The sequence below is a fragment of the Pseudoalteromonas sp. SWXJ133 genome (assembly GCF_015864365.1).
In the GTDB taxonomy this organism is placed as follows: Bacteria; Pseudomonadota; Gammaproteobacteria; order Enterobacterales; family Alteromonadaceae; genus Pseudoalteromonas; species Pseudoalteromonas arctica.
In genome coordinates, this window is the sequence record NZ_JADYXJ010000032.1 from 1 (window position 1) to 50,096 (window position 50,096).

The window sequence follows — 50,096 nt, forward strand, 5'->3', positions numbered from 1 at the left end:
CTTACTTGACGCTTTCTTGCGATTGCCATAAGACACCCTGCTTATTTTTTGCACTAAACAAAGCGTAGTGCTTTGCTCATAAAAGTGCAAAATTTAGAGTGAGTGTCTAGTTTATGGCTTCCGCCCACATAAAAATGCACGGCGAACGCAACGTGATATGCAATGGTAGTACTTTGTATCAACCAAACTTACTGACGCTTTCTTGCGATTGCCATAAGACACCCTGCTTATTTTTTGCACTAAACAAAGCGTAGTGCTTTGCTCATAAAAGTGCAAAATTTAGAGTGAGTGTCTAGTTTATGGCTTACTTTGGTATTCTTCAATATTAAGCATAACTACGAACAGCTCCCTAANTATTCTTCAATATTAAGCATAACTACGAACAGCTCCCTAACGCCGCGTTAAGCGGACTAAAATTGTTGGTTATAATGTGGAGCGAAGCGGAGCCTAACCAACTGTTTTAGTTCCGTTTAAACGCCTTGTTAGTTGCTTTTACCTGATTAAATACGATGGTAAAATTAGCTTTGACTCTCTAGTCACTTCTGCAACGTCAATCCCTGTACTCAATACAGAATCACCATCATACTTGGCATCTTGAATAACTTGCTCGATAGTTATTTCACCACGGATTACAGATACAATAATATCAAAGTAGCCTTTAAGGATATGCTTAATCTCATGTTGTATCTCATCTGGGTTAATAAGAGTGCTTTCTGGATGATTATTCATAACAGCCTTATTTACAGCGCCCCAATCATTATTTAGATCAAAGTATAAAATTGGGTAATGATAGTTTTGAATTGAAGGCAACACATAGCTCAAACCATCATGGCTTGCTTTCACTTGCAGCCCAGCGGGCTTTGCAGATACATTATTATCGGAGCTTATGCATAATAATTGGTTTTGCGTATTGTCTTTTTCAACCCAAATTATATCTCTCTGTGTATCACTTGGGTTGTAATGTTGCCTATACTTATTTTTAGTTCTCATTGACCCTGTAGCTACAGCAACATAATCATCAAGTTTTTTATGTGATCTAGCACCAAATCGTGCATACATACCAAGAGTTCTGTTAACTTCTGGGTATTCGTTGCATAAGTTAACGATTAAAGACTCTGCAATACAACCAATTAATCTCGTTGCATCAGCATGAGCATTACCCGTTAAAATTTGCTTTAATACCAAATCCTCAGAAATGTATGACTCTTCAATCAGTACATCCAAAAGCGTATTACCATAAGCGGCTGTTTGAAGATTAATTGATGGTTTTTTAAGAAACTCTGATAAAGATTGAGAGTGTCGGACTTCACCAGAATCCCCTTCAACAACAACTTTAATATTGGGTGGAATATAAATAGTCAAACAATAATCTCTCGTAGATGATGAATTCAGACTTTGCCAAGGCATATAACGCCGCAATAAGCGGACTAAAATAGTGGGTTATAATGTGAAGCGAAGCGAAACGTAACCCACTGTTTTAGTTCCGTTTAATTTCCTTGTTATGTGCATTTATCATTAAAAATTGAACCGACTAAATATAATTTTTTGTTTAGACTCTGGGATGACGAAGTTAACTCCTAATGGGCTACCATATTTGAAGTTTTTCTTAAATTCAGAGAATATTTCATGGTAAACATTATCTACATCCACATTTTTATATAATAAGCCATTAATATACCTATTAAAGAAACCTGCCAATAAATCCGCTATTTGAACACCTACATTTTTCTCTGAATCGACAAATTCAAGTGTTAGCTTTTCAGTTACTTCGTAATCTGAGTTTAAGACAGGAGGTCCGTTTCCAGACAAATTTTCATTTTCCAAAAACTCTTTACAGTAAATTAAAATGCTATCAAAATCATTTTGTACATCATGCAATAAAGTAACATTACTCAATTCCTTACAATGATATTTATTCAATCTGCCAATTATATTGAAAATAGAATGTACATGAGGGAGTAGCTTTATATTTATTCCCTTTTTTGTTGTATCAGGCAAAGGTAAAAACTTCTTTATCGCGAGTTCTGATCCCACTCTTGATTTCATTACATTATAATCATCGATTGTTTCATCGATGGATTTTCCTGTTAGTTCATAAAAATTAGAAACATCTTTTTTAATATTGAAAAAATTCTTTAAGTCATTCATTGAGGAAAGAAGGTTTTCTTCTGAGGGATTATTACAAGCGTAAAAGAAACTTTCATAACAGTCATCAGTTAAGTTATTCGCAATGTAATCAGCTAACCCATTTCTGATGTACTGAGCTTTCCCATCAGACTCATCAGGCATGTAATACGGTGGCATAATATGATGATTAACAATATTAGTGGCAATACAATACTTTTTCTCAACTAACTCTACCAAAATGGGTAATCTTTCATTAGAGATAAATTTTGCAAGATCCAATATTGCTTCTGGCTTTGTAAAATACAACTCACTAGATTTTAGTTCATCATCATTAATATCATGTTTGGTTCTCAACTCGCTGACAAACCTGATTGTTTTTTTTAAATCAGATATTCCTATACAAGAAAGAGTGAAAATAGGCTGATTTCCAAAAGCTAAATTCATTTTATTACCAATTAAATCACCAGAATTACCACTTTCATCTAGATAGTACGTATATTTCATCAGTAAACTCCGAATTGCACATAGCAACTTTGTATCCGACATTTGTCGCTTTATAAACCGACAAATGTCCAAATATTACAAAGGTTCTAATTTAACCAGCTAATAAGCTCTTGTAAACAAATAGTTAGCCGGCATTTAAGTTACCTTGATGTAGAAATACCCCAAAATGGTAGAGTTCAGTAATATCGGACAAACAAGTAATGAGCTATAAAAATAGGTGTAAGCGATATTATTAATAAGATAACTTGAATTTTTCTCTAAGCTTTTGCCTTTAACCTAAAACAAAAAAGCCGCTGTTCATTGCAAACAGCGGCTTTCGTCTTAAGATTTACAAGCTTAAAGCTTGCTTAACTTAAACTTAAACTTAAACTTAAACTTGATTTTTATTGTTTACCAATTACTTCAAGTCCACCCATGTATGGGCGTAATACTTCTGGTACTACTACTGTGCCATCGGCTTGTTGGTAGTTTTCTAGTATTGCTACTAGTGTACGGCCAACGGCTAAGCCTGAACCATTTAGTGTATGTAGTAACTCTGGCTTTTTAACACCTTCACGGCGAAAACGTGCTTGCATACGACGCGCCTGAAAATCAGCCATGTTTGAACATGATGAAATTTCGCGGTATGTGTCTTGAGCAGGTAACCATACTTCTAAATCGTATGTTTTAGCTGAGCCAAAGCCCATGTCGCCCATACATAAAATTACTTTACGGTACGGAAGTTCAAGCGCTTGTAGTATTTGCTCTGCGTGACCTGTTAACTCTTCAAGCGTTGCCATTGAGTCTTCTGGTTTTACAAGCTGTACAAGTTCAACTTTATCAAACTGGTGCTGACGAATTAGGCCACGAGTATCGCGACCATAGCTGCCTGCTTCACTTCTAAAACACGGCGTGTGGGCAACTAAACGAATTGGTAAATCGCTTTCGTCGTAAATTTCGTCGCGGGCGCTGTTTGTAAGCGGTACTTCAGCTGTAGGAATTAAGCTAAAGCCGGCTTGTTGTTCGCCGTCGTCATTTACAAGGCCTAATGTGTGGAATAAATCGCCCGCAAATTTAGGTAGTTGGCTCGTGCCGTAAAGGCTTGCGCTATTTACTAAGTACGGTACATACATTTCTGTATAGCCGTTTTTATCAGCGTGTGTATCTAACATAAATTGCGTTAGTGCACGGTGCATACGCGCTACTTGGCCGCGCATTACAGTAAAGCGTGCGCCACTAATTTTAACGCCCATTTCAAAGTCTAAGCCGTTTAAGTCTTGGCCTACATCTACGTGATCTTTAACTTCAAAATCAAACTTTTTAGGTGTGCCCCACGTTAAAATTTCAACGTTGTCGTCTTCGTCTTTACCGGCGGGTACCGACTCGTCTGGCAAGTTAGGAATTGCTAAAGCAATGTCGTTAATTGCAGCTAATACTTCATCTTGCTCTGTTTTAGCGGCGTCTAGCTCACTGCCTAAGTTAGCCACTGCATCAAGTAGTGGCTGTGCGTCTTCGCCTTTAGCTTTGGCTTGACCAATTGCTTTTGCGCTTGCATTACGTTGACTTTGAAGTTCTTGCGTTTTTACTTGTAATGTTTTGCGTTTTTCTTCAAGTGCCGTTACCGTCGCGACATCGAGTTCGTAACCGCGAGCTGCTAAACGTGCTGCAGTTTGTTCGATGTCTTGACGTAAAAATTTAGAATCTAACATGTTAGTTTTTTAACCTTTTTGCATTACTAGCTGAAGGCCCAGCCAAGCCATAAAAATACACACCATCACGTTTAAGATGATATTGAGGGCCATTTTAATAAAGTGACCTTGTTGTAATAACAACAACGAGTCCATTGAGAATGTTGAAAAGGTGGTTAATGCACCTAAAAAGCCAATACCGATAAGGGTTTTAGCGGGGCTTGCGGTGATAATTTCTTTATCTATCAAACCGTACAAAATGCCCATTAACAATGAACCCAGAATATTAACCGTCAACGTGCCAAAAGGGAATCCCCTACCGAGGAGTTTTAGCATGCTTTCGCTAATAAAAAACCGTAAACATGCACCTGAGGCTCCGCCAAGGGCGATCATCATATAAAGTTTAATCATTTTCGTATCGTTTAAGTGGGCTTTGCGCATCGCGCTCTTTTAGGTAATCGAGTTTTTGTTTAATTTTTTGTTCAAGTCCGCGTTCACTCGGTAAGTAATATTCTTTACCGTCCATTTCTGGCGGTAAGTATTTTTCACCTGCAGCAAATGCGCCTTCTTCGTTATGCGCATAACGATACTCGGCGCCGTAACCTAAGTCTTTCATTAAGTTGGTTGGGGCATTACGTAAATGCTCTGGCACGGGGTAACTTGGCTCGTTTTGAGCGTCTGCTTTGGCTTGATTAAACGCCATATAGACTGCATTACTTTTGGGTGCACTGGCTAAATACAATGTGGCTTGTGCAATAGCGCGCTCACCCTCGCCTGGGCCTACTCGCTGAAATATATCCCACGCATTTAAGGCCACTTCCATCGCACGTGGATCGGCGTTACCTATATCCTCTGTTGCAATGGCAAGTAAACGCCGTGCTACATACAAAGGGTCGCCACCACCGGCTAAAATTCGGCAATACCAATACAGCGCACCATCGGGAGAGCTACCACGTACTGATTTATGAAAGGCTGATATTAAATCGTAAAACTCATCGCCGCCTTTATCGTATTTAGCTAAATGTGTTGGTAGCACTTGGCTAAGTACGTGCTCATCTACGTTGTATTGACCGTTTTGCTCGGTTGTTAAATCAACCGCTTGTTCAAGTAAATTAAGTACTTTACGCGCATCGCCGCCACTTGCTTGGCAAAGTGCCTGTTTGGCGTTATTGGCAATAACTATGTTTTTTTGGTTTAGTTGCTCATCTTGCTTAAGAGCACGCTCAATAACTGTGTATAAGTCGGTATCGGCAAGCGATTTTAAAACATACACGCGCGCACGCGACAATATAGCGTTGTTAAGGGCAAACGATGGGTTTTCGGTGGTTGCACCCACAAATATAAAGGTGCCGTCTTCTATGTGCGGTAAGAAGGCATCTTGTTGGGATTTATTAAAGCGATGAACTTCGTCAACAAACATAAGGGTGCGTTGGCCACGGCTTTCTAGGTTGTCCCGCGCTTGCGTTACGCTGTCGCGTATATCTTTTACGCCTGCGGTTACCGCCGACATTTGAATAAGTGAGGCATCAGCATGGTTGGCAATTATTTGCGCAAGTGTTGTTTTACCCACACCAGGCGGACCCCATAAAATTAAACTATGGCAGCGCCCTGCGACAATGGCTTGATGCAGTGATTTATCACCGCTTAATAAGTGTTGCTGACCAATGTACTCGTCAAGCGTTGTGGGGCGCATACGCGCAGCAAGTGGCCGTACATCGGGCCCAAAGTTAAAACCTAAATTACTCACCGTTACTCTGATCGTCTATTTCAACACCTTCAGGAGGCGTAAATTCAAAAGTGCTTTTATCAAGCGGCGTATTAACTTGGGCATTGTTAAACGTAAATGACGATAACTGCCCTGAGTTGTCGGTAACGACTAGTTTAGCAAGGCCTTGCTCGTTACCCGCAAACGCTATATCAAGTTGTTCTACTTGGCTTTCTACGCCTTTATTTGGCGTTACGCTAAAGCCTGTATTTGTTGCAAGTACGCTGTATTTCTCCCACTGTGCTGGGTCTTTTGATGTAAGTAGCACAAATGGTGTTGAGTCGATTAGACTGCTGGTTTTCATAATTGTTACTTGCTCAGCAAAGCTGTCGAAGTAATAGGTTTTATCGCCGTTTGATACAAATAATGTATCGTCTGGGTTTGTTTGCTGCCAGCGAATCATCATAGGCTGTTGAAGCGCTATTGTGCCCTCGCCTTGCATAACCGCTTGGCCTTCTTTGTCTGTTACTTTTTGTGCAAACTGCGCTTTAAAGCTTTTTAAAGTGGCAAGTCTGTCTTGTAATGCTTGGCTGTCGTCAGCAAAGCTTGGTGCGGCAAGTACGCTGCCTAACACTAATAATAAGGCGTTAAATTTTTTCATTAATTTGCTCCATTAGGTACTAATACATCGCGAGCGCCGTTATGACCTGGTGAACTCACGATACCCGATGTTTCCATTTGTTCCACTAAACGTGCTGCGCGGTTATAGCCAACACGCAGTTTACGTTGCACTGACGATACTGATACCTTGCCGGTTTCAATTACAAACGACACGGCTTCGTCGTATAACGGATCGTTCTCTTCGTCTGCATTTTCGCTTGCTTCACCTGGCAATAAAATATCTTCACTGGCATCACCATTGAGTATTTCATCAACGTAATTTGGCTTAGCACGCGCTTTCCAATCGTTTACTACGGCGTGTACTTCATGGTCGTCTACAAACGCGCCATGTACACGCTCTGGTACACTAGTGCCTGGCGGTAAATAAAGCATATCGCCCATACCTAGTAAGTTTTCTGCGCCTTGTTGGTCAAGTATGGTACGCGAGTCTATTTTACTTGATACCTGAAACGCCATACGTGTTGGTATATTTGCTTTAATTAAACCGGTTATTACATCTACCGAAGGGCGCTGCGTTGCCAGTATTAAATGAATACCTGCCGCACGTGCTTTTTGGGCTATGCGGGCAATCAGCTCTTCTACTTTTTTACCAACAATCATCATCATGTCGGCAAACTCGTCAATTACTACAACAATACTTGGTAACTTACCAAGTTCTTCCGGGCCTTCTTTCATGCCATCGGTGTCTTTAAATAATGGATCAAGAATCGGGTAACCCGCTTCATTGGCTTCAAGCACTTTTTGGTTGTAACCTTTTAGGTTGCGCACACCCAATGCTGACATTAATTTATAACGACGTTCCATTTCGCCCACACACCAACGCAGTGCGTTAGCGGCTTCTTTCATGTCGGTGACTACTTCACACAATAAATGCGGAATGCCTTCGTATACTGATAGCTCAAGCATTTTAGGGTCAATCATAATCATACGTACATCGTCAGGACCCGACTTGTACAACAAGCTTACTATCATGACATTAACGCCCACTGATTTACCTGAACCGGTTGTACCGGCCACCAGTAAGTGTGGCATTTTACCTAAATCAGCACAGACAGGCTGACCGGCAATGTCTTTACCTAGCACCATGGTAAGTGGCGATGGGTTTTGCTCAAATTTAGGCGCGTTTATTACTTCTGACAAACGTACTATTTCGCGGTGTTTATTAGGAAGCTCAATACCAACATATGTTTTACCCGGTATAACTTCTACAACACGCACACTAATTGCCGAAAGCGAACGGGCTAAATCTTTTGCTAAACCTGTAATTTTAGACACTTTAATACCTGGCGCTAAATCTAGCTCAAAGCGTGTAACAACAGGGCCTGGGTATACCGCTACAACTTTAGCTTGTACGTTAAAGTCCAGTAGTTTTGTCTCTACTAGGCGCGATACTGTATCGAGTTCTTCTTGCGAAATTGGGTTTTTAGCTTTGTCCGGTCTGTCGAGTAAATCGAGCGACGGTAATGGTCCCGGTGGTGGTTCTTGCGTTAATAATTGCTCAAACTTTTCTTTAGCCGTTGGCGGTGGTTGATATTGCGCTTTTGATTTAGGCATTGGTCTTGCTGGTGATACAACTGTTGTAACTGGTTTTTCTGGCTCTACAACTGGGCTTTGGTCAAGCGCGTTTAGCGCAGCGGCCGTGTCCATTGGTTCGTCGTCTATGGCGCTAAAGCCAATTTCTTGATCGAGTATGTCGTCAAGCTCGTCAAACGGCATAAAATCGTCACTAATTTGAGGCTCATTAAACGGTGTTTGCGGTTTATTAATTGCTTTTTGTTTATCTGCTTTTTTAGCTGATGTAGGCAGCTCTATTTGCTCTTTTATATCGTCTTCAAAATGGGCGTCTACCTCATCGTAATTATTTGCTTTGCCCGCAGCATGTTCTCGGTGCATCCAGCCTTTTGCGTACGATACAATAAAGCGGTAAAACCTAACCATTAAATCGCCAAGGTAATCTACAAAATCAACCCACGATACACCCGTTAATAAGGTAAGCCCTGCAAAAAAGAAACACAGCAATAATATAGAGGTGCCGGTAAAGTTAAACGCAGGCATCATGGCTGATGCAATAACATCGCCCACTACCCCACCAGAGGAAAAATTATAAATATCGTCAAAATTGATACTGCTAATAGCGGTAGCTGAGGTAATAAATAAAGCAAAACCAATAACACGCAAAGAAAGTGTGGTGTAGTCGAGTTGTAAAATACGGTGTGGCTGTTTAAATACTAAATAACCAAATATCTGAATTGCAGCCGGCACTAAGTAGGCCAACCAGCCAAAAGTAAGTAACAGTACGTCGGCAGTCCATGCACCGGCTGCACCTGTGATATTTTTTACTTCACTAAAACTTGTTTGCGACCATGCAGCGTCTGCTGGATCAAAACTGATTAAGGCACATAAAATAAATATTGCCGTAAAGGTACTGATTATCAGCCCTGTTTCTAATAGTCTTTGCACACCGTTTAGGCGCATAGTTTCCTATCCCTCTTTATTATTCTATTTGCACTTACTTTGCAGTGAAATACCTTAGCAGGAAATGCAATTTGTTGCACTTTATCTTAACCTTCATTGCCTGATTATGAACAAGTTTTTATAATTTGAGCTTATATAAGCAAATGACGCAGCTAATATAAATAACCTTAAGTAATATAAGGACGAATAATTACGCCTTCTTCACCTTTTACTTCTTCCATTACTACATAAGTTCGGCTTTCACTAACGTTAGGCAATTTTAATAATATGTCACCTAATACACCACGGTATTCTGACATATCATTTACGCGCGTTTTAAGTAAAAAATCAAAATTACCCGATACTAAATGACATTCGATAATTTCTTCGTGCTTTTTAACGGCCGCACTAAACTCATCAAATACGTCGGGAGATGTTTTAGTAATTGTTACTTCTACATACACCGATAAACCTTGCCCAAGCTTAGCTGGATCGACCACTGCTTTATAGCCAAGTATGTAGCCTTCTCGTTCTAGCTTTTTCACTCGCTCCAGACAGGGCGTGGCGCTTAGGCCAACTCGTCTGGCCAGTTCAACATTTGAAAGGCGTCCATCGTGCTGTAATTCCATTAAAATTTTACGGTCAATTCTATCTAATAACTGATGCATAGTGCCAACTAGTTTTTTATGCTGTTTATTTTTGTTATATAGATGATAACACTAGATTTGACTTTAAAAAAGGTGAGACACACGGGCTTATGATGAATATAATAGTGAAAAATGTTAATCCGTTCTTAATAAGGCAAATGATATGATTATTGGTGTTCCTAAAGAAATTAAAAACCATGAATACCGTGTAGGTATGGTTCCTGCGAGTGTTCGTGAATTAGTAAACCACGGTCATCAAGTGATTGTAGAAACTGATGCAGGCATGGGTATTGGTTTTACTAACGAAGATTACACGCTAGCGGGTGCTGAAATTTTAGCAACTGCTGCTGACGTTTTCGCTAAAGCAGACATGATTGTAAAAGTAAAAGAGCCACAAGCTGTTGAACGTGCAATGTTACGTGAAGACCAAATTCTTTTCACTTACTTACACCTTGCACCTGATCTTCCACAAACTGAAGACCTTGTAAAAAGCAAAGCCATTTGTATTGCATACGAAACTGTAACTGACTCTCGCGGTGGTTTACCGCTTCTTGCTCCTATGAGCGAAGTTGCTGGTCGTATGTCTATTCAAGCTGGTGCACAAGCGCTAGAAAAATCTAACCACGGTCGTGGCATGCTACTAGGTGGCGTACCAGGCGTTGAAGCTGCTAAAGTTGTTATCATTGGCGGTGGCATGGTTGGTCGAAGTGCAGCTCAAATGGCTGTTGGCCTTGGTGCTGAAGTTGTCGTTCTTGATCGTAACATCGACGTATTACGTGCACTAGACGCGCAATTTGGTAATAAAGTTAAAGCTATTTACTCAACTGCTGATGCACTAGAAAAACACGTACTAGAAGCTGATTTAGTAATTGGTGGCGTACTGATCCCTGGTGCAGCTGCACCTAAACTAGTAACTGCTGAGCACATTAAAGCAATGAAACCTGGTTCTGCAATTGTTGACGTTGCAATCGACCAAGGTGGCTGTATTGCTACTTCTAAAGCAACTACGCATGCTGATCCTACTTTCATCGTTGATGAAGTTGTTCACTACTGTGTTGCTAACATGCCAGGTGCTGTTCCACGCACATCTACGTTTGCACTTAACAATGCAACATTGCCTTTCATCATTAACCTTGCAAACAAAGGTTATAAAAAGGCGCTACTAGATGACGCCCACTTCTTAAAAGGCTTAAACGTAATTAAAGGCCAAGTAACTTACAAAGAAGTAGCAGAAGCGTTCAACATGGAATATGTTGACCCACGCACAGCGGTAGAAAACGCATAATTTAGCGTTTCGTAGTTAGGTTGGTATTAAATAATGTAGCGACCTAACTACAACCCATAAAAAAAGCAGCTAATTAGCTGCTTTTTTTATGTCTGATTTAAAGTAAATTTATATGAAACGCTTAATTATAAAATCTACTTTTACACGCTTAGCTTGGCCTAGTAGTTTTTTAACTGGCTGCGGGTAATCATCCATTGTTTCTAAATCATCTGGGCCAGTTAAACGGCGGCAGTGTTGTAAAATTTCCTGCTTTTCGTTATCAATAGCATCCATAATTGTTTGCTCTGGATCTTCTATTAAAATACCGTTTTCGATATCAAGACCCCATGCACGCGGATTTAAGTTATGCCCGCTCAGTAAATGCTTTGTTCTATCTGAACAAATACCTTTTAAATGAAACGAATTGCTTTCATCTTTCCACAGATACACATTTAAATTACCGTTATCGATATGGCGCTTTTGCGTTTTTACAAATTTATGCAAAATAGTTTCGTATAAATAAGGTAATGCCCCTATTTTACTAAACGGCTCGCTTGGCGGTAAATAAAAGTCATTTGCTGTTTTATCGCCTACAACAATAGTCACTTGCTTGCCTTGCTTTAATAATCGGCGCAGTGATCGCATAAGCGGTGCCGGAAAATTAAAGTATGGCGTATACAACACAAGTTCTTGCTCTGTTGTATCAAATAACGCTTTTATTAAACGATTTAACTCGTTATTACGACGCCCGAGTCCTAAAAACAAGCGAATACCTAATGCTTGCGTATTCAGCTGCTCTGCTGCGTTATAACTTGCGACTTTTAAATCACGTATTAATTGCTTTTGATCAAGCTTAAAGTCGTGCAAACGCTTAAGCGGTCGCGTGTCTATACGTGGCACAGCCACTGATGAGAGTAGCTTTGCCTCAATAAAATCAACTACTGAGTCACACAGTTCGCTCTGCGTTATTAAAAAGTAGCGATCGAGTCTGTAGCGTTCGTTATGCTGCAAGTACACGTTATTTAAACTTGCGCCGCTGTAAAGTAAGGTGTCGTCAATTACAAAACCTTTTAAATGCAATACGCCAAATAATTCTTTAGCTTTTACAGGTACGCCATAAACTTGTACGTTCGATTTAAACTTTTCTAAATCGTCACAATATAAACTTGCGTTACCGTCTGATTTATCAGCGCCAATTAATCCACGTTGCGCACGATGAAAATCCACCAGCACTTTTACCTCAAGTGCGGGGTTTGCCAATGACACACGATGCAGCGCTTCTAAAATTTCGCGACCTGCTTCGTCATCTTGTAAATACAACGCAGTAATATAAATTCGTTTTTTTGCGTTCGCTATCAAGCGTAGCAATTGCGTTCGGTAATCTTGCGCATTGGTTAAGACGTTAACGTCTTTTGAAGTCAACCCGAATGCGGGTTTTTCCTGCCAAAATAACATAGTTGCCTATTTGCTTAGGTCACATAATCTATCAGTGACAAATAAAATTAGGTAAAACATAACAAAAAAATTCAAAGGGGTCATGAAATAACGCTGTTTTGTTGCCTGTTAGTCTATTTATTGAGCTACTTAGGCATTTTAACTGTAAAAGCACAGAGCTCTAGTACACAATACTGCACAGCTTTTCGATTTGATAAAAAAAATAATCGCGGATTTTGTTTACATCTGCCTTGTTTTTCTTAGAATCGAGCGCATTAAAGACCGTATTAAACGTTTAGGAAAAAATAATGACTGAAGCAAAACATTGTAAGCTACTAATTTTAGGCTCTGGCCCAGCTGGTTATACTGCCGCAGTATATGCAGCACGTGCAAATTTAAACCCTGTTTTAATTACAGGCATTCAACAAGGTGGCCAATTAACAACCACAACTGAAGTTGAAAACTGGCCTGGTGATGCACACGGTTTAACAGGTCCTGCGTTAATGGATCGTATGAAAGAGCACGCTGAGCGCTTTGAAACTGAAATCATATTCGATCACATCAATAAAGTAGATGTATCTAAGCGCCCTTTCACACTAACTGGCGACCAAGGTACTTACACATGTGATGCATTAATCATTGCAACGGGTGCGTCTGCTAAATACTTAGGCCTAGAGTCTGAAACTAATTTCCAAGGCCGTGGTGTTTCGGCATGTGCTACGTGTGACGGTTTTTTCTATAAAGGTCAAAAAGTAGCGGTTGTTGGTGGTGGTAATACAGCGGTTGAAGAAGCGCTTTACTTATCTAACATTGCTGACGAAGTACATGTTATTCATCGTCGTGACAGTTTCCGCAGTGAAAAAATACTTGCTGATCGCCTTGCTGAAAAAGCAGCAAACGGTAACGTTGTAATGCATTACAACCGCACGCTTGACGAAGTATTAGGCGACCAAATGGGCGTAACTGGCGTTCGTATTAAAGATGCACACTCTGATGCAACTGAAGAGCTAGATTTAGCAGGCGTATTTATTGCTATTGGCCACAAGCCAAATACTGATATGTTTGTTGGTCAACTAGAAATGAAAGATGGCTACTTAGTTGTAGAGTCTGGTCTTCACGGTAACGCGACTCAAACAAGCGTAGAAGGCGTTTTTGCTGCAGGTGATGTGTCTGACCACATTTACCGTCAAGCAATCACATCTGCGGGTACAGGCTGTATGGCTGCCCTTGATGCAGAGCGTTTCTTAGATAATTTATAAGCAATTAAATAAATTATTATAGGGCTGATTATTCAGCCCTTTTTTTATGCCTAAAATATAGTTACACTTTTAAGATCAATTATAAAATAAGTACTGTATGAGAAATCAGCTATACCAATTAAGCGAAAACGATATAGCATTCCCCAATCCGGAATACGCATTAGAATCCCCTGATGGCTTGTTAGCAATTGGCGGAGATTTGAGTTTACCTCGCCTAAGTAATGCCTACAAAAGCGGAGTATTCCCTTGGTTTAGTGAAGATGAGCCTATTATGTGGTGGTCGCCCAGCGAGCGAGGCATTTTTGAGCTTAATGATTTTCATATAAGTAAGAGCCTGCGTAAGCATTTAAAAAAGCACCCTGTAAGAGTAACCATTAATAATGCCTTTGAAGAGGTGATAGAAGCCTGTCGCGATCAACGCCTTGATACCGATGGCACCTGGATCACCTCTGACATGCTCGACGCTTACGTTAATGCACACAATGCTGGCATTGCACATAGTTTAGAGGTGTGGAGTAACGGAGAGCTTGCAGGTGGCTTATATGGCATTATGCAAAATGGTGTATTTTGTGGCGAGTCGATGTTTCATCATCAAACCAATTGCTCTAAGCTTGCTATGTGGGCACTGGTAAATTGGCTTAAACGCCATAATGCACATTTTATTGATTGCCAGTTAGAAAACCCTTATTTAATGACCCTAGGTGCACAAGTAATCCCCCGTTCCACATTTTTGACTAAACTAAAAGCTGCACATAACTATACTGTTAACCCTATTATGTGGGAGCCACAAGAACTTGACGCAATCTATGAATGAGCAACTTCCTGCACGTGTTGGTTTAACCCAAGAGTTTGACTGTAGTTATTTACCCAACAGACAAGAGCAACTTTTAGTTATTCTTGATCCCAGTTGCTACAGCACCGACAAATTTGAGTCATTATTAGGCTTAGGGTTTCGTCGCAGTGGTAACCAAATATACCGTCCGCACTGCCCAATATGCAGCGCATGTAGTTCTGTGCGTGTATTAGCACAAGACTTTATGCCCTCAAAATCGCAAAAACGTAAACTAAACAAAGCAAAAACACAGTTTGAGGTAAAATATTCAACGCAAGAGCGACCTGAGTACTATCCACTTTATAGCAAGTACATAACGATGCGTCATCAGGATGGAAGTATGTATCCTCCTGAAAAAGAACAGTTTCAAAGTTTTTTGCTTTGCAGTTGGCTCAAGATCACATTTATTGAACTGTGGCACCAAGATACTTTAGTCGCGGTTGCCGTAACTGATTGTATGAATAGCGCTATTTCTGCAATTTATACTTTTTTTGACCCCGACTTTGAACACTATAGTTTAGGCTCTGTGATGATATTAGAGCAGCTAAAGTTTGCAAAAGAGCAAAATAAGCAATACGTGTACTTAGGCTATCAAATTGATGAATGCGACAAAATGAAGTACAAAACTCAGTTTTTACCTGCTCAAAAACAGCTCAATGATGAGTGGGTGGCTATTTAATTTGCAAATATAGCCCCTGCGCCTTTACTTATTGGAGTATTTTGGGCAAAATCTGCAGCGTTTAACTATTAAAGAGGTGTTACGCTAAACATGGCGAAAGAAGACGTAATCGAAATGCAAGGGACAGTCCTTGATACTTTACCAAATACAATGTTCCGAGTTGAGCTAGAAAATGGTCACGTAGTTGTGGCTCATATTTCAGGCAAAATGCGCAAAAACTATATCCGTATTTTAACCGGCGATAAAGTAACGGTAGAAATGACTCCTTACGATTTATCAAAGGGTCGTATCGTATTCCGTGCTCGCTAAGTAAGTGCGTAAACGAGATTTAGTTTTTGGCTAGTGTTTTACTAGCTTTAAGCGTTTATTAAATGTAATTGATAGACATTGACTAGCAATTACATTTAATAAACAAAAAGCCCAGTTTTTGCTGGGTTTTTTGTTGCCTATAAAAAGGGCAAAAAAATGGCCCGCTATTATGTAGCGGGCCATTTCATTTAACTAAATTATTTAATTAACGTTTTACGCTGGTGTTAAATTACTCTCGTAATCAAAGCGAATCTTCTTATCTTTAACCGATACTTTAACCGTACCGCCATCAACAAGTTCACCAAACAGTATTTCGTTAGCTAATTGCTTTTTAAGCTCTTCTTGAATAACACGTGCCATTGGACGTGCACCCATTGCTTTATCGTAGCCTTTATCTGCCAACCACTCACGTGCTTTAGACGTAAGCTCAAGGTTAACTGATTTTTTATCAAGCTGCGCTTGCAGTTCCACAATAAATTTATCAACCACCAGTAAAATAACTTCACGTTCAAGGTGATTAAACCAAATGATGTTATCTAAACGGTTTCTAAATTCGGGTGAAAATACTTTATTAATTGCACCCATTGCATCGTGCGTATGATCTTGCTCTGTAAAACCAATCGACTTACGGGTGGTTTCTTGTACGCCCGCATTGGTAGTCATTACAACCACTACATTTCTAAAGTCAGCTTTACGGCCGTTATTATCGGTTAACGTACCGTGATCCATAACCTGTAGCAAAATGTTGTAAATGTCTGGATGCGCTTTTTCAATCTCATCTAAAAGTACAACAGCATGTGGATTTTTAATAACTGCTTCTGTTAATAAACCACCTTGCTCAAAACCAACATACCCTGGTGGAGCACCAATTAATCGACTAATTGCATGGCGTTCTACATATTCCGACATATCAAAACGAATAAACTCAACACCCATACATTTAGCAAGTTGCTTAGTTACTTCTGTTTTACCCACACCGGTAGGCCCTGCAAACAAAAACGAACCTACTGGCTTTTCTTCGCTCGATAAACCAGAGCGAGATAAGCGAATAGCTGATGTAAGCGCATCAATAGATTGATCTTGCCCAAACACGAGCATTTTAAGGTTACGGTCTAAGTTTTTAAGCGTTTCTTTATCTGTCGACGAGACGCTTTGCGCTGGGATACGTGCCATTTTAGATATAATTAGTTCTATATCTGCCACGCCAATGGTTTTTTTACGTTTAGAGCTAGGTTGCAGACGCTGGCTTGCACCGGCTTCATCAATTACATCAATTGCTTTATCTGGCAAGTGGCGCTCATTAATGTATTTAGCACTGAGTTCTGCAGCTGCTTTTAGTGCTTTTTGAGTGTAACGAATGCCATGATGCTCTTCGTAACGCTCTTTTAAGCCGTTTAATATTTTAGTGGTATCGGCAACACTTGGCTCAAGTACATCAATTTTTTGAAAGCGACGTACTAATGCACGGTCTTTCTCAAAAATATTTTTATACTCGTTGTAAGTTGTTGAACCCATACAACGTAGCTTACCACTTGAAAGGAGTGGTTTAAGCAAGTTTGATGCGTCCATAACACCACCAGACGCCGCGCCGGCACCGATTATGGTATGTATTTCATCAATAAATAAAATAGAGCCTGGCTCAGCTTGCAGCTCTTTTAGTAAGCTTTTAAAGCGCTTTTCAAAGTCGCCGCGGTATTTAGTACCCGCAAGCAATGCACCCATATCTAGCGAGTACACAACAGCATCTGCAATTACTTCTGGTACTTGCTTATTAACAATGCGATACGCAAGGCCTTCAGCAATTGCTGTTTTACCAACGCCCGCTTCACCAACAAGTAATGGATTATTCTTTTTACGACGACACAATACTTGTACCGTGCGCTCTACTTCGCTGTCGCGTCCGATCAGTGGATCAATGTTACCTTCACGAGCTTGAACGTTTAAGTTAGTTGTAAAGCTGTCTAGCTTGCTTGCTTCTTCATTTTGAACTTCTTGCACTTCATCATGAATATCGTCGCTGTCGTTGCCTAATTCATCATCTGCTTTAGAAATACCATGCGAAATAAAGTTAACGATGTCTAAACGCGATACATCATGCTTTTTAAGTAAATATACAGCTTGGCTTTCTTGCTCAGAAAAAATAGCAACTAGCACATTCACGCCAGTGACTTCATTTTTACCTGACGATTGCACATGGAACACAGCGCGTTGTAATACACGTTGAAAGCCAAGTGTTGGCTGAGTTTCACGCTCTTCTTCTAAATCTGGAATGACGGGTGTTGTTTCGTCAATAAATTCTAATAATTCGGTTTTTAAACCAGAAATATTAACACCACACGCGTTTAGGGCTTCTCCTGCAGAAGGATTATCTAACAGCGCAAGTAAAAGGTGCTCTACGGTCATAAACTCATGACGGCGAGTGCGCGCTTCACGAAACGCGGCATTTAATGTGAGTTCTAAGTCTTTGTTTAGCATTGGCAACCCCTTACTGAGATAATAATTTATACCACAACAATCGGATGTTTGATCACCCTAATTGGTATTTATTCCTGCTCACAACTACAAAGCAGTGGATGCTCGTTATCACGCGCGTAGCGGTTAACTTGTTCAGCTTTGGTGTGGGCTACGTCAGCGCTGTAAACACCACATATACCCTTACCTTTTTCATGAACCTGAAGCATCACGTCGGTTGCTCTATCGCTATCCATATTAAAAAACGTCGTTAAAACTTCTATTACAAAGTCCATCGGCGTGTAGTCGTCGTTATTTAAAACAACTTTATATTTTCGCGGCGGCTGTAGCTTTTGCTTTTCGCTGTCGCGAACTGTATCGATAACACCTGAATCTTTCATACCACTCATAATTAAATATAGTCTTGTCTTTGTAACTCAAGCAAACTTGAATAAAAAATAAATAAAATGTTAAAAAAAATAACTCAAAACACTTGACTGGTTGGCTAAATAAACTACAGTCAAACGTAGATTGATTAAACCTTAGTCAGTCTAGCAAATAATACAATTTAGAATAACTAAATTAGTCAACTTATTGAAGGATGTAGAAGTATGGCTTGCGGTAAAGTTAAATGGTTCAACAACGCTAAAGGTTTTGGTTTCATCGTAGAAGACGGCTGCGAGAATGATATTTTCGCTCATTACTCAACAATTGTAATGGACGGTTATAAAACGCTTAAAGCTGGTCAAGATGTAACATTCGAATTAGAACAAGGACCTAAAGGTCTACACGCTAAAAATATTGCCCCAGATGGTGACATTATTGAGTGACTATTGTTTTGTTCGACTAAAGCGAGTGACCTTTTAAGATCCTCGCTTAATTCCTTAAGCATACTAACTTATCTCTTCTCCCCTATTTATTGCCTCTTTTCATTCAAATTCAACCCTTTTCCTTGAATTTATTTTATATACCCCAATGTTCTAAGAGTTGATTGTTTAACTGCTTATTGGGCATGCTCAACCTCTAGCCCTTTTTATTTAAGCTTGTTACACTCTTGGTGCTAAAAATTGCGTATTAACGCAGCAACTAATCCAACTTGTCGCCTCTTTTATATGTACTAGGCTAAAGGCTGATTTATTTTTGTTAATTTTTTAGCTATAAATACAATTCCAGTTCGTCAGGTGTGACTATTCTGCTTTTATAAAAGAGCAACGCTGAGTACCAACACCTAACAAACTATTCATTACGAGCGTATGTATTCATTAACTTGTTTAATAATATGTACTCACTCATTAGTAATGATTTTCTTTGCATTGTTGAATAAGACCTTTTCGGTCTACTATCTAGGAATGATGATGACATCAAAAATTATCTATACAAAAACGGACGAAGCTCCGGCACTAGCAACTTACTCGTTGCTACCGATCATCCAAGCATATACAAATGCGGCCGGTGTTGAAGTTGAAACTCGCGATATCTCATTAGCAGGTCGTGTAATTGCTAGCTTCCCTGATTATTTAACACAAGAACAACGCATTAGTGATGCACTTGCTGAACTTGGCGAGCTTGCTAAAACACCAGAAGCAAACATCATCAAATTACCAAACATCAGTGCATCTGTACCACAGCTTCGCGCTGTAATTAAAGAGCTTCAAGCAAAAGGTTACGCTCTTCCAGAATACCCTGTTGAACCTAAAAATGATGAAGAAAAAGCAATTCAAGCTGCTTACGACAAAATCAAAGGCAGTGCAGTAAACCCAGTACTACGTGAAGGTAACTCAGATCGTCGCGCACCAGGTTCTGTAAAAGAATATGCACGTAACAACCCACATTCAATGGGTGCGTGGAGCAAAGATTCAGAGTCTTATGTTGCAAGCATGAGCGAAGGCGACTTCTTTGGTTCAGAAAAGTCTGTAACTGTTGATACAGCCACTGATGTACGTATTGAACATGTTGCAACTAACGGCGATGTTTCTGTACTTAAACAAAGCACGCCTCTTTTAGCTGGCGAAGTTATTGATGCATCAAGCATCAGCGCTTCTAAGCTTCAAGCTTTCTTAGCTGCTGAAATTGACGCTGCTAAAGAAAAAGGTGTTTTATTCTCGCTTCACATGAAAGCGACAATGATGAAAGTATCTGATCCAATTATCTTTGGTCACGCTGTAAAAGTATTCTACAAAGATGTATTTGCTAAACACGGTGAGCTTTTTGAAGAGCTAGGTGTTGATGTAAATAATGGTTTAGGCGATGTATATTCTAAAATTCAAACATTAGACGATGCTAAGCGCGAAGAAATTGAAGCAGACATTCAAGCTGTTTACGCCAGCCGCCCTGCTATTGCTATGGTTGATTCTGACCGTGGTATTACAAACCTACACGTACCAAGTGACGTGATCATCGATGCTTCTATGCCTGCTGCAATCCGTTCAAGCGGTCAAATGTGGAATAACGATGGTAAATTACAAGACACTAGCTTTGTAATTCCAGATCGTTGTTACTCAGGTATTTACCAAGCAACTATTGATTTTTGTAAAGTAAATGGCGCGTTTGATCCAACAACTATGGGTAGCGTACCTAACGTTGGCCTTATGGCTCAAAAAGCTGAAGAATACGGTTCACACGATAAAACGTTTGAAGCTAAAGCAGATGGTTCTATCCGTGTTGTTGATGCAAATAGTAATACATTACTTGAGCACAGTGTTGAGCAAGGCGATATTTGGCGCATGTGTCAGGTTAAAGACGCACCAATCCAAGATTGGGTTAAGCTTGCAGTAAATCGTGCACGCGCAACAGGCGTTCCAGCTATTTTCTGGTTAGACGAAAACCGTGCACATGATGCAGAGCTAATCAAAAAAGTAAATAAATACCTACCAGATCACGATACAGCTGGCCTAGATATTCAAATTTTAGCACCGCTTGAAGCAACGTTGTTCTCACTAGCGCGTATTAAAGAAGGTAAAGATACTATTTCTGTAACAGGTAACGTTTTACGTGATTACCTTACAGATTTATTCCCAATTTTAGAGCTAGGTACGAGTGCTAAAATGCTTTCAATTGTTCCACTTATGAACGGTGGTGGATTATTTGAAACTGGCGCAGGTGGTTCTGCACCTAAGCATGTTCAACAATTCGAAAAAGAAAACCACTTACGTTGGGATTCTTTAGGTGAATTTTTAGCACTTGCTGCATCTCTTGAGCACCTAAGCGTAACTACAGGTAACAACAAGGCACAAGTTCTTGCTGATACACTAGATAAAGCGACTGGTACTTTCCTTGCAGAAAACAAGTCTCCTTCACGTAAAGTGAAAGAAATTGATAACCGTGGTTCTCATTTCTTCCTATCTTTATTCTGGGCACAAGAACTTGCTAAGCAAAATGATGACAGTGAACTTAAAGCACAGTTTACTCAAATTGCTAGCGATCTTGAGTCTAATAAAGAACAAATCGTAAGTGAACTTAACGATGCGCAAGGCCCTGCAGTTGATTTAGGCGGTTACTTCCAGCCTAACGATGATGCAGCCTTTAAAGCGATGCGTCCAAGCACTACATTTAACGATATTCTTGCTAAATTAGTATAAATATTAGTTTAAATTTAAAAGCCGCTTACTTGTAAAAGTAAGCGGCTTTTTTATGTCTAATACCAATTCGCTTAATTAAGTGATCTATTTTTAGGATGGAAAAACGTGTTGATAGCTAGGCAAAAAATTTGCTATTTAGTCGTTCTCGGCAATTGCTCCTGCATTGCTCTACCTTCTGCATCCATGCAGTCGTAAATGAGAATTTTTTAACACAGGTAGTGACACGTTTAGCCCCGCAAAATGATTAAGTATTATTGCGGATTGGTATAAACTTTAAAAAAGGCCGCTATTTATAAAATAGCGGCCTTTAAAATAATTAAATTTATTAATTATTTAGTATATGCACGTGGCATTTTTGAATCAGTCGTATAACGATCACGCAGTTTATCTTGGCGAGATTGTGTAGATACCTCAACCCCATTAATAAACATTTTGTTCACGTGGCTGCTTAGTTCAAACGGGTCATTACTCCACATTACTACATCAGCAGCTTTACCTACTTCAAGACTACCTGCATTAATGCCAAATACATCAGCAACGTTTGATGTAACCGCTTTTAACGCACCTTCTTGGCTCATACCATACGATACTGCATTACCAGCATCAAAACGCAGCTGATAAATGTTGTGACTTGCATCACCACCTACCGTTAATAATACTTTAACGCCTGCTTTTTCTAGCACACCTGCATTATCTAAACTCGCATGAAGCGAATCAAAACTTGCTGGTAAGCTGTCCATTGCACTAATAATTACTGGGATATTTGCTTTAGCAACGCGCTCTTTTACTACAACAGCGTCTTGTGCGCCGTTAAGTACTAAGTTAATACCAAATTGCTCTTTTACTTTAATAAGCTCAATAATATCTGCCGCACGTGATACGCCAACCACTAATGGCATTTCGCCACTGAGTACTTTTGCCATTACTTTGTCTTCAGTACTTGGCTTGTCGTCATCTTTTTTAGCTTTTTTACCAGCTTTAGTTTTGTGCTCATCAAGTTTATTAATCAGTGTTTGCAAAGTAAAAGCACGAGAGCCTTTACTGCGCTCACCTAAGTAAACAATTAAAGCCGCTTGTTTTTGCATGTCGCTGTCAAAACTACCACTTAAATCAACAACACTCGCAAGGCCTGAAAAAATGCTATCGCCGCCATGAGGGGTAATGACATCGCGTGTTACACCGCCTTTACGAGCGTAAGGTATTAAGCTTGAATGTGCGTTGTAAGCAAGACTTACGTCAAAATCAATACTGGCTTTTTCCTCGCCTGCATCGCGAGAGCCCGCAACTGCACTTACCTCAACTAAACCAAGTTGATTTACACTTGCAATAAAGCCAGGGGTTACAATTTGGCCCTTTGCATCAATAATTTGATCTACTTTAATTTCAGTTGGGTTAATCGCTGTGATTTTACCATCTGTCATTACAATGCTTGCCGCTTCTAATACACCTTGATCAGATGACGTATGCAATGTTGCATTAATAATTGCTAGCGATTGTGCGCTTACAGCACCAGATGCTAATAATCCTGCAGCAACCAGAGAAAGCGAAAACGAACGTGATAAATTTTTCATTCTGGGTGCTCCTTATTGTTGACCTAACATAAAATCACTTGTTGCTTGATACGCGCTGTCGTTTCTATCGTAAACTTTTGCACCATCAACAAACACTTGTTCAGCTTTAGCATAAACACTAAATGGGCTTTGATTCCAAATAACAACATCGCCCTGCTTACCTGCTTCTAGTGAACCTGTTTTGTCATCAATACCTAGCGATTTAGCAGCGTTAGCCGTGATCCATTTAATAGCGTGTTGCTCAGAAATATCAAAACCGTTTTCGTTAGCACGGTACATAACCTTGCCAGCTTCTTGGTTTAAGCGCTGAATAGTAGTATCTGAATCTGAGTGAACAACTGCACATGAATTTTTAACCGCATCAACAATAGCTACGTTTTCTTGAACCATGTCGTAGGCTTCCATTTTAAAACCCCACCAGTCTGGCCAAAGTGCAGCACACGAGCCATTCTCAGCAAGTAGGTCAGCAATTTTATATGCTTCTACACCGTGATGGAATGTACCCGCGTCGTAATTAAATTCTTTTGACAGGTCAATCATCATTGCCATTTCTTCAGCTTTATAACAATGATTATGAATACGTACTTCGCCCTCAAGCACACCACGAAGCGTATCGTGTTTAATATCACGTACTGGTGCTTCTGGGTTTAAACCTGCTTCATAATCGGCATCGTACTTATCCCATGCACGTTTGTATTCAGCGGCTTCAGCCCACGCCATACGATAACCAGCCATATTACCCATACGAGTTGAAGGCAATACACCTTGACGACCATAAACACGTTTAGGGTTTTCACCACACGCCATTTTTAAACCATACGGCGCCTCTGGAAATTTCATACCTTGCATAGTGTGTGCAGGGACGTTTTTAAGCGTAACGCCGCGTCCACCAAATAAGTTAGCTGAGCCTGGTAAAATTTGTAGAGAAGTAATGCCGCCTTCGCGTGCACGATTAAAGCCTGGATCTTGTGGCCAAACAGAATGCTCAACCCACACTTCTGCAGTGTTAGGGCTGGTCATTTCGTTACCATCTTGATGCGACTCAACCGAAGGGCTTGGGTATGCACCTAAATGTGAATGTACGTCAATAATACCCGGTGTTACCCATTTGCCTTGTGCATCAATTGTAATATCAGCAGTAGCAGTTAAGTCTTTACCAACTTGTTGTACTTTGCCGTCAACAAGTAATACATCAGCCTCATCTAAACGCTCACCAGTACCTGTAAGTACTGTTGCATTTGTAATAAGTGTGCTTGATGTAGAAACGGGCTGATAAGTGCTTGGGTAAGGATTTTTGTTGATTGTTATTTTATCGTCTTGCGGGCCGTTTTCTTGGCAACCTACAAGTGCAGCAGCTAAGCCAACTGCTAATAAAGAAGGTGCAAATTTTTGCATGTTGTTTGGATCTCCTGTTTTTTTGCTACTTTAGCGAAAGCTAAGGAATAAAGCCAAAAAAACAGGTGAAAACGCAGTTAATTAAGATGAATATCTGTAATTATTTCTTTATATAATTGTTATACAACTTTTCAAGCGCACCTTCGGTTGTAAGCGATGGATCTTTACTAATAAAGTGCTTAACCGTACGCGTTACAAAATCAGAGTTTTGCTTATGTAACTTAGAAAAATCTTTAATAATTGTATTACCGTCTTTAGCCGCTGTCACTTTGTCATGACGATGACGATACTGGCTTAGCGCTTTATTAAAATCCCCTTGGTAGTCTTCAACCAAAATTTTATAAAAGTCACTTTTTTGTACGTTTAAATCATTAATGCAGTAATTTAGCGCCTCTTTAAAGTCAGTAAATATCATGCCTTCTACATCAAACTCTTTTGTTTTTTCACGTACTGCTACTTTGGCATCTTCTGTGGCATAGCTAAAACCAGTAAACGCTAAACGCTCAGCGGCTTCTTTTCCTAATTTCATACCCGCTTGAATACTATGCGCAAACTCATCGCTCATATCGCCAAGTTCGTTTTCTTCCCACATGTTATAAACACGCAGAGGTTTTGCGTATTTAGTGGCAAGCTTTTTCTTCATTTTAGTGAAACGCTCATCAATCGTCATCAGCCTTTCGTTATGTAAAAGTGCATGACACTCATAACACGCAGGAATAGATATAAAATCAGCTTCTTCACCTAAATCAACAATGCTTTGTAGCATATGCAGCGGCGGACAATGGTCGCGCTCTGTCGCTTCACAGCCACAATAAAAACACTGGTTAAAATGCTGCTGATCGCAAGCGTATGCTTGCTGATAATAACTGGCTAACGTTTTGCTCACCGTTGCTCCTAAAAAACACGACTAAATTATGGGGGCGATAATAACAGCCTGAAAAAATAAGTCATACCAATTGCATTAAATTAGTTATCTATTATTGCGCTAATAAAGTAGCGCAATAATAAGGCGAAATTATAACGTGTAGTTGCTATCACTAATTGCTCCCTGCATTGCTCTACCTCCTGCATCCATGCACTCGTACACGAACAATTTTTAACGCAGTAAGTGCGCTATTTAATGCGATAGAATGATTTTTTTAAAATTGGTATCAGTAGCTATATTTAAATCACGGCCGCAATTAAACCAAACAAGCCACCAAACACACCACCCCACACTACAAGCCAGCCTAAGTGCTCATGGATCATGGTTTGAATAATCTCTTTAACCATTTTAGGGGTAAGCTCATCTAGGCGCTCATCAACTAATTTAAGTACTGTTTTATGTAGGCTCTCTGCACTATTACCTTGTGAAAGCGTTTGGGTTACTAATGCTTTAAAGTCGTCAGTTTGAGAAATCTCACTAAGCGACAATTGCATTTTTTCAATAAACTTTTCACGCATTGGCTCTATTGCTGCAGTGCCGCCAAACATACCTAACATGCTACCAAACTGAGATTGCTCTATTACCTCTAACAAATTGTCGAATGCGGGGTTTAAATCAACATTACTAATTATTGGCTCAAAATCGATATTGGGCTGCGCTTTATTGAGTAAATTATCAATTTTTTGCTCTGAAAAAAACTCCGTTAATATTAGGTTTCGTATAGCTACTTTAAAGCTTTCAAACTTAAGCGCTATAACACCCGAGCCATATAAAAACGGGACTTTTTCGAACAACATATGAATCGCTAATAAATTAGTTACCGCGCCAGAAAGTGCAAATAAACCAACTGATAACACAATTACTTGGTTAAACATAAAACCTACAACAACACATAAACCCGCTAGCAAATTGGTTATTAAACTTTTGTTCATTTTTACTCCATTACAGTAAGTGTAATTTTTATGCAATATAGTCGTTAATTTTACAACGTTTAGATTGTTAAATTAATACCTTTTTGCCATAGTTTAAGTATCTGTTTAAAAGGCGAGCAATTGTTATGTGGAAAACAGTAAATGAGCACATCAGCCAAGCCATTAATTTTGACTTTAAACACACCTATAAACGCCAATTACAAAGTACAAATACCGACAAACTATTTCATATTACCAATGGTACGCATAACTTCTTCGTTAAAATAGCATTAAAAAGCGAACTCGAGCGTTTAGAAAGTGAATTTATTGGCTTAAAGCTTTTAGCGCAAAATAGTAATTTTAAAGTCCCTGAATGTATTACAACCGGTGCAAATATAGAGTTTTCGTTTATTGTTTTACAGTGGCTTGTTTTAGATAAACAACCCCACAACACGTGGGCAACTATGGGAAGCAGCCTCGCTAAAATGCATCAAAAACACGACCAAGCCATGTTTGGTTTTGATGTAGACAACTACATAGCCACTACTATACAACCTAATCGCTGGCATAAAAAATGGGATGTATTTTACGCCGAAGAACGTATAGGGTGGCAATTACAGTTACTCGCTGAAAAAGGCATTAACTTTATTGAACCCGAGCGTTTAATTAATGCCGTTAAAGAACAGCTGCATAGTCATCAAGTTGAGCCCTCATTACTGCATGGCGATTTTTGGCGAGGCAATATGGGCTTTTTAAAAGCAGAGCCAACGGTATTTAACCCCGCTTGTTATTATGGTGATCGGGAAGTGGATATTGCAATGAGCGAACTATTTGCGCCACTTCCAAAAGACTTTTATAGCGCCTATAACCAGCACTACCCGCTTTCTCAAAATTACGAAAAACGTAAGTTAATATACCAGCTATACCCTATTTTAAATCACGCTAACATCTTTGCCGGTCACTATCTTACTGAAGCTAAACAACATATAGAAAAGCTGGTATTTGAAGGTATAAAATAAGTGTCATAAGCTGCATTTCAGCACTATATTTAATGAGTAAGTAGGCGTTCATCTGTAAGCGATTAAGTTGAATCTAACTTAATTATTTATAACTGGAGTGATTATGAAAGATTTTTTATCACAACGAATAACGTGCCCACACTGCGGACACCACATACATTTAGACTTAGACGCAAGCATGGGCGATCAAGACTACATAGAAGATTGCACTGCCTGCTGTAACCCAATTCATTTAAATATGCATATAGATCATGCTAACAATAAGTTAGAGCTACACGTAGACAGTGACGACGAACAAATATTTTAACTTAAGCCTGATGGCGTAAGTAGTTTTCTACCGTATTTACAATAGTGTAAGTTTGCTGATCAACTTCAATATTAAACTTGTCACCCACTTGCGCTGCACCAATGTTTGTAATGGCGAGCGTTTCCGGAATTAGGTGTAACCAAAAACCTTGTTCATCAACTTCGCCCACGGTTAAGCTTGCGCCATTTATCGCAACAAACCCTTTATATAACACATACTTTTGCCACTCTTTTGGCAAACTGAGTTGTATTTTGCAGTTGTTCTCAAGCTTCACTATTTGAGAAATTTGTGACGTACAATGAATATGCCCAGACACTATATGCCCACCTAGCTCAGTACCAAACGTAACAGAGCGTTCGTAATTAACTAAACTACCTAACTCAAGCAGTCCTAAATTAGTTAACTTTAGGGTTTCGTCAATCACATCAAAATGCACTTGCGCTACCACATCGTGATTACTTAGCTCAACTTGCACAACTGTTAAACAACAGCCATTAATAGCAATACTTGCGCCTAAATCTAAATGCTTAACGTACTCATCGCTCACCGATACAACTAAGCGTAAAACACCGTCTGTTTGAGTATTAGAGACCACCGTAGCTTGCGTTTGCACTATTCCTGTAAACATAAAATCACTTTAAATTATTACAAAGTGCTAGTTTAACGTATCAACTCATAAAATCATTCACTACTGTGATTTTTATTTAAACCCCAATAGATTACAATTACGCCCTATTTTATCAACTAGCTGTTTTTATGACCTTTTGCAATTGGGAAGCCAAGCGTTTACTTTCCCTCGCTTTACCTGTTTTTTTAGCGCAAGTTACACTTATTTTAATGTCGGTCGTCGACACAATTATGGCAGGCCAAGTTAGCCCTACTGACTTAGCTGCACTGTCTATTGCAACAGGAATATGGAACCCATTATTACTTGGCCTTCAAGGTATTTTATTAGCGCTTACCGGTATTATTGCGCAGTTTTCGGGTAGTGATGACCGCAAAGGCATTAGCCACTATTTTCAACAAGCGCTTTATTTAACCGCTATTTTGAGCTTTACAGGCTTTGGAATTGCCCATTTAGCAGATGCTATTATTTTTAAGCTCGATACAACGCCTGCAATTGCAAACCTTGCCATTGACTACATTCACTTTGTGAAATGGGGTGTATTTGGATTTTTAATTTTTACGGTATACAGAAACGTTACCGAAGGCATGGGAATGACCAAGCCCGCGTTTTACATAAGCCTATTAGGTTTAGCTGTTAATATTCCGGTAAATTATATTTTCATAAATGGCTTATTTGGTTTTCCTGCTTATGGCGGCGCAGGCTGTGGCATTGCCACTGCAATTGTTTTAACTGTTATGGCAATAGCGCAAGTCACTTACTGCCAAATGAGTAAAAAAGTAGATGCTAAAGGCCTGCTTTCATCATTCGAAAAACCTAATTTCACTACCATTGGTATTATTACTAAGTTAGGTATACCAATTTCACTCGCCACCTTTTTTGAAGTCACTTTATTTGCGTGTATACCGCTATTTATAGCGCATTTAGGTGCAGTAGCTATATCGGGGCATCAAATAGCAGCCAGTGTAACTACATTGCTGTTTATGATGCCACTGAGCCTATCAATCGCTATCAGCATTCGTATAGGTAACTTATACGGCCAAAAGAACATGACTCAATTAAAAGTTGCGGTTTCTACCAGCTATATTTTAGCCATTGCTGTGGCGTTATTTTTAGCACTTATTACGTTTGCCGGTCGTGATTTAATTAGCCAACTGTATACTGACAGCCCCGCTGTTATGGCATTGGCTTCATCAATTATGATTTTAGCGTGTATTTACCAATTACCTGATGCACTGCAAGTTGCAGCAAATGGCATACTCCGTGGGTTAAAATACACCACGCCTATATCGTATATTACGTTTATATCGTATTGGTTAATCGGCTTTTGTTTAGGTTACGTATTGGCAAGAACAGACATAATTGTGCCAGCTATGGGGCCACACGGTTTCTGGACTGGGATAATAGTAGGTCTTAGTGTCGCTGCTATTTTATTAATGCTAACGGTAAAAAAACGTCTAAAATATGAATTTCTTAAAATTGATGCACTCAATCAAAACTAACAAACTCAGCCTTAAAACACTACCAGCTGCTTTGCTGGTAATGTGTTTTTTAACGCTTACTGGCTGCAACAAACCACAAAGTAGTATAAACGTTACTTATATTGAACGCTTAAGTAGCACAGTTGATACAAGCCCAACACAGCCTGCGCCACTCAAACAACTCCCCTTACTGCAGCCTACCCCAATAGCACAAAGTGACTTAACGCTGAGCATTGTTGAGCTTGCAGGCATTAGCCAATGTAAGCTTAACGTGCTTATAAGTGAGCACAATAACCAATTAGGAAAAACCGCCAGCGCTGCTGGGCAATTAAAATATCAAATAAACTTTATTAAAAGTGCACAGGTTTGCTTAAACACGCTTGATAAAAATAGTCCTAGTTACACAAAAATACTCGCAGCCAAAAACTACAAAGAAACACACCTAATGCACTTTTTTAACACCATGTTATTTAAAGAGCCTGAGTTAAATCGTACCTGGCAACTCACCTCAAACGAGCTTACTACTGAACCCGCTGGTTTTAGCGATACCGTATTTGCACTAAAGCAACTTGTACTCATTAAGCAGCAAATAAACGCTAAAGAATTTAGTGAAATTAATAGCGATTCTATTTTTAGTGCACTCGAGCAGCTTAATAAATTTCAATTTAACCAAGCACTCATTCAATCAGTCCGCAAGCAAGTAGTGTTAAATAACAACGCCACGCAGTTTGTAAAAACATTAAACTTGAATACGCTGTGCCCTCAGGATAAAAATAATAAAAACGCAAAAATCATAAGCAACGTATTTCAAAAGTTTTACCTAAAAGAAATTCAGCCCTATCAAGCGCAGTTAACTGGTTATCTAGAGGCACTACAACCGCTTTATAATGAGCTTTGGTTTAACGAAAGTATCTCAAGCCCTCAAATTAATAACTTAGTCAAAACGGGCTCAGCAAGTAACTTACTGAACTTACTAAAAAGCTCAGCTAAAAAACATGTGGTTTGGTGGCAAGGTTTTTATAAAACGTGTGAAATAAGCCCAATATGAATAAAAAAACGGCAAATAAACTCAAAAACAACAAACTTGCTTGATTCACCAACCGCCACGCTATATATTAGCCGCCGTTGTTAAGCAATTAACACCTACTTAAATAAAGTAATACGACTGTAGCTCAGTTGGTTAGAGCACTACCTTGACATGGTAGGGGTCGGTGGTTCGAATCCACTCAGTCGTACCAACATTTAAAAATCCTAAAAAAATTGTACGACCGTAGCTCAGCTGGTTAGAGCGCTACCTTGACATGGTAGAGGTCGGTGGTTCGAATCCACTCGGTCGTACCAATTAAACTCTATATTTCAAACAGTTAAAAATCCTATTCAATCTACTCGTTTAATTTTTTGTTGAAAATTAAATTCTTAGTTTTTTTATTATTTTGTATTCAAAATTTTAAAATAACGAGAGCCAAGCCTCAAAAGATCATCCTAAAAATTCCAGTTTTTATCGATTTGTGCCCAAACTTGTGCCCAAGCGCCCAAACCACTTTTTTAGCTCTTTAATCTTCCTCAAAATTAGACCCCTACCCTTGCAAATTCACAAACCTCAAATCACAAATTCCAAACCAAAAATTTCAAATCAGGTGACCACTACCCTAATATTTTCCGTGTCATTTCATGAAATATCCTATGACCCCTATTCTATAAACGTAAAAATCCAAGCAGTCACGCTTAACAGAGTTGATTTAATTAATTGTAGATATCCTTAGTTTCTTACTGGATATTATGCACAGAAGAATTCTTAATGGCTGGAAAAAATCAATTGGACAACAACATCAAAAAACGAAATCTAACAAATTAATCCACTAGATTACATCACCTCAATAATGTTTTGTCAGCCAGAGGCAAAGTCAACACTTGATTACTAGCTTTCAGTGCTTACTGATCTTAGTAATCGTGTGTTAAGGATATTTTTATTACCTGTGTTGATGAGTTAACAGGTTTTCCTGAGGCCATTGCGACTATTTTCCCAGAAACCGAAACTCAGCTATGCGTAATTCATCAAATCCGTAACTCAATGAAATACGTAGCGTCTAAGAATCAAAAAGCATTTATGGCTGATTTGAAACCTGTCTATAAAGCAGTCAGTTAGGAATAAGCTCAACTCGCACTTGATGAGTTAGAGGCTAAATGGGGAAATGCTTATCCATTAGTCATTAATTCTTAGCATAGGAAATGGCATAAATTACCCCATTACTTTAAGTACCCAGAGCGCATCCGGAAGATTATCTATTCCACCAATGCAGTGGAAGCAGTACATCATCAGTTCAGAAAATTAACCAAACCAAAGGGCACTCCCTAATGAAAATAGCTTACTGAAATTATTGTACGCAGGCATATTAAATGCGTCAGAGAATATGTAGGACGATGCCAATTCATAATTAGAGTCTCTGCTTATCCTAACTAGCTATTTATTTTGAAGGGCGTTTAGACAGCGTACTGGATATTTAAATAATTTAACTTTTCTTTTACCGTAAAATCAAAATACACGTGTAGGTTAGCTGTACAACGTAATTTAAAAGCGTTTGCTAACCTACAGAACCTCAATGTATCAACATGAAAATTCGACTGTAATCTCTCCTAAACCTTCGTACTTTATTGATGTTTTTTTATTTATATCTAATTGCATTAGACCGTTATAAGAGCCGGTAATAAAGATATGTCCTGCTTTTAATTCAAACCCATTTTCCGTTAAAAAGTTAATAGCCCAATATAAAGGAAGCTGCGGCAAACCTGCAGGATGCGTCCCCGCATAGCTTTGGAAATCTTCGCCCTGTTTAACATCAATATTTATATCACTGCTCTCATATGCTTTTTTAACGTCTACTTTAGGGCCTAAATATACACCTTGATTAGATAATCCATCGGCCAATTTTTCATAGTGTGTTGCTTGATAACCCTCTGGAAATCTGTTCTGAATAAGCTCCAACGCTAAATGGGCGCTACCAATAGCATTATCTATTTCCTCATTTTTATATTCTTCATAGCTTGCTAGGTCTTTGTTTAGCACAAATGCAATTTCTGGCTCAATGAGCGCTTTATTATTTTTTGTAAAAAGAGCACAACGTTCCATAGATTTAACCGGTGCATGCAAAAGCGGCGCGAGAGTAATCGTGCCATCACCTGATGGAAGCATACATTTCCAACCATACACTTTTTGATTATTTAGCTTAATCATCAACTTCTGAACTGCTAAAACGTCGTCTATAGAATTAAGTGTTATATCTGATGATAAGTCAGGTATCGCAATACCTTGCTCTCTTTTATTTAGTAAATGCTTAGCGATATGTTCAAGCAAGATTGAGTTATCCACTGTAGTTCCTTTTTTTGCTATTGAAAGTAATTTGCATAGCAATAATAACAGTGTTCTTGACAATTAAACATATGATGTTTAGATTTGTCGAACGTTATTCTTTTGCGAATTTACTTCTTGTTAAATGAGTAAACTCTCAAAGGTTGAACTTTATCTGACGACACAACACACAAATATATGGAGATCACTATGCGTTCAAAGAAAAAAATTGCACTCGGTGTTTTAGCCGCTCTCTCAAGCTGTTCATTTGCTCAAGCTGCTACAAACGATAAAGTAAAAGACGATACTGAAGTCATTGTTGTAACGGGTGTTCGTTCAAGTCTAGAGGCCGCATCATCTCTAAAACGTTACAGCGATAGTGTTCAAGATAGTATTGTTGCTGAGGATATTGGTAAGTTTCCCGATCAAAATGTGGCTGAGTCTTTACAACGTGTTCCTGGCGTTTCAATTAACCGTGTAAATGGTGAGGGCTCAAAAATAACCGTTCGTGGTTTTGGCCCAGAATTTAACGTTGTTACATTAAACGGGCGCACATTAGCTACTTCTGAAATTGGTCGCTCGTTTGATTTTCAAGTATTAGCAGCTGAGCTAATATCGGGTGCTGATGTCGTTAAGTCACCTACAGCTAAAACGCCTGAAGGCAGTATTGGTGCTTATGTCAACGTTAAAACAGCACGCCCATTAGATAATCCTGGATTACATGTACTTGGCTCTATAAATGCCAAATACAGTGAACTTTCTGGCGAGACGAGTCCTGAATACTCTGCGTTATTTAGCAATACGTTTGCTAATGAAACATTTGGTTTTAATATTGCCCTTTCACAACAAAAAAGTGATAACCGATACGATTCAATGGGTACAACCCGTTGGTTATTACTCAATAATGAGCCGGGAGTTATTGAAGGCGATATTCATAATTTAGATGGCAATGTGGTTACACCAACTATGCTTCGCCATGCCGGGCGAATTGAATACGCATTAGGGCAAGAGCATCGCGAACGTACAGGCATTAATACCAGTTTTCAGTGGGCACCAGATTCAACTTTTACAAATACCTTTGATTACATGTATACGGATCTCTCAGTAGAAACTCAAACTCAAGGTTTGCAAGCCGGCTTACAGTATCCTAATTGGCGAAATGTGGTTGTATCAGACAACGGTACTATTTTATCAGGCACTAAGTTTTCGGGTAAAACACTGGGCGGAACTGGTGAAAATGTTGATTTTAGAATTGATGGTTTATTTCAAGAGCTGGAGTCAAAATCAAAAACACAGGCATTTGGGTTTAATTCTGTAAAAGAATTTGATGTATTAACGCTTGAGTTTGATATAAGCCATTCAACATCAAAATCAACGCCGCGTAGCGACTTATTAGTTCCTAATTATATTTCACCGGAGCGAAACGACAGTTTAAATTTTGATTTTAGAAACACTGATACCGTTAATTTAGACACAACCATTGATTATGCTTCGCCGACAAGCGTGAGAGCACATTGGAATCAAGTTTCACATTACGAATTAGAAGACACTATTACGGAGCTGCAAACAAAAGGGAAATACTTACTCGATTTAGAGTTTGCTGAAAGCCTAACCTTAGATTCAATCGATTTTGGTATTGCGTATTCAGATCGCGAAAAAGTAAGGGATCGCTTTGAAACATTCCATGAAGATAACTGTGGTTTAGTAGCACCGAATGCCGATATTTGTGGCGAACTTAGAGATATGCCTGATGACATATTTTCAGCAAGTCCCTATTCAGATTTTTTAAGTAGTGAGCCAGGTAATTTTCCGCGTGACTTTTTGTTTGCTGATATAAATAAATACCATAGCGCTATTCGTGATATGACCAAAAATCCAAATTGGCCAAACGAGCAATATAACGAAATCGCATCATCAAGCGTCACCGAAGAGAAAATAAGTGCTTATTCGCAGTTTAATCTCAGCGGCTTAATTGGTGATTACGATTGGCGCGGTAATGTGGGAGTCCGTTATGTAAAAACGGATACAAGCTCAAGCGGTTACGGTAAAAGGCGCCTAGGTTATACGGGCGAGCTTGATAATGGCCAACCTTTATTAGTTGTTGATTACACAGACTCAGGAAGCCTTAAAGCCAAAAATAGTTACACTAACTGGTTACCTAGCGCTAATTTTAGTATTAATTTAAGTGATAACTTATTGGTAAGAGCCGCAGCGGCTAAAGTTATGTCGCGCCCTGCCATTGACGACATTGGCGTACAAACAACGTATACCGATATGCAAGCAGGTAGCTTTTCTCAAACAGGTGGCAATCCTTATTTAGCACCCTATAAGGCTAATCAATACGATTTATCTTTTGAATATTATAGTGATAGCGGCGATTCTTACGCGGTTAACTTTTTCAAAAAGGATATATCTAGCACAATTGCACAAATAACTTATCTAGATAATACGCCTGATATTTGGGATGGGTCGCAATATGTTGATTCATCAGTCAGTATTGATGGATACGGCAATGTAAACGAAACTATTAATACTAAACAAAACCAATCAGGCGGCTCAATTACTGGAGTAGAACTTGCTGTACAACATAATATGGATTATTTACCGAGCTTTTTAAATGGCTTAGGTGTGCAAGCAAACTATACATGGGCTGATACTACAAATAAAAACACACAAAAAATAGAGCTTCCAGGTGTGACCGACCCAGGTGATAAATTAGAGGGATTTGCCGAAAACTCTTATAACATTGTTGCCTACTACGACAAAAATGCATTTCAAGCGCGTTTAGCCTACAACTGGCGAGATGACTTTTTAAGTAGCCGAGCTGGTATACGCAGTGGTGGATTACCAGAGCATACTGCGGCTTATGGTCAGCTCGACTTTAGTATGTCTTATGCGGTTAACGATAACTTTACGCTAACAGGCGAAGCAATAAATATAACTGATGAACGTACCTATCAATATGCCGATGTAAAAGAGCGCGTTATTAATACCCAATATACTGGTCCGCGTTACCGTATAGGTATACGCGCTAAGTTTTAACGCTTTATTGAAATAACCCAAATTGCTATAAAGATCGCTCATCAGCGATCTTTATTATATTCCCACTATGTCAGTTTTAAACATATAAACAACGATTAAAATTAGTTACCACTCCCCCTATTTTGTGCACATTACATTGACCAGTCAAACATAATATGTTTATATTAAAGATATGAGCGAACTTATATATTACGACCTAAAACAAACATCAGGAATGGCAGCAAGCCTTTCTGTTCAAGTGGCTAAAGAAATTGGCAGACGCATTGTGTCTGGATCATTTGAAGCCGGCAGTTTAATTGATGATGAAGATGCACTCGCTAAACGCTACCAAGTAAGCCGTGTAGTAGTACGCGACGCGGTAAAAATCTTGGTAAGCAAAGGCCTACTTGATGTACGCAGAGGTATTGGTACGCGTGTACTACCTCGTGATAGATGGAATATGCTAGACGATGACGTATTAGCATGGCATTTGTCAGCACCACCTAATCGTAAATTTTTAGAGCAATTAATGGACGTGCGCCTAGCCTTTGAGCCAAAAGCAGCACGTTGGGCAGCTGAACGTGCGCGCCCTGAGGATTTAATTGAAATTGCAGCCGCATGCGAGCGCATGGCTAAAACAGATAACAGCGTAGAAGATTTTATTATTGCTGATTCTTTATTTCATAAGGCCATTATAAAAGCAGCGCAAAATAGCTTTTTAGCTTCTATGGAAGGCGTTATTTATTCTGCACTTTTAGTTAGTATTAAAGTAACAAATAAAGACCCGCGCGATAACGGTGCATCTATTCCGTTTCATCGTGAAGTGTACGAAGCCATTGCTGCAAAAGATGGCGATAAAGCCGAATTTCTCACCGAAAAACTCCTAAAAGATGCCAGCTTTCGTCTTTCTGCGACAGTAAATAACAAATAGCCATTGTTTATTGTCGCAAATTCATATAAATAGTACGTATAAATAAATAATACGGACACTAAGATACTATGAGCGAATTAACATACTACGATCTAAGACGCAGCAGTGCCATGTCACCTAGCTTACCGGTACAGGTAGCTAAAGAATTAGGCCGTAGAATTGTTGCTGGCACATATACTCCTGGCACACTGATTGATGATGAAAACCGTTTAGCTGAACGTTTTCAAGTAAGTCGAGTTGTTGTTCGTGATGCAGTAAAAATTCTTGTTGGTAAAGGGCTTTTAGATGTACGCAGAGGCATTGGCACTCGCGTAAAAACCCGTGATAACTGGGCGTTGCTTGACGACGATGTTCTTGCGTGGCATTTAAGCGCCCCACTTAATCCTGAGTTTTTAACTCAATTAATGGAATTTCGTTTAGCATTTGAGCCCAAAGCAGCCAGTGTTGCAGCGCTTCGCGCAGAGCCTGAAGATATTAAAGCCATTGAAGATGCATTAAATGAAATGCAAAGCTCGGTAAGCGATTTAGATAAGTTTGTTATTGCTGATGCACATTTTCATGGCGCTATTTTACGCGCTTCTCATAATGAGCTATTTATTTCGATGGAATGCGTTATTTTTTCAGCGTTGCTTGTGAGTATTAAAGTAACAAACCAAAGTGCACAAAGTAATCATGCTTCTATTCCGTTTCACAGAGAAGTATTTGATGCTATTGCCACCGGTAATAGCGAAAAAGCACAAGCCCTTACAGAAAAGCTTTTAGCTGATGCTAAATCAAATTTAGCTAAGTTAATGGATATTTAATTTATTTTAAATAGCACCGCTAACTCATCATTTATTGTGAGAGGAATGATGAGTAGCGATGCAAGCACAACAACGTTTTATCGCAATTTTATTAAAAATTAATTAAAGATAATATTCAGCATAATTTTTAGCATTAGTCGTAAATTCTTCTAAACCCATTCCTGATTTATACAAGCCGCTTCCTAAACCAAAACCCGATGCCCCAGCATTAACAAATTCATCCTGGTTTTGAGGCGATACACCGCCCACAGGGTAAATATCAATACCCGAAAGCACTGTTGTAATTGCTTTTAAGCCTTTTGGGCCAGCTGTATCTGCTGGAAATAACTTAAGCGCGTCGGCACCAGCATGCAGTGCAGCAAAACCTTCAGTGGGTGTATAAAATCCTGGTACGCTGTATAATCCTTTTAATTTACTATAACGGATCACCTCTACATCGCTATGCGGCGATATAATAATACGCCCACCCGCTTCAATTACCTGATCAACTTCGTCTTTAGTAACAACCGTGCCCGCGCCAATAATGGCTATATCTGCGTATTTATCACTTAATAACTTAATACTTTTTAATGCCTCAGGAGAATTAAGTGGCACCTCAATAACGCGGTAACCAATATCAATAAGTACTTTTGCATAATCAAGCACTTCATTTGGTGTAATACCGCGTAAAATAGCAATCAGTGGTAGTTGCTTCATAGCATGAGTTAACGTAATTAATGACATAATTGAGTTTCCTTTTTAGTTAAAAGACCGGCCTGTACAGCTAGTGTAAACATGCCTTTAGTAGATGCCGTAGCACTGTTTAAAATAGAAGAAGTGAAGCCGAGTTCTTTTAATGCTTCACAATAGAGAGTGTTTAAACTTGAGTTACCAATTAAATAAACATGCTTAATGTCGTTTAGCTTACTTTTAATACCCGCAAGCTCAGCGCCAATAAGTAAACCAGATAAGTAACTAGGTACGTTTTGCAGCGTTAATTGTTTATCTAGCTTTAAAGTACGCGCACTAAATAATGCACTTAATAAACTGCTCTGAACTTGACTAACACCAACGCCTTTTAAAAAACTTGGCATATCTGTTGGTGTTTTATCTAGTGACTCTAGCCCTTCACCTAAAATGCTTTGTTTAGTCAATAAATCAAACATTTCGCCGGTCATGAACGTACTAAGACTTGTAATAACCGTTTTTTGGTCAGTATCTTTTGCAACTTGAACCCACTTAGAGTGAGTACCGGGTAGGCAAAACATAGTCTCACTCAATGTTTGATTACTTAGCTCACCCGCTGTTTGCTCTACATCTAATACAGCGCCAAATACTTGTACTTCTTCACCGCGCATTACATCGCATACATTATTTTCCATAACGTATTTAACACCCGGCACAATACTAATTTGTAAGCCTGCTTTATTATTTGCTTTACAAAGGTTTACGCTCATACTACCGAGATTAGCTGGCGCATTTACATAGCCTGTATCTTGCCAACCTATAGCACCGCCTACCATACCCGCCATAATAATCGGCATTTTATGCTTTGATAACCAGCCTGATATATAACTAAGTAATACGGTTTCTAAACAGTCATTTTTAATACAAAGTACGCCCTGTTCACCATTAACAGTATCTAAAATGCTGCCTTTGCCATCGACTAAAAAAGCTCTAAAGTTAGAGCTTCCCCAATCAACCACAATTAATGCTGGTAAGTTGCTTTTGTTATCGCTCATAAGCCTTGCCCTTATTTATTAAATTGATACTTCGTAATGTTTAATAAAATCAAGGTCGGGCTCAATACCAAGGCCTGGACCTTGTGGTAGCGCAACTGTTCCGTTGTTATTTTTAACTTGCTCGTTAATATTTAGAGACTCTTGCAATAACTGCTCTCTAAATAAGTTTGGCGTTGTATCGTACTCAAGCATAGGTTGTACTGGGTGTGCAGCACCTGGTAAATCAGGTAACGCAGCTAATAAATGTAGATTAGTACCTACCGCAATAGCCGAACCCCACACATGGTTTATAACAGGCACAAAATGCGCGTGTGCCATAGCTAATACTTTTTGATATTCGGTAATACCACCGAGCGCACACACTTCTGGCTGGAGTAAATCAACGCAGCGGTTTTTAATTAAGTCTCTAAAGCCCCAGCGGGTAAATTCGGCTTCGCCACCGGCAATGCTCATATCAAGTGCTTCACATAAATCGCGATAGCCTTGATGATCCTCTGGTGCAACCGGTTCTTCAAACCAGTACACGCCTAAATTTTGCAGCTCTCGACCTAGCGGAATAGCTTCGCGCGCTGTATATGCATGGTTAGCGTCAACCATTAAGCGCATATCGCGGCCAATACCTTTACGTACAGCTTCAACAAGCTTTATATCGCGGTCTGGCGAAAGGCCTATTTTCATTTTCATGGCCGTAAAGCCCATTTCTTTAATGCGTTGGCTTTCTTCGGTAAAGCGCTCTTCCAGGTTTGGAAATTTTTGTAGCATCATGCCGTAACCATAAGCCGGAATGCGGTCTCTAAAAGCCCCCCCTAGTAACTTATAAACGGGTTGATCTAAAAATTTACCTGCAATGTCCCACAGAGCAATATCTACACCAGATAAAGACTGAATAGGCATGCCTTTTTGGCCATGATCGCGCAGTAAGTTATAAACTTTATGCCAAATCACTTCTCTGTCGAGTGGGTCCATGCCCAAAATCATAGGCTGAATTACATGCTCAACAATTGTTTTATTGGCAAACGCAACGCCGCCACCGCCAAAACATTCGCCCCAACCTGTAATACCGATATCCGTACGAACTTCAACTAAATGTGCGGTACGTTTAGCGTAATACTGCTGCGAATAACCAAGTTCTTCTTCTAGGTCGTACTGTAAAACGTGGCTAATAATTTGTGTGATTTTCATAGTCTGTTCCTTAAACCTTTAACGCGCGAGAAACACGTTTATATGCAAGGTAGTCATCTAAAGCTAACAACGAACAATCAACACCCACGCCCGATTGCTTAATACCAAAATGAGGTAAATTAATGCTGTATTTAATGCCGTTTACTTGTACTTCGCCAAAGCGTAAATGTTTTGCAAAGTAAGAAATAGTCTCTTCGTTACTACTAAAAATAAATGAACTTAAACCAGCGTCCGTGTCATTTGCATCGCTAAGTACCTGTTCGTTATCACTAAACGTAATAATACTAATAACAGGGCCAAATATTTCGTCTTTGTATAGATTCATGCTCGAATCTACATTTGTAAGTACGGTTGGTTCGTAAAAATACCCATTAACGCCTGTAGGTTTTTTACCACCTAATTGCAATTGTGCGCCTTTTTGCTGTGCATCTTTAACTAGTTCATCAATACGTTGCCATGAGCTAGCATCCATAACAGGGCCCATATCAATGGCCTCGTTTTTATCAAAACCAACTTTTACTGCTTTTGCACGAGTAAGTACTTTTTCAATAAATTCATCAGCAACGCTTTCGTGTACAAATACACGATTTGGGGTAACACAAATTTGCCCTGCGTTGGCAAACTTAACGCCACAAATCACATCGGCTGCGTTATCTAAATTTGCATCGCTACATACAATGGCAGGTGCATTACCACCAAGCTCCATTGAATAACGCTTGATTGACGTAGCACCTGTTGCAATTACATGCTTACCCACATTAGTAGAACCAATTAAAGTAAGTACAGAGGGAATAGTTGACGCTGAAATAGCATCGCCTACGGTGCTATCTGTGCCCGAAAGTATGTTAACCACACCTGCTGGCAAGCCGATTTTTTCACATAATTCGCCTACAGCATAAGCAGACAAAGGCGTTTTGCTTGACGGTTTTACTACAAGCGGACAACCCGCAGCCATTGCTGGCCCTAATTTATAAGCCAAATTTAATAATGGAAAATTCCATGCTAAAAATGCAGCCGCTACACCAACAGGCTCACGCGAAAGAACGTGGCTGTGTGTACCTTCATTATCTTTTAATTCTTCATCGGCGATATTAACAATGGCATCAGCGTAAAAATTAAGGCTATCAACTAACATTTGAAAGTCGTCAGCGGTTGACTGCCATGGTTTAGCCATTTCTAAATGTACGCATTCACGTAAGTGTTGCTCGTTTGCAATTACTGCATCACGCAGTTTAAGCATCCATTGAGCACGCTCTGTTGCAGGCGTTGTTGACCAACTTGAAAATGCTTCTTGCGCAGACTCTAAGGCCATGTTTGCTTCATTAATACCTGCAGCCGAAATTTCGCCTACAACTTCGAGTGTTGCAGGATTAATAATTTCGGTCGTTGCGTCACTCGTTATTAATTTTCCACCAATATACAGTTGTTTAGAAAGCATTCTGTCGCTCCATTATTATCTACAACACCCTAAGGGCTAAATGACTAAAGTAAGACACACAGGCCTTAATACATAATAACTATTTAAACATATGATGTTTGATTGAGCAAACACAAAATACATTTAGTTAACAAAAAAACTCATATGCCAAGATTTATGAGCATTGCCTTTAATTAAGCCCTCCTCTTCACTCGCCATGGCTTTGTGTAAAGAATCGCTATTGCCTATACAAGGTTCTATCCCAAGTACAAAAGGGGGTAGCTGCTCATTGGCAGACCAACCGTTGTAATTAAACCAAAGCCCTAAGTGACTTATGTTTGTTGATGAAAATTCAAACCCGCAGCTTTGCTGAGCTTTATCATCAACCAGTTTTACAATTATACTTTGATCTTTATGAGTGCCCGTATTTAAGTGTTTGCTAAAAACCTTACTTGCAAAACCACTGTTATAGGGCATAACTTTATTTAGCGGCGGGACTTTAGTTGAGCACTCACTCCAGTTAATAAAGGCACTATTAACGTTATAAAAATGACTTAGCCCTTCATCAACTTTAAACTCCATATGTTTGTTATTTATTAAAATACGCATCTCTGGTTTTATGGCAAAAATAGGATGCGCTGACCAAACAAAAGGGAGATTGTGAGTTGTGTTATTTTTTACGTGGTAATCAACAAGCAGCCGCTTACTGTGTTTTTTTAAGGTAAACGTTCTTATAAATGTAAAAGTAGAGTCAAAAACCTCAGCTTGTAAGCTAAGTATTATCTCTTCATCGCTAATATGGGTATTAGTTATTTGCCATGCTTGGCACCACAACTCACCATGATCATGTGAAAAATGTGTTTTATTGGGGATATGTTCGTACAGCTGAGGAGAAATACCCGGAAAACATTCATCCCAACCACCGCTATCATGCTCAGAAAAGTCATTATTTTTTGCAGGTTTTAAAGTGATTTGTTTATCGTGAGCAAGCCACTCTCTATTGTGTTTTAAGCTTACAATAGAGATGACTTTTGCACCCAACTGAGGAATAACTGTAATAGCAAGCTCACTATTTTTTAGCAAAATAGCCTCAAAACCATGAGCCTTACAGTGTGTTAAGTTAAGCACTTTAATCGTGATAAATTACAGAACGGCCACCATCAATGATTAAGCTTTGCCCTGTCATAAAACTCGAATCTGAACTGGCTAAAAACACGGCTGGGTAAGCAATTTCTTCAGTTGTTCCATTTCGTTTTAGAGGATGTACATCGCCCATTGCTTTGCGTGAAGCTTGCGGATCGTCTGTTTGCTCCCACGACTTAAACGCCATAGGTGTTTCTATCATGCCTGGGCACAATGCGTTTACTCGTATGTTGTGCTTTGCGTATTCAACGGCTAAGTTTTTAGTTAACCCTATAACCGCATGTTTAGTTACCGCATACGGAAAATACCCCGGTACAATTTTATAAGAATGTACAGAACCTACATTTATAATACTGCCACGGCCTAACTCTTTCATATGCTCAAGTACGGCTACAGCACACTGCCACATACCTTCAACATTAACCGCAAAGCTATCACGCCACATTTGTGGCGTAACGTCATCTACGTTTCGCCCGGGGCTAATTAAAGCCGCGTTATTAACTAAAATACTGGGCTTGCCGAGCTCATTAACTACTTTTTCAACCATGTTTTTTATAGCCGTTTCGTCGCTAATATCGGTATGAGCAAAAATAGCATCAAACCCTTTGCTTTTTAGCTCTGCTACAACACTTTCACCCATTTCTTTATTTATATCAGCAACACACACTTTAGCGCCTTGCTCACAAAATACGCGTGCTACTGTTTTTCCAATTCCATCGGCTGCGCCAGTGACAATAGCAACTTCGTTTAATAATCGTGATGACATAGTTATATTCCTTATTTATTGAGCCCAGGGACCAAATCGCGTTCAATGGCCTCAATAGACTTGCCCTTAGTTTCGGGAAGTATGAATGCCATAACAATGCAGCCTACAATAGCGACGCCTCCGTAATATAAAAACGTATTTGCTGCGCCCATGTTCTCTAATTGCCAAGGGAAAAACTGCTGAATACTCCAGCTAGAAATACTCTGTACTAAGGCGGCAAAGGGTAGCGCAACACTGCGTACTCGGCTTGAAAATATCTCCGAGAATATCACCCACATTATTGGCCCTATCGACATATTAAAGGCGGCTAAAAATGCGAATAATCCAAATAAAACATACGCAGGACTAATATTTATAGAAGCATTAATAATTGCACCGGTAACAACTGGTAGCTCTTTTTTACTGTAAATAGTGGCTAGATCTGCTTTTAGCGCAACATCAGTGCTGTATATTTTATTTTCGAAAACGTGCAGCTTTGTAATATCTACTTTTTGCTCTGCAACTTTGGTTATTGCTTCACTGTTGAGTGAGTACGTGGCATTTTCAAAACCATACCAAATTGATACATGCGCAACAGCAATAAGCAGTAAACCGGTAATAGTTAATGTTCTTCTGCCAAGTTTTTCAACAAAGAATATGGCGACCAATGTAAATAATACAGATACCGCACCAAGTACTATTGTTTGTAAAAAAGAGTTTTCGACGCTCATACCTATTTGTTCAAACACGGTAGGTGCATAAAACAATACGGCGTTCATGCCGGTTGCGCCCTGCACTACCGCGTAACATACAGCAAGTAGCACAACAAAACGCATAGGCTTACTAAACAATACTTTAAGTTGCTCTAGTGCACTGTTTTTTGAATCTTCTTGAATGGTTGCTTTAATATCATTAAGTACTACTTCGGTATCGGCGTTATTGATCCCCATACCTTTGAATACAGCGCGTGCTTCTTCATCACGTTTTTTGCTCATTAACCAGCGCGGCGATTCAGGAATCGTCATTAATAACGAAAACCAAATAATATTAGGCACAATTTCAAAGCCAAGCATATAACGCCAAATATTGGCTTCATTTAACCATTCAATTGAGCCCATGTTTTTAACAAAAAAGTAATTAACAACAAACGCAAATAAACTACCTAACGTTATAAGCAACTGATTAACTGATACAAATTGGCCGCGTTTATTAGCGGGTGCAATTTCACCAATATACATAGCTGAGACAGTTATAGAGGCAAATGCGACCCCTCCTATAAAGCGTCCAACAACCAGCATGGGGTAACTTACCGCAAAAGCAGAAATAACCGTAGAGAGTGAATATGTTAAAGCAATGCCAATAAGTACCTTTTTACGACCAAATTTTTGGCATAAAGTACCTGTAAAAAATAGTGCGATGATTACGCCAACAATGGCGCAACCCACTACATTACCTGTTTGTAAACTGGTTAGCTCAAACTGCGAACTAACATAGCGTAACGCCCCCGATATATTGGCCGCGTCTAGGCCAAATACAAATCCGCCAAATGCTGCAATGAGGGAGTACTTAATTGCTTTTGTTGATTGTGTGTGTGTGTCTTTCAATGTATTACCCTTAGTTTTATTTTTATACTTTTACTGTGTTGGTAATGAGTGCTCTACAACATATAAAAGAATAACATTGATAGAATTAGTAAAAACAATATAAACATATGATGTTTATATGTGCAATGTGTTTTTCCTCTCACATCTAATTAATGTAAGAGGAAAAAACACAAAATTAATATTTAAAGTGAATACGTAAAATTAAAAGCCGTCTATTTTAACGCAAGGCTCAAATACACCTTTTACCGCATTTTTAAATGCAAGCGTAGCGCCGTGAGGTATAGCATTAAATGGGGTATCTTCTAGGCCACATTGTGCTGACGTTACGTAAAGTGTTGTACCATCGTCGCCAAACGCTGGGCATGTAGGGCGAGGTGTTTGAGTCGCTAAGCTTTGAATTACCTTAGCTTCGGGCGATATGCAATCTACACGTGCGCCATCCCAAAGTGCAATCCACATGTTGCCTTCGCTATCAATTACAGCGCCATCAGGTGATACAGCTGAGCTCGAATAGTCAAAAAACAACACACTTTCTCCTATTGGCGTACCCGTAAGTGAGTCGACGTCAAATCGGTAAATTTTTTGCGTTTTTGAATCTGCGTAATAAGCTCTAGCACGCGACTTATCAAAACAAATACCATTGGGTATGGTTAAATCACTAACAACTTGAGTAAGTACGCCGTTGTGAAAACGATATATTGCCCCTTCGTTTTCGTGAGCATCGCCGTGCATTGTGCTTATCCAAAACCCACCCCACGGATCGGCACGCCCATCGTTACTGCGGTTGTCAGGTTTATCTGCTTCAACGCTGCACAAAAAAGTTTGCTTATGCGTGCTGGTATTATAGGTATTTAGGCCTTTATCACTTGCTAGTAATAAGGTTTCATTGTTTACCCAAGCCAGAGCGGTAACCATATCATCTAAGCGTTGCTCAACTTTATGGTCGCCTTTTTTGCTGTGCAAAATATGGTTTGGAAAATCAACCCAATAAAGCGTTTGTGTGATCGGGTGCCACAAAGGCCCCTCGCCTACAAAATTTAGTGTGCTGTCAAAAACAGTCGCTGTAAGTGTATTCATTTAATTCTCTAAACTAGTTACCAGTTAGTATGTGAACCATCACGCTTTGATAAATGCGGTGCTTCGGTTTCTACAGGGGTTGCCAATCTAAACGCGGCTTCATTCACTTCAACACCTAAACCAGGTACTTCAGGGATAGTAAACTTATTGCCTGTTAACACATGCTGCTTAGGAAAAAGAAGTGGATCATGGGCGCCAAACTCACTAAACGGGCCTTGGTGCGTTTCCATTAAGCCTAAATTTGGTAGCGCTGCTGCAAAGTGATTTGTGGCTGCTGTACACACAGGGCCAAGCGGGTTATGTGGCATAACATCGATATAATGTGCCTCAGCCCAACCAGCCACTTTCATTGCTTCTGTTAAGCCACCAATGTTACACACATCTACACGTAAATATTGAGTAAGCCCTTGTTCTATATAAGGCTTAGCTGCCCATTTAGAACTAAACTCTTCACCAATAGCAAAAGGAATATGCGTTAAAGTACGCAGCGTTTTATACGCATCAGGAGATTCATGACGAATCGGTTCTTCAATAAAATCAAGTGTATCGGGCTTTAAACGTTGGCAAAACGAAGCTGCCTCAGCCACGCTTAATCTGTGGTGGTAATCAATACCGAGTGTAATATCAGGCCCGAGTACTTTACGCAGCTCATTTAAGCAACGCGCTGTGCGCGTTATAGATTCTTGTGGTTCAAAAAACACAGGGTCGTCAAAACGACTCGGTATCACTCTTATTGTTGTCCAACCTAGCGCTATAAGTGCTTTTGCTTCTTTAACTAAATCGTCAAATTTATCCGGATCGGCCTCTGTATAACAACACGCAAAGCACGCTATGTGCTCGCGTTGTTTGCCCCCTAACAACTGATAAACAGGCACTTGTAGTGACTTACCTAAAATATCATAAAGAGCAATATCAATGGCTGAAATAGCAGCCGTAATTACACGGCCCCCTTCAAAATAATGGCTGCGGTATAGCTCTTGCCAAATACGGCCAATTTTACGCGGATCTTGCCCTTTCAAAAATCCAGCAAAGTGATGTATCGCGCCAATAACTGCTTGCTCTCGATTTGATAAGCCCGATTCGCCCCAGCCAACTATGCCACATTCGGTTACTACTTTTACTAATAGCTGATTACGTTTCCCTACGCAGCCTAAAAGCGCTTCAACAGATTCTATTTTCATTATTATTACCTATGCGTTATTAAGGTTGAGTTGCTGGTAAACGGTATTTATCCATGCGGTCTATATCGTATTTTTCGTATTTTCTTTTTAATAACCAGCGCGGACGCTCTAACGTTAATTCCCATTCAAACAATGATTTAAACATAGTTTTAACACGTTCAGGATTTTTTGCTGCTAAATCTGTTTGTTCACTAATGTCTGTGCTTAGGTCGTATAGCTCTGCAGGTCTGTCTGGGTAACGAATAAGTTTCCAATCGTTATCGCGTATTACAGCTCTGTTTTCTTTTTTCCAGTACATCACTTTATGTGGGCGTGCTGTGTTTTTACCTTGAATATAAGGGAGTAAATCAACGCCATCAATATCATTACCTAACGCCTTACCTTGTGCGGCACTGTAAAAAGTAGGCAGTAAATCTAGTGTGCTTACTGGGTAGTCGTAAGTCGAACCTGGTTTAATATATTTTGGCCAACTAATTAAGAATGGTACACGAATGCCCCCTTCTAACTGGTTTGATTTAGTCCCTGCAAGTGGTGCATTATTTGAGGCGTTTTTATCAGATGGGCCACCGTTGTCGTTTGAAAAAACCACAATAGTATTGTCATCTAAGCCTAGCTCTTTAAGTTTATCAAGTACATAACCACTGGCTCTGTCTAACCCTAGGGTCATTGCAGCAAGCTCTTTACGTTTACCCGTTAAGTTTGGAAACTTAGCTAAATCTTTAGGATCTGATTCAAGCGGAGTGTGTACCGCGTTAAAAGCTAGGTAGATAAAAAAGGGTTCATCTTTGTTTTGTTCAATGTATTTAGCGGCTTCTTTACCTAACTCGTCGGTTAAGTACTCTTTTGGCTCTTCGTAATTACCAAAGTCGCGTTCTAATTTTTTATCAAAAAAATGTTTGTTTCCATTTTTCATTTCTTGTTCTGAATAGTTAAAGTAGCTTCTGTCGCCACCTCTAAACCCTAAAAAAGTATCAAAACCACGTTTTAAAGGATGAAACCTGTCGGCGTCACCTAAATGCCACTTACCAAATACTGCTGTTTTATAGCCCTGCTCTTTAAGATAATCGCCCATTGTTTTTTGATCTAATGGCAAGCCCATATCTGCACCTTTAAGTGCTGAGTTATCGCTCATAAAACCTGGTACGTTAATTTCTTCGTAACCAAAACGTTGCTGGTACTTACCCGTCATTAAACCTGCACGTGAAGGACCGCAAGTCGAATCACTTACGTAACCTTGAGTAAAACGAACACCGCTTTGGGCAAGTTTATCTAAATTAGGTGTTTTAAGCTGCGTACTACCTTGAAAGCCAAAATCACCAAAACCTGCGTCATCAGCAAAAATTAAAACAATATTAGGTTTTTCTGTTTGTGCTTTTGCCATTGCATTAGCACTAACGCAAAAGCCTAAACATACAGAAAGAAGAACAAGTAGCTTATTCATCACAGTTTCCTATTTAATATAATAGTTAAGCACATAGCTAAAAATATTAATTACACCATAGCTAACATATTGGTTATATTAGACTATTACGGATAGTTAATTTAATGGTTGAGTTGTAAATAATGCGTTTATAAATCACAATATCGCTACACTAAACAAAACATAACAATATTGCAAACATATGATGTATGATATTTTGAAATTAATTTTTCAATTTCTCACTATTACTTAAGCCTAATAACATTGTCAGTTTAAAGGCAAAGCCTATTTACTGTGTGCTTAGCTGCGGCCTGTTATTTAATTTTAAGTATGCATTGGTGTGCTATTAAAGGTGGATTCTAAAATGATAAATATAAAAAACAGCCTTTTTGTTGTTCTTTTTTTATGCAGCTGTTTTTCAGCGATTGCAAATGATGAGTGCCAGTCTTGTCATCAACAACAAACCCATGATTGGAAACAGTCAGACCATGCAAACTCAATGGCTTTAGCCAATAAAGATACCGTGCTTGGTGATTTTAATAATATAACCGCGACCCATTTTTCTCAAAAAGCCGTGTTTTATAAAGAAAAAGAGGCCTTTTTAATTGATTTGACCGAGCAAGGTACAAAAAAAACGTACACCGTAAGTTATGTATTTGGCTTTGACCCACTGCAACAGT

42 protein-coding genes, 2 tRNA genes and 2 pseudogenes are annotated in these 50,096 nt (G+C 39.3%); 18 read left to right on the forward strand and 28 right to left on the reverse strand.

Annotated features, from left to right (window positions below; translation table 11 throughout):
- Nucleotides 1-123: 123 nt before the first annotated feature.
- The 9 genes and pseudogenes from I6F40_RS19935 to lrp all read right to left on the reverse strand — a co-directional run.
- Nucleotides 124-215 (reverse strand): annotated as a pseudogene (locus tag I6F40_RS19935) (Mobile element protein); the annotation flags it as partial.
- A gap of 277 nt (nucleotides 216-492) precedes the next feature.
- Nucleotides 493-1,362: a hypothetical protein gene (locus tag I6F40_RS18110; RefSeq protein ID WP_197193303.1), complete on the reverse strand. Its 870-nt coding sequence runs from the start codon at nucleotides 1,360-1,362 to the stop codon at nucleotides 493-495.
- 153 nt (nucleotides 1,363-1,515) lie between these two features.
- Complete coding sequence (locus I6F40_RS18115) at nucleotides 1,516-2,631, reverse strand: DUF3800 domain-containing protein (protein WP_197193304.1); 1,116 nt, start codon at nucleotides 2,629-2,631, stop codon at nucleotides 1,516-1,518.
- Between the two features lie 383 nt (nucleotides 2,632-3,014).
- Complete coding sequence (gene serS / locus I6F40_RS18120) at nucleotides 3,015-4,319, reverse strand: serine--tRNA ligase (RefSeq protein WP_002962971.1); 1,305 nt, start codon at nucleotides 4,317-4,319, stop codon at nucleotides 3,015-3,017.
- A gap of 9 nt (nucleotides 4,320-4,328) precedes the next feature.
- Complete coding sequence (gene crcB / locus I6F40_RS18125) at nucleotides 4,329-4,709, reverse strand: fluoride efflux transporter CrcB (protein ID WP_021032117.1); 381 nt, start codon at nucleotides 4,707-4,709, stop codon at nucleotides 4,329-4,331.
- Complete coding sequence (locus tag I6F40_RS18130) at nucleotides 4,702-6,045, reverse strand: replication-associated recombination protein A (RefSeq protein WP_197193305.1); 1,344 nt, start codon at nucleotides 6,043-6,045, stop codon at nucleotides 4,702-4,704. Before I6F40_RS18130 ends, crcB begins: the two co-directional genes overlap by 8 nt.
- The gene (lolA, locus tag I6F40_RS18135) at nucleotides 6,038-6,664 is read right to left on the reverse strand and encodes an outer membrane lipoprotein chaperone LolA (RefSeq protein ID WP_007582981.1); all 627 of its coding nucleotides are present in this window, start codon (nucleotides 6,662-6,664) and stop codon (nucleotides 6,038-6,040) included. Before lolA ends, I6F40_RS18130 begins: the two co-directional genes overlap by 8 nt.
- On the reverse strand, nucleotides 6,664-9,159 hold the full coding sequence (locus I6F40_RS18140; protein ID WP_197193306.1) for a DNA translocase FtsK: 2,496 nt from the start codon (nucleotides 9,157-9,159) through the stop codon (nucleotides 6,664-6,666). Before I6F40_RS18140 ends, lolA begins: the two co-directional genes overlap by 1 nt.
- Nucleotides 9,160-9,326: 167 nt before the next feature.
- Nucleotides 9,327-9,806 (reverse strand): leucine-responsive transcriptional regulator Lrp, encoded by a 480-nt coding sequence (gene lrp / locus I6F40_RS18145; protein ID WP_007582985.1) that lies wholly within the window; start codon nucleotides 9,804-9,806, stop codon nucleotides 9,327-9,329.
- A 142-nt stretch (nucleotides 9,807-9,948) separates the two neighbouring features.
- On the opposite strand from lrp, the gene ald reads away from it, so the two are divergent.
- Nucleotides 9,949-11,070: an alanine dehydrogenase gene (gene ald, locus I6F40_RS18150; protein ID WP_010552621.1), complete on the forward strand. Its 1,122-nt coding sequence runs from the start codon at nucleotides 9,949-9,951 to the stop codon at nucleotides 11,068-11,070.
- A gap of 108 nt (nucleotides 11,071-11,178) precedes the next feature.
- Here the strand turns inward: ald and pssA are convergent, their stop codons facing one another.
- Nucleotides 11,179-12,504: a CDP-diacylglycerol--serine O-phosphatidyltransferase gene (gene pssA, locus I6F40_RS18155; protein ID WP_197193307.1), complete on the reverse strand. Its 1,326-nt coding sequence runs from the start codon at nucleotides 12,502-12,504 to the stop codon at nucleotides 11,179-11,181.
- A gap of 287 nt (nucleotides 12,505-12,791) precedes the next feature.
- Here pssA and trxB point away from each other — a divergent pair, with 287 nt between their 5' ends.
- The 4 genes from trxB to infA all read left to right on the forward strand — a co-directional run bounded on the left by trxB (nucleotide 12,792) and on the right by infA (nucleotide 15,562).
- Complete coding sequence (gene trxB / locus I6F40_RS18160; protein WP_008168643.1) at nucleotides 12,792-13,742, forward strand: thioredoxin-disulfide reductase; 951 nt, start codon at nucleotides 12,792-12,794, stop codon at nucleotides 13,740-13,742.
- A 97-nt stretch (nucleotides 13,743-13,839) separates the two neighbouring features.
- Complete coding sequence (aat, locus tag I6F40_RS18165; RefSeq protein WP_010552619.1) at nucleotides 13,840-14,556, forward strand: leucyl/phenylalanyl-tRNA--protein transferase; 717 nt, start codon at nucleotides 13,840-13,842, stop codon at nucleotides 14,554-14,556.
- Nucleotides 14,549-15,253, forward strand: coding sequence for an arginyltransferase (locus I6F40_RS18170; RefSeq protein WP_010552618.1), 705 nt, complete (start codon nucleotides 14,549-14,551; stop codon nucleotides 15,251-15,253). Before aat ends, I6F40_RS18170 begins: the two co-directional genes overlap by 8 nt.
- A 90-nt stretch (nucleotides 15,254-15,343) precedes the next feature.
- Nucleotides 15,344-15,562 carry a translation initiation factor IF-1 gene (gene infA, locus I6F40_RS18175; protein ID WP_002962494.1) on the forward strand — a complete coding sequence of 73 codons (219 nt, stop codon included), beginning with the start codon at nucleotides 15,344-15,346 and terminating at the stop codon, nucleotides 15,560-15,562.
- Nucleotides 15,563-15,775: 213 nt separating this feature from the next.
- On the opposite strand, the gene clpA is transcribed toward infA, so the two are convergent.
- On the reverse strand, nucleotides 15,776-18,037 hold the full coding sequence (gene clpA, locus I6F40_RS18180) for an ATP-dependent Clp protease ATP-binding subunit ClpA (protein ID WP_007585108.1): 2,262 nt from the start codon (nucleotides 18,035-18,037) through the stop codon (nucleotides 15,776-15,778).
- Nucleotides 18,038-18,105: 68 nt separating this feature from the next.
- Nucleotides 18,106-18,414, reverse strand: a complete 309-nt coding sequence (gene clpS / locus I6F40_RS18185) for an ATP-dependent Clp protease adapter ClpS (protein WP_007585109.1) — start codon at nucleotides 18,412-18,414, stop codon at nucleotides 18,106-18,108.
- A 210-nt stretch (nucleotides 18,415-18,624) separates the two neighbouring features.
- Between clpS and cspD the strand changes: the two genes are divergently transcribed.
- The gene (gene cspD / locus I6F40_RS18190) at nucleotides 18,625-18,843 is read left to right on the forward strand and encodes a cold shock domain-containing protein CspD (RefSeq protein WP_002962500.1); all 219 of its coding nucleotides are present in this window, start codon (nucleotides 18,625-18,627) and stop codon (nucleotides 18,841-18,843) included.
- Nucleotides 18,844-19,368: 525 nt separating this feature from the next.
- Nucleotides 19,369-21,591 (forward strand): NADP-dependent isocitrate dehydrogenase, encoded by a 2,223-nt coding sequence (locus I6F40_RS18195; protein WP_166376811.1) that lies wholly within the window; start codon nucleotides 19,369-19,371, stop codon nucleotides 21,589-21,591.
- A gap of 329 nt (nucleotides 21,592-21,920) precedes the next feature.
- On the opposite strand, the gene I6F40_RS18200 is transcribed toward I6F40_RS18195, so the two are convergent.
- From I6F40_RS18200 to I6F40_RS18215, 4 genes are all read right to left on the reverse strand, one after another.
- The gene (locus tag I6F40_RS18200) at nucleotides 21,921-23,162 is read right to left on the reverse strand and encodes an amidohydrolase family protein (RefSeq protein WP_166376810.1); all 1,242 of its coding nucleotides are present in this window, start codon (nucleotides 23,160-23,162) and stop codon (nucleotides 21,921-21,923) included.
- Between the two features lie 12 nt (nucleotides 23,163-23,174).
- Complete coding sequence (locus tag I6F40_RS18205; RefSeq protein ID WP_007585115.1) at nucleotides 23,175-24,557, reverse strand: amidohydrolase; 1,383 nt, start codon at nucleotides 24,555-24,557, stop codon at nucleotides 23,175-23,177.
- 100 nt (nucleotides 24,558-24,657) lie between these two features.
- A complete protein-coding gene (locus I6F40_RS18210; protein ID WP_007585117.1) occupies nucleotides 24,658-25,443 on the reverse strand; it encodes a hypothetical protein in 786 nt (261 codons plus the stop codon).
- Nucleotides 25,444-25,721: 278 nt separating this feature from the next.
- Nucleotides 25,722-26,414 (reverse strand): DUF445 domain-containing protein, encoded by a 693-nt coding sequence (locus I6F40_RS18215; protein ID WP_166376809.1) that lies wholly within the window; start codon nucleotides 26,412-26,414, stop codon nucleotides 25,722-25,724.
- Nucleotides 26,415-26,539: 125 nt separating this feature from the next.
- Here I6F40_RS18215 and I6F40_RS18220 point away from each other — a divergent pair, with 125 nt between their 5' ends.
- Nucleotides 26,540-27,412 (forward strand): fructosamine kinase family protein, encoded by an 873-nt coding sequence (locus tag I6F40_RS18220; RefSeq protein WP_101163040.1) that lies wholly within the window; start codon nucleotides 26,540-26,542, stop codon nucleotides 27,410-27,412.
- A gap of 103 nt (nucleotides 27,413-27,515) precedes the next feature.
- Nucleotides 27,516-27,719 carry a CPXCG motif-containing cysteine-rich protein gene (locus I6F40_RS18225; protein WP_008166246.1) on the forward strand — a complete coding sequence of 68 codons (204 nt, stop codon included), beginning with the start codon at nucleotides 27,516-27,518 and terminating at the stop codon, nucleotides 27,717-27,719.
- Nucleotide 27,720: 1 nt separating this feature from the next.
- Here the strand turns inward: I6F40_RS18225 and I6F40_RS18230 are convergent, their stop codons facing one another.
- On the reverse strand, nucleotides 27,721-28,347 hold the full coding sequence (locus tag I6F40_RS18230; RefSeq protein ID WP_166376808.1) for a riboflavin synthase subunit alpha: 627 nt from the start codon (nucleotides 28,345-28,347) through the stop codon (nucleotides 27,721-27,723).
- 128 nt (nucleotides 28,348-28,475) lie between these two features.
- On the opposite strand from I6F40_RS18230, the gene I6F40_RS18235 reads away from it, so the two are divergent.
- From I6F40_RS18235 to I6F40_RS18255, 5 genes and pseudogenes are all read left to right on the forward strand, one after another.
- Nucleotides 28,476-29,846, forward strand: coding sequence for an MATE family efflux transporter (locus I6F40_RS18235; RefSeq protein ID WP_007585131.1), 1,371 nt, complete (start codon nucleotides 28,476-28,478; stop codon nucleotides 29,844-29,846).
- Nucleotides 29,809-30,873 carry a DUF3080 family protein gene (locus I6F40_RS18240; protein WP_166376807.1) on the forward strand — a complete coding sequence of 355 codons (1,065 nt, stop codon included), beginning with the start codon at nucleotides 29,809-29,811 and terminating at the stop codon, nucleotides 30,871-30,873. Before I6F40_RS18235 ends, I6F40_RS18240 begins: the two co-directional genes overlap by 38 nt.
- A 113-nt stretch (nucleotides 30,874-30,986) precedes the next feature.
- Nucleotides 30,987-31,063 (forward strand) — tRNA-Val (locus I6F40_RS18245).
- Nucleotides 31,064-31,089: 26 nt separating this feature from the next.
- A tRNA-Val gene (locus tag I6F40_RS18250) sits at nucleotides 31,090-31,166 on the forward strand.
- Between the two features lie 581 nt (nucleotides 31,167-31,747).
- A pseudogene (locus I6F40_RS18255) lies at nucleotides 31,748-32,282 on the forward strand (IS256 family transposase); the annotation flags it as partial.
- Between the two features lie 148 nt (nucleotides 32,283-32,430).
- Here I6F40_RS18255 and I6F40_RS18260 read toward each other — a convergent pair.
- A complete protein-coding gene (locus I6F40_RS18260; protein WP_166376806.1) occupies nucleotides 32,431-33,192 on the reverse strand; it encodes a 2-keto-4-pentenoate hydratase in 762 nt (253 codons plus the stop codon).
- Between the two features lie 189 nt (nucleotides 33,193-33,381).
- Between I6F40_RS18260 and I6F40_RS18265 the strand changes: the two genes are divergently transcribed.
- The 3 genes from I6F40_RS18265 (at nucleotide 33,382) to I6F40_RS18275 (ending at nucleotide 37,926) form a co-directional block, all read left to right on the forward strand.
- On the forward strand, nucleotides 33,382-36,213 hold the full coding sequence (locus I6F40_RS18265; RefSeq protein ID WP_166376805.1) for a TonB-dependent receptor: 2,832 nt from the start codon (nucleotides 33,382-33,384) through the stop codon (nucleotides 36,211-36,213).
- A 172-nt stretch (nucleotides 36,214-36,385) separates the two neighbouring features.
- Nucleotides 36,386-37,123 carry a FadR/GntR family transcriptional regulator gene (locus I6F40_RS18270; protein WP_024594154.1) on the forward strand — a complete coding sequence of 246 codons (738 nt, stop codon included), beginning with the start codon at nucleotides 36,386-36,388 and terminating at the stop codon, nucleotides 37,121-37,123.
- A 68-nt stretch (nucleotides 37,124-37,191) separates the two neighbouring features.
- Nucleotides 37,192-37,926, forward strand: a complete 735-nt coding sequence (locus I6F40_RS18275) for a FadR/GntR family transcriptional regulator (protein WP_165739260.1) — start codon at nucleotides 37,192-37,194, stop codon at nucleotides 37,924-37,926.
- A gap of 102 nt (nucleotides 37,927-38,028) precedes the next feature.
- Here I6F40_RS18275 and I6F40_RS18280 read toward each other — a convergent pair whose 3' ends face one another.
- The 10 genes from I6F40_RS18280 to I6F40_RS18325 all read right to left on the reverse strand — a co-directional run bounded on the left by I6F40_RS18280 (nucleotide 38,029) and on the right by I6F40_RS18325 (nucleotide 49,437).
- Nucleotides 38,029-38,649: a 2-dehydro-3-deoxy-6-phosphogalactonate aldolase gene (locus tag I6F40_RS18280; protein ID WP_024594152.1), complete on the reverse strand. Its 621-nt coding sequence runs from the start codon at nucleotides 38,647-38,649 to the stop codon at nucleotides 38,029-38,031.
- Nucleotides 38,640-39,647 carry a 2-dehydro-3-deoxygalactonokinase gene (locus I6F40_RS18285; protein WP_024594151.1) on the reverse strand — a complete coding sequence of 336 codons (1,008 nt, stop codon included), beginning with the start codon at nucleotides 39,645-39,647 and terminating at the stop codon, nucleotides 38,640-38,642. The genes I6F40_RS18280 and I6F40_RS18285 overlap by 10 nt, the downstream gene beginning before the upstream one ends.
- Nucleotides 39,648-39,665: 18 nt before the next feature.
- Nucleotides 39,666-40,829, reverse strand: a complete 1,164-nt coding sequence (locus I6F40_RS18290) for a mandelate racemase/muconate lactonizing enzyme family protein (protein ID WP_024594150.1) — start codon at nucleotides 40,827-40,829, stop codon at nucleotides 39,666-39,668.
- A gap of 10 nt (nucleotides 40,830-40,839) precedes the next feature.
- Nucleotides 40,840-42,267 carry an NAD-dependent succinate-semialdehyde dehydrogenase gene (locus tag I6F40_RS18295; RefSeq protein ID WP_024594149.1) on the reverse strand — a complete coding sequence of 476 codons (1,428 nt, stop codon included), beginning with the start codon at nucleotides 42,265-42,267 and terminating at the stop codon, nucleotides 40,840-40,842.
- A gap of 123 nt (nucleotides 42,268-42,390) precedes the next feature.
- Nucleotides 42,391-43,329 carry a hypothetical protein gene (locus I6F40_RS18300; protein ID WP_166376804.1) on the reverse strand — a complete coding sequence of 313 codons (939 nt, stop codon included), beginning with the start codon at nucleotides 43,327-43,329 and terminating at the stop codon, nucleotides 42,391-42,393.
- A 46-nt stretch (nucleotides 43,330-43,375) separates the two neighbouring features.
- Entirely contained in the window at nucleotides 43,376-44,155 is a 780-nt protein-coding gene (locus I6F40_RS18305; protein WP_024594147.1) for an SDR family NAD(P)-dependent oxidoreductase, read from the reverse strand.
- An 11-nt stretch (nucleotides 44,156-44,166) separates the two neighbouring features.
- Nucleotides 44,167-45,738: a sugar porter family MFS transporter gene (locus I6F40_RS18310; RefSeq protein ID WP_024594146.1), complete on the reverse strand. Its 1,572-nt coding sequence runs from the start codon at nucleotides 45,736-45,738 to the stop codon at nucleotides 44,167-44,169.
- Nucleotides 45,739-45,939: 201 nt separating this feature from the next.
- The gene (locus I6F40_RS18315) at nucleotides 45,940-46,815 is read right to left on the reverse strand and encodes an SMP-30/gluconolactonase/LRE family protein (protein WP_024594145.1); all 876 of its coding nucleotides are present in this window, start codon (nucleotides 46,813-46,815) and stop codon (nucleotides 45,940-45,942) included.
- Between the two features lie 17 nt (nucleotides 46,816-46,832).
- On the reverse strand, nucleotides 46,833-47,996 hold the full coding sequence (locus tag I6F40_RS18320) for a mandelate racemase/muconate lactonizing enzyme family protein (protein ID WP_055255562.1): 1,164 nt from the start codon (nucleotides 47,994-47,996) through the stop codon (nucleotides 46,833-46,835).
- Between the two features lie 19 nt (nucleotides 47,997-48,015).
- Nucleotides 48,016-49,437 (reverse strand): sulfatase, encoded by a 1,422-nt coding sequence (locus tag I6F40_RS18325; protein ID WP_166376803.1) that lies wholly within the window; start codon nucleotides 49,435-49,437, stop codon nucleotides 48,016-48,018.
- Nucleotides 49,438-49,780: 343 nt separating this feature from the next.
- Between I6F40_RS18325 and I6F40_RS18330 the strand changes: the two genes are divergently transcribed.
- Nucleotides 49,781-50,096: cytochrome c family protein (locus tag I6F40_RS18330; protein WP_231609388.1), on the forward strand; the 316-nt coding region annotated here is incomplete at its 3' end.

What these genes read in the sequence shown, in the direction of transcription:
- I6F40_RS18115 (WP_197193304.1), bottom strand. Translation starts at nt 2,631, where the DNA reads ATGAAATATACGTACTATCTAGATGAAAGTGGTAATTCTGGTGATTTA.
- serS (WP_002962971.1), bottom strand. Translation starts at nt 4,319, where the DNA reads ATGTTAGATTCTAAATTTTTACGTCAAGACATCGAACAAACTGCAGCA.
- crcB (WP_021032117.1), bottom strand. Translation starts at nt 4,709, where the DNA reads ATGATTAAACTTTATATGATGATCGCCCTTGGCGGAGCCTCAGGTGCA.
- lolA (WP_007582981.1), bottom strand. Translation starts at nt 6,664, where the DNA reads ATGAAAAAATTTAACGCCTTATTATTAGTGTTAGGCAGCGTACTTGCC.
- I6F40_RS18140 (WP_197193306.1), bottom strand. Translation starts at nt 9,159, where the DNA reads ATGCGCCTAAACGGTGTGCAAAGACTATTAGAAACAGGGCTGATAATC.
- lrp (WP_007582985.1), bottom strand. Translation starts at nt 9,806, where the DNA reads ATGCATCAGTTATTAGATAGAATTGACCGTAAAATTTTAATGGAATTA.
- ald (WP_010552621.1), top strand. Translation starts at nt 9,949, where the DNA reads ATGATTATTGGTGTTCCTAAAGAAATTAAAAACCATGAATACCGTGTA.
- pssA (WP_197193307.1), bottom strand. Translation starts at nt 12,504, where the DNA reads ATGTTATTTTGGCAGGAAAAACCCGCATTCGGGTTGACTTCAAAAGAC.
- trxB (WP_008168643.1), top strand. Translation starts at nt 12,792, where the DNA reads ATGACTGAAGCAAAACATTGTAAGCTACTAATTTTAGGCTCTGGCCCA.
- aat (WP_010552619.1), top strand. Translation starts at nt 13,840, where the DNA reads ATGAGAAATCAGCTATACCAATTAAGCGAAAACGATATAGCATTCCCC.
- I6F40_RS18170 (WP_010552618.1), top strand. Translation starts at nt 14,549, where the DNA reads ATGAATGAGCAACTTCCTGCACGTGTTGGTTTAACCCAAGAGTTTGAC.
- infA (WP_002962494.1), top strand. Translation starts at nt 15,344, where the DNA reads ATGGCGAAAGAAGACGTAATCGAAATGCAAGGGACAGTCCTTGATACT.
- clpA (WP_007585108.1), bottom strand. Translation starts at nt 18,037, where the DNA reads ATGCTAAACAAAGACTTAGAACTCACATTAAATGCCGCGTTTCGTGAA.
- clpS (WP_007585109.1), bottom strand. Translation starts at nt 18,414, where the DNA reads ATGAAAGATTCAGGTGTTATCGATACAGTTCGCGACAGCGAAAAGCAA.
- cspD (WP_002962500.1), top strand. Translation starts at nt 18,625, where the DNA reads ATGGCTTGCGGTAAAGTTAAATGGTTCAACAACGCTAAAGGTTTTGGT.
- I6F40_RS18195 (WP_166376811.1), top strand. Translation starts at nt 19,369, where the DNA reads ATGACATCAAAAATTATCTATACAAAAACGGACGAAGCTCCGGCACTA.
- I6F40_RS18200 (WP_166376810.1), bottom strand. Translation starts at nt 23,162, where the DNA reads ATGAAAAATTTATCACGTTCGTTTTCGCTTTCTCTGGTTGCTGCAGGA.
- I6F40_RS18205 (WP_007585115.1), bottom strand. Translation starts at nt 24,557, where the DNA reads ATGCAAAAATTTGCACCTTCTTTATTAGCAGTTGGCTTAGCTGCTGCA.
- I6F40_RS18215 (WP_166376809.1), bottom strand. Translation starts at nt 26,414, where the DNA reads ATGAACAAAAGTTTAATAACCAATTTGCTAGCGGGTTTATGTGTTGTT.
- I6F40_RS18220 (WP_101163040.1), top strand. Translation starts at nt 26,540, where the DNA reads ATGTGGAAAACAGTAAATGAGCACATCAGCCAAGCCATTAATTTTGAC.
- I6F40_RS18225 (WP_008166246.1), top strand. Translation starts at nt 27,516, where the DNA reads ATGAAAGATTTTTTATCACAACGAATAACGTGCCCACACTGCGGACAC.
- I6F40_RS18230 (WP_166376808.1), bottom strand. Translation starts at nt 28,347, where the DNA reads ATGTTTACAGGAATAGTGCAAACGCAAGCTACGGTGGTCTCTAATACT.
- I6F40_RS18235 (WP_007585131.1), top strand. Translation starts at nt 28,476, where the DNA reads ATGACCTTTTGCAATTGGGAAGCCAAGCGTTTACTTTCCCTCGCTTTA.
- I6F40_RS18240 (WP_166376807.1), top strand. Translation starts at nt 29,809, where the DNA reads ATGAATTTCTTAAAATTGATGCACTCAATCAAAACTAACAAACTCAGC.
- I6F40_RS18265 (WP_166376805.1), top strand. Translation starts at nt 33,382, where the DNA reads ATGCGTTCAAAGAAAAAAATTGCACTCGGTGTTTTAGCCGCTCTCTCA.
- I6F40_RS18270 (WP_024594154.1), top strand. Translation starts at nt 36,386, where the DNA reads ATGAGCGAACTTATATATTACGACCTAAAACAAACATCAGGAATGGCA.
- I6F40_RS18275 (WP_165739260.1), top strand. Translation starts at nt 37,192, where the DNA reads ATGAGCGAATTAACATACTACGATCTAAGACGCAGCAGTGCCATGTCA.
- I6F40_RS18280 (WP_024594152.1), bottom strand. Translation starts at nt 38,649, where the DNA reads ATGTCATTAATTACGTTAACTCATGCTATGAAGCAACTACCACTGATT.
- I6F40_RS18285 (WP_024594151.1), bottom strand. Translation starts at nt 39,647, where the DNA reads ATGAGCGATAACAAAAGCAACTTACCAGCATTAATTGTGGTTGATTGG.
- I6F40_RS18290 (WP_024594150.1), bottom strand. Translation starts at nt 40,829, where the DNA reads ATGAAAATCACACAAATTATTAGCCACGTTTTACAGTACGACCTAGAA.
- I6F40_RS18295 (WP_024594149.1), bottom strand. Translation starts at nt 42,267, where the DNA reads ATGCTTTCTAAACAACTGTATATTGGTGGAAAATTAATAACGAGTGAC.
- I6F40_RS18305 (WP_024594147.1), bottom strand. Translation starts at nt 44,155, where the DNA reads ATGTCATCACGATTATTAAACGAAGTTGCTATTGTCACTGGCGCAGCC.
- I6F40_RS18315 (WP_024594145.1), bottom strand. Translation starts at nt 46,815, where the DNA reads ATGAATACACTTACAGCGACTGTTTTTGACAGCACACTAAATTTTGTA.
- I6F40_RS18320 (WP_055255562.1), bottom strand. Translation starts at nt 47,996, where the DNA reads ATGAAAATAGAATCTGTTGAAGCGCTTTTAGGCTGCGTAGGGAAACGT.
- I6F40_RS18325 (WP_166376803.1), bottom strand. Translation starts at nt 49,437, where the DNA reads ATGAATAAGCTACTTGTTCTTCTTTCTGTATGTTTAGGCTTTTGCGTT.